The organism is Streptomyces sp. NPDC043680, assembly GCF_056436685.1.
The window spans coordinates 1-57,187 of sequence record NZ_JBWKCE010000026.1 but is presented as its reverse complement, the minus strand read 5'-3'; the positions used below and the strand labels follow the sequence as shown (position 1 = coordinate 57,187).

Here is a 57,187-nt window from a genome sequence, read left to right as displayed (position 1 = left end):
GGACGGGTGACACCGGTGCTCCCGGGACGGAGGGTGCAGAGGGGGCGGCAGGCGGCGGGCCCGGTCCCGGGTGGCGGAGCCGGTCCGGTCCCGGGTGGCGTGGCCGCAGGCCGTCGGGCAGGGCGGGACGGCCACGGCGGTCCCGACCGCAAGGCACCGTGCGACGAGACACAGGCCACGGCCCCGGGCGGGTGGGGGCGGCTATCCTCGGCAGGTCGAACCCACCCACAGGAGGACCGAGTGCGCGAAGCGGCCCCAGCCGGGGTGCCGGCGCTGATCCCGACCCAGAAAGTGCTGCGCCATTCGGTGCGCCGGCAGGTCCTCGACGCGCTGCGCGCCGCCCTCGTCGACGGGGAGCTCGTCCCGGGCGAGATCTACTCCGGCCCTGCGCTGGGCGAGCGCTTCGGGGTCTCCGCGACGCCCGTGCGCGAGGCCATGCAGCAGCTGGCGCTGGAGGGGGCGGTGGAATGCCTCCCGAACCGGGGCTTCCGCGTCCTGGCCCGGACCCCGCGGTCCCTGGCGGAGCTGGCCGAGGTCCGGGCGCTGCTGGAGGTCCCCGTGATGCTGCGGCTGGCCCGTACGCTCCCGCCGCAGGCCTGGTCGGCGCTGCGCCCGGCGGCCGCGGCCACGGCCACGGCGGCGGCGGCCGGGGACGTGCCCGGCTACGCGGACGCCGACCGCGCCTTCCACCGCGAGGTGCTGGCACTGGCCGGGAACGAGCAGCTGGTCCAGGTGGCCGAGGAACTCCACCGCCGCGCCCAGTGGCCCCTGCCGGGGGCTCCCCGGGTCCGCCGGGCCGATCTGGTCGCCGACGCGGCGGAGCACTCGGCGCTGCTGGAGGCGCTGATCGCCGGTGACCTGCCGGTGGTCGAGTCCCTGGTCCGCGAACACTTCACCGGCGCCACGGCCTGACCCGGGACACCCCGGCGAGGTCCTGGGAGGTCCCGGGAGGCCCCGGGACCGGGTACGGCCCCGCCCGCGCACAGCACCTGGCCCGGCCGGAGCCGACTCCCGGTCAGGTTGCCGGGGCGGGGTGGAGCTGGTCGGCCAGCCAGGTGGGGATGCCGCCCAGGAGGTGGAACAGGCGTCGGGCCTCGGCGCGCAGGCGAGAGGCCTCCGGCTCCGGTTCCGTCTCGGCCAGGGCCGCCAGCGCGGGCGCCGTCCCGATGAGGAACCCCAGCTCCTCGCGGATGCGCAGGGACTCCGCGAAGCCCTTGCGGGCCTCCGCCACCTCGCCGTCGCGCAGGGCCAGCGCCGCCAGGTGCCGCCAGGTGGAGGACAGCAGCAGGGTGTCCCCGTGGGCCGCGGCTCCGGCGTGGGCGCGCCGGTAGGCCGGGCGGGCCGACTGCGGCGCGTCCGCCAGGTGCTCCGCCACCAGGCCCCGGCGGAAGTCCAGCAGGGGGCGGGTGGGCGAGCCGGGGGAGAGCAGGGCGGCCGCCCGGCCGAGCGCCGAGCGGGCCTCGTCCGCGCGGTCCCGTACGCCGAGCACGGTGGCGGCGTAGGCCAGCTGGCCCCGCTCACAGGCGGCGGCCCCCCGCTCGTCGTCCTCGACGGCCACCGCCTCCGCGGTCCGCAGGGCGTCCTCCGCCTCCGCCCAGCCCTGGCCGGTGAACAGACAGCGCTCGACCAGGAGGGCGGTCCGCTGCACGGCCGCGCCGGCCTCGTCCGCGTGCGGCGTCAGCAGGGCCGCCGCGTCGGTCCAACAGCCGCGCGAGCGCAGCCGCCATATCGCCCGCTGGAGGGGGTCGTCTCCCCCGCTCGTTCCGGCACCGGACATGGCGGTGTCCGCCACATTGCCCTCCCCAAAGCAGCCAAGCAGCACGTCTTCGAGCCCTGGGGCGAAATGAGAGCACGGATCGGATGCTCCGGCCAAGGGGTCGGGTGAACTCTTTCACAAAGTCCGGATGCCGCGTCAGGCGCCCCTGGGTCGCCCCCCGCTGCCGTCTGGCCGGATCTGCTCAGCTCATGCGCAGTGCCAGGAAGAAGTCCAGCTTGTCCTCCAGCCGGGACAGGTCACGCCCCGTCAACTGCTCGATTCGCCCGACCCGGTAGCGCAGCGTGTTGACGTGCAGGTGCAGCCGCGTGGCGCACCGCGTCCACGAGCCGTCGCAGTCCAGGAACGCTTCGAGGGTGGGGATCAGTTCCGCCCGGTGGCGCCGGTCGTAGTCCCGCAGCGGGTCCAGCAGCCGCGCCGTGAAGGCCCGGCGTACGTCGTCCGGCACGAACGGCAGCAGCAGCACGTGCGAGGCCAGCTCGTGGTGGCCGGCGGCGCAGACCCGGCCCGGGCGGGCCGCGGCGACCCGGCGGGCGTGCCGGGCCTCCTCCAGCGCCCCGCGCAGCCCCTCGGCGGAGTGCACGGCCGCGCTGACCCCCAGGGTGAGCCGGCCGTCGCCGTCCAGGCCCGCCTGGAGCGGGTCCCGTACGGAGGTGAGCAGCTCGTCGGCGTGCAGGGCGGACTCCGGCCCCTTCTCGTCCCCGGCGTCCGAGGGGGCCACGGGCAGCGGCACCAGTGCGATGGCCTCGTCACCCGCATGGGCCACCGCGATCCGGTCGGAGGGCTCGGGGCCCGAGACCGACGGGTCGACCAGGATCTCCTCCAGCAGCGACTGGGCCACCGGGCCGCCCGGGATGTCCCCGCCGTCCCAGTCCACCCGCGCCACGACGACCTGCCAGTGCGGGGCGGTGCCCAGCCCGGGCACCAGCACCGGGGCGGCCACCCGCAGGCGGGCGGCGATCTCGGCCGGGGCCGCGCCCGTCTGGACCAGCTCCAGCACCTCCTGGGCCAGGCGGCGGCGCACCGTGCGGGCCGCGTCGCGCCGGTCCCGCTCGACCGCGATCAGCTGGGTCACGCCCTGCAGCAGGTCGAGCCGCTCGGCGGGCCAGTCCCCGGCGTCCGCCTCCACGGCGAGCAGCCAGTCGGAGAGCACGCTCTCGCGCACGTCACGGGCGCCGGGAGCGCCCGGGCCGCGCCCCGCGGCCCTGATCGGGAACAGGGAGTAGGTAATACCCTGGATGGAGATCCGGTGCGGGCCCCTGCGCCCGGTGCGGACCGCCGCCAGGTGCTCCCCGGCCAGGGCCGCGCAGACGCCCGGCGCCAGCGGTTCGCCCGCCCCGGCGATCTGCCGCCCCGTGGGGGACAGCACCCAGGCGCGCAGATCGAGGTCGGTGGTGAGGAGATCGAGCACCACGTCCGGCCCACCGCCCGCGGGACCCGAGGTCATCAGCCGGCGGTGGCGGTCCACGACGGCGGCGAGATCGCCCGCGCGCTCGCCGGAAACCTGCCGCACCACGTACTCCGTGATCGTGGCGAATGCAACGTCTTCGTTCACAGCGAACAGCGGCAGCCGGTTGCGCCGACAGGCCGAGACCAGATCGTCGGGGATGTCCCCCAGCTCGGCCTCGCCCGCCGCGAGCCCCGCCACGCCCGCGCTCGCGAGGATTCGTACGAACGGCTCGGAGTCGGCTGAATTTCTTCGCCAGGCCAGGCCGGTAAGGACGAGTTCACCTCCGGTGAGGTATCGGCTGGGATCCCTCAGGTCGGTCGTCATGACGCCGCGGACCGTCCGGTCGAGTTCTTCCTCGCCGCCCAGCAGCCGCAGCCCCAGCGCCTCGGTTTCCAGCAGTGCGCGCAGCCGCATGGTGTCGCCGCCGATCTGTCTCGAATGTTGCCGTTGGAAATCGGGCAGGTCGTCGCATCCTGCCTTTCATACGAATCTACAAGACGAGGGAGGCCGCCAGCCAACTCCTTCATGGTTTCGGTGACTGCACCGCGGGGACGCGCGGCTTGTGTACTGACTCCACACCGCGTTAACAGCACGTGAACGACCAGTCGAGGGCCCCCGAGGCCTCCTGGCTTGAAGTGAACGACACGATGAAGAAGAAGAGAGCCGCAGATGGACTTCCTTCGCCCCGCCAGCTGGGAGGAGGCGCTCGCCGCTAAGGCCGAGTACCCCACAGCTGTGCCGATTGCGGGTGGCACCGACATCATGGTCGAGATCAACTTCGACCACCGCCGTCCGGAGTACCTCCTCGACCTCAACCGCATCGAGCTGCTGCGGGAGTGGGAGGTAGGCGAGGAGGTCACCAAGCTCGGCGCCTCCGTCCCGTACACCCAGATCATGGAGAACCTGCGCGGTACGCTGCCGGGTCTCGCGCTCGCCTCGCACACGGTCGCGTCCCCGCAGATCCGCAACCGCGGCGGTGTCGGCGGCAACCTCGGTTGCGCCTCGCCCGCCGGTGACTCCCACCCCGCCCTCCTCGCCGCCGGCTGCGAGGTCGAGGTCGAGTCCGTACGCGGCTCCCGGCTCATCCCGATCGACGAGTTCTACACCGGCGTGAAGCGCAACGCGCTCGCCGCCGACGAGCTCATCAAGACGGTCCACATCAAGAATGCCACGGGCCCTCAGCAGTACTCGAAGGTCGGCACCCGCAACGCGATGGTCATCGCCGTCTGCGGCTTCGGTCTCGCACTGCACCCCGACACCCGCACCGTGCGTACGGGTATCGCCTCGGCCGCCCCGACCCCGATCCGGGCGAAGGCCGCCGAGGAGTTCCTGAACGCCGCGCTCGAAGAGGGCGGCTTCTGGGACAACGGCAAGGTCGTCACCCCGTCGATCGCCAAGCAGTTCGGTGAGCTCGCCTCCGGCGCGTGCAACCCGATCGACGACGTCCGTGGCACGGCGAAGTACCGCCGTCACGCGGTTGGCATCTTGGCTCGCCGCCAGCTCGTCTGGACGTGGGAGCAGTACCGCGGCACCAACGGCCGCTCGCTTGAAGGGGCTGCGTAACCATGCGCGTCAATTTCACTGTCAACGGTCGTCCGCAGGAAGCCGACGATGTGTGGGAGGGCGAGTCCCTTCTCTACGTCCTGCGTGAGCGCCTGGGCCTGCCGGGTTCGAAGAACGCCTGTGAGCAGGGCGAGTGCGGTTCCTGCACCGTCCGCCTCGACGGCGTGCCCGTCTGTTCCTGCCTGGTCGCGGCCGGTCAGGTCGAGGGCCGCGACGTCGTGACCGTCGAGGGCCTGGCCGACTTCGCCAAGCAGCGCGAGGAGCACGGCCACTCCTGCGGCACCGGCGCGTGCGGCGGCGGCAAGGGCGTGTCCACCGACGAGGCCAAGCAGTGGTCCGCCAAGGGCACCGACTCCCAGACCGGTGAGGGCGTCGAGCTCTCCAACATCCAGCAGGCGTTCATCGACGCCGGCGCCGTCCAGTGCGGTTTCTGCACCCCGGGTCTGCTGGTCCAGGCCGACGCCCTGCTGGAGCGCAACGCCGACCCGTCCGACCAGGACATCCGTGAGGCCCTGTCCGGCAACCTGTGCCGCTGCACGGGCTACGAGAAGATCCTCGACGCGGTCCGCCTGGCGGCCGCCCGTCAGGGAGAGGCGGTCTGATCATGGCTCAGAACACCCGCACCGTGCCCGCCGGTACGCCGACCAACGTCACCCAGAAGCACACCAAGGGCGGCATCGGCGAGTCCACGCTCCGCCCGGACGGCACCCTCAAGGTCACCGGTGAGTTCGCGTACTCCTCGGACATGTGGCACGAGGACATGCTGTGGGGCCAGACCCTGCGCAGCACCGTCGCCCACGCCGAGATCGCCTCCATCGACATCTCCGAGGCCCTGGCCATGCCGGGCGTCTACTCGGTGCTGACGTACGACGACCTGCCGGCCGAGATGAAGAACTACGGCCTGGAGATCCAGGACACCCCGGTTCTCGCCAACGGCCGGGTACGCCACCACGGTGAGCCGGTCGCCCTCGTGGCCGCCGACCACCCGGAGACCGCCCGCCGCGCGGCCGCCAAGATCAAGATCGACTACCGGGAGCTGCCGCTCGTCACGGACGAGGCCTCCGCCCTCGCCGCCGACGCGCCGCTGATCCACGAGGGCCGCGACGACCACCACGCCGGTCACGTCCCGCACCCGAACATCGTGCACCGCCAGCCGATCATCCGCGGCAACGTGGAGGAGGCCCGCAAGCGCGCCGACGTGATCGTCGAGGGCGAGTACACCTTCGGCATGCAGGACCAGGCCTTCCTCGGCCCGGAGTCCGGCCTCGCGGTGCCCGCCGAGGACGGCGGCGTCGACCTCTACGTCGCCACCCAGTGGCTGCACTCGGACCTCAAGCAGATCGCCCCCGTCCTCGGCCTGCCCGAGGAGAAGGTGCGCATGACGCTCTCCGGCGTCGGCGGTGCCTTCGGCGGTCGCGAGGACATCTCCATGCAGATCCACGCCTGCCTCCTGGCCCTGGCCACGAACAAGCCGGTCAAGATCGTCTACAACCGGTTCGAGTCCTTCTTCGGCCACGTGCACCGCCACCCGGCGAAGCTCTGGTACGAGCACGGCGCCACCAAGGACGGCAAGATCACGCACATGAAGTGCAGGATCGTCCTGGACGGCGGCGCCTACGCCTCGGCCTCCCCGGCCGTCGTGGGCAACGCGTCCTCCCTCTCCGTCGGCCCGTACGTCATCGACGACGTCGACATCGAGGCGATCGCGCTCTACACGAACAACCCGCCCTGCGGCGCCATGCGCGGCTTCGGCGCCGTCCAGGCCTGCTTCGCCTACGAGGCCCAGATGGACAAGCTCGCGGCGAAGCTGGGCATGGACCCGGTCGAGTTCCGCCAGCTGAACGCCATGGAGCACGGCACGATCATGCCCACCGGCCAGGTCGTGGACTCCCCGGCCCCGGTCGCCGAGCTGCTGCGCCGGGTCAAGGCCCGCCCGCTGCCGCCGGAGCGCCAGTGGGAGACCGCCGGCGAGGGCGCGGACGTCCGCGCGCTGCCGGGCGGCCTCTCCAACACCACCCACGGCGAGGGCGTCGTCCGCGGTGTCGGCTACGCCGTCGGCATCAAGAACGTCGGCTTCTCCGAGGGATTCGACGACTACTCCACCGCCCGCGTGCGCCTGGAGGTCATCAACGGCGAGCCCGTCGCAATGGTGCACACGGCCATGGCGGAGGTCGGCCAGGGCGGTGTCACCGTCCACGCGCAGATCGCCCGTACCGAGCTGGGCGTCACGCAGGTGACCATCCACCCGGCCGACACCCAGGTCGGCTCCGCCGGTTCCACGTCCGCCTCGCGGCAGACGTACATGACCGGTGGCGCGGTGAAGAACACCTGTGAGCACGTCCGTGAGGCGCTGCTGGAGATGGGCCGCCGCAAGAACGGCTCGTACCACCCGGCGTGGGCCAACGCGGAGCTGCTGCTGGAGGGCGGCAAGGTCGTCACCGACGGCGGCGAGGTCCTCGCGGACATCGCCGACATCCTTGAGGGCGAGGCCATCGACCTCGAACTTGAGTTCCGCCACCGGCCGACCGTCCCGTTCGACCTGGTCACGGGCCAGGGCGACGGCCACGTGCAGTACACCTTCGCCGCGCACCGCGCGGTCGTGGAGGTGGACACCGAGCTCGGCCTGGTCAAGGTCGTCGAGCTGGCGACCGCCCAGGACGTCGGCAAGGCCCTGAACATGCTCTCCGTGGTCGGCCAGATCCAGGGTGGTACCACCCAGGGTCTCGGCGTGGCGGTCATGGAGGAGATCATCGTGGACCCGAACACCGCGAAGGTGCGCAACCCCTCCTTCACGGACTACCTGATCCCCACCATCCTCGACACCCCGACCATCCCGGTCGACGTCCTGGAGCTCGCCGACCCGAACGCGCCGTACGGCCTGCGCGGTCTCGGCGAGGCCCCGACCCTGTCGTCCACCCCGGCCGTCCTCGCGGCGATCCGGCAGGCGACCGGTCTGGAGCTCAACAAGACGCCGATCCGTCCGGAAGCCCTCACCGGCACCCTCTAGGACGGCGCGGTCCGGGGGTCGCGAGGCCCCCGGACCCCCTGAGACTCTCCGGGCGGTGTGACACGGGAACGTCACACTTCCAGTCCCACCGCCCGGAGTGCGAAGTACCGCACCGCTCGCGGTCCGCTTCCACTGCAGTACACCCCCCCAGCAGTACCCCCGCAGTACCCGTACACGCAGTAACCATTCGCGTCGCCTCGGGCCGTCACCCCGGGTCGTGCAGCCAAACGCACCATCCCAAATCCCGCGATCTCCAATCCCCATGCGGGTGCCCCTGTGAACCTTGGGAGTTAGGCACCATGACCCAGTCGTCTGTGGAGCCCAAGACCACCGCGGAAGAGGCCGGCGACGGCTCTCGCAACCCCGCCGGACGGTCTTGGCTCGACCGGTACTTTCACATCACCCACAGAGGATCCAACCTCGGCAATGAGATTCGTGGCGGCGTCACGACCTTCATGGCGATGGCGTACATCCTCCTGCTCAACCCGCTGATCCTCTCCGGCAAGGACGTCGCCGGGGACACCATGAGCCAGAAGGCTCTCATCACGGCCACCGCCTTCGCCGCCGCCCTGACCACCCTGCTCATGGGCTTCGTCGGCAAGGTCCCGCTCGCGCTGGCCGCCGGACTCTCCGTCTCCGGCGTGCTCTCCTCGCAGGTCGCCCCGCAGATGACCTGGCCGCAGGCCATGGGCATGTGCGTGATGTACGGCGTCGTGATCTGTCTCCTGGTCGTCACCGGCCTCCGCGAGATGATCATGAATGCGATCCCCCTCGCACTCAAGCACGCGATCACCATGGGCATCGGCATGTTCGTCGCCCTGATCGGTCTCGTGAAGGCCGGCTTCGTCGGCAAGGGCTCCGAGTTCGGTCCGCCGGTCCAGCTCGGTTCGGTCGGCGAGCTCGCCGGCTGGCCCGTCCTCATCTTCTGCGTCACCCTGCTCACCATCTTCATGCTGCAGGCCCGCAAGGTTCCCGGCGCGATCCTGATCGGCATCGTCGGCGGAACCATCCTCGCGGCCATCCTCAACGCCGTGGCCGACATCGACCCGAAGGCCTGGAAGAACGGCGCGCCGGTGCTTGAGGGCTCCGCCGTCTCGATGCCCGACTTCTCGCTGTTCGGCAAGGTCGAGTTCGGCGGCTGGGGCGACGTCGGTGTCATGACGGTCGGCATGATCGTCTTCACCCTCGTCCTCGCCGGCTTCTTCGACGCGATGGCCACCATCATCGGCGTCGGCACGGAGGCCAAGCTCGCCGACGACAAGGGCCGCATGCCGGGCCTGTCCAAGGCTCTGTTCATCGACGGTGCCGGTGGCGCCATCGGTGGCCTGACGGGCGGCTCCGGCCAGACCGTGTTCGTCGAGTCCGCCACCGGCGTCGGCGAGGGAGCCCGCACAGGCCTCGCCTCCGTCGTCACCGGCCTCTTCTTCGCCCTCTGCCTCTTCTTCACCCCGATCACGCAGATCGTCCCGGGTGAGGTGGCCTCCGCGGCCCTGGTCGTCATCGGCGCGATGATGATGCAGAACGCCCGCCACGTGGACTGGGCCGACAGCGCGACCGCCATCCCGGTCTTCCTGACCGTGGCGATCATGCCCTTCACCTACTCGATCACGCCCGGTGTCGCCGCCGGTGTGCTCTCCTACGTGGCCATCAAGGTCGCGCAGGGCAAGGCCCGCGAGATCGGCGCCTTCATGTGGGTCCTGACGGGCGTCTTCCTGGTCTTCTTCGCCCTCCACCCCATCGAGGCGTGGCTCGGCGTCAAGTAAGTCAGGTCCGCCCCACCCGACCCTCCACGCATCCGATACTGGAAACCGACCCTCTCCGAGGAGGCCGCAATGCTGGACATCGCCGAAGAACTGAACCGGTGGGTCGAGCAGGGACGTGACTTCGCCGTCGCCACCGTCGTGGCGGTCGGCGGGAGCGCACCGCGGCAGCCCGGGGCCGCACTCGCCGTGGACGGCGAGGGCACGGCCATCGGCTCGGTCTCCGGCGGATGTGTGGAGGGCGCGGTGTACGAGCTGTGCCGGCAGGCGCTCCAGGACGGCGAGTCCGTCGTGGAGCGCTTCGGCTACAGCGACGACGACGCCTTCGCCGTGGGCCTGACCTGCGGCGGGATCATCGACATCCTCGTCACCCCGGTCCCCGTGGGCGCTCCCGTCAGGGAGGTGTTCGCGGCCGCGCTGGCCGCCGCCGCCCGCGGGGAGGCGGCGGCGGTCGCCCGGATCGCCGAGGGCCCGGCCGAGCTCAAGGGCCGCGCCGTGCTCGTACGGGGCGAAGGAGGCCACGAGGGCGGCTTCGGCGGCCACCCCGAGCTGGACCGCACCATCGCCGAGGAGGCGCGCGCCTTGCTGGACGCGGGCCGGACGGGCGTACTGGAGATCGGTGCCGACGGGCGGCTCTGCGGAGAGCCGCTCAAGGTCCTGGTCGAGTCCAGCGTCCCGCCGCCGCGGATGCTGGTCTTCGGGGCCATCGACTTCGCCTCCGCCCTGGTGCGGATCGGCAAGTTCCTCGGCTACCACGTCACGCTGTGTGACGCGCGGCCCGTTTTCGCGACGAAGAACCGTTTCCCCGAGGCGGACGAGATCGTCGTCGACTGGCCCCACCGCTACCTGGAGGCCCAGTCGCAGCAGGGCCTCCTGGACGGCCGGACCGTCCTGTGCGTGCTCACCCACGACGCGAAGTTCGACGTCCCGCTGCTCCAACTGGCCCTGCGGCTCCCCGTCGCGTACGTCGGCGCCATGGGCTCCCGCCGCACGCACGAGGACCGCAACAAGCGGCTGCGCGAGGTCGGCGTGAGCGAGCTGGAGCTGGCCCGGCTGCGCTCCCCGATCGGCCTGGATCTCGGCGCCCGCTCCCCGGAGGAGACCGCCTTGTCCATCGCCGCCGAGATCGTGGCGAACCGGCGCGGCGGCTCCGGTGCGGCGCTGACCGGGGCGCACATCCCGATCCACCCGGACGCCTCCAAGTCGGTGATCGGCAGGATCGGCTCCGTCGCCTGAGGCGTGGGAAAAGGGCGCAACCCCGCGGGGGTTGCGCCCTTTTCCCATTGCCTCTATTTTACCCGCCGGTAACAGCGCTTTCCTATGAGGGAGTTGAGCGGATGTCCCGGCCCGAACGCACCGCCCGCACGTCCGTACGCACGCTCCTGGCCGGCGCTCTCCTGGCCGCCGCCTCCCTCGCGGCCGCCCCGGCCGCCGTGTCCGCCGCCCCGGCCGCAGGGCCCGCGGCGTCCGCCGCCCCGCCTGCCGCAGGGCTGCGCGAGGTGCTGTTCGTCGGGAACAACTGGGAGGGCACCGCCGATGTGCTCGCCTCCACCGGGGACCTCGCCAGGATCGGCCGGATCAACGTGATCCCCGACAAGGAGGAGCGGCTGCGGGAGATCTACCTCAACCCCGTCAAGCTCGGCTTCTTCCTCGGGATCCGCAACACCGCCGGCGAGGGCCACGACCAGTTCGTCGACGACATGTACACCACCCCGGACGGTTCCGCCGTCGTCGTCTCCCGGCCCAGCTTCGCCGACGTCGTCTCCGTCGACCTGGGCACCGGACGGATCAACTGGCGCTTCCCGGTGGCCGGTTTCCGCTCCGACCACATGGCCGTGTCCCCCGACGGCACCCGCGTGGCCGTCTCCGCCTCCACCGCCAACACCGTGCACGTCCTCGACATCGCCACGGGCCGACAGATCGGCTCCTTCTCCACCGGCGACAAACCGCACGAGAACACCTTCACCCGCGACGGCCGCTACCTGTGGAACAGCTCCATCGGCGACGTGACCTCCGCGCTCGACGCCCCCTGGCTCGACTGGACGAAGGGCGACCGGAAGATCACCGTCGTCGACACGCAGACCTTCCGCACGGTCCGTGTGATCGACATGCGGGAGCGGCTGGACGCCTTCGGGCGCAGGGACCTCTCCGACGCGGTCCGGCCGATGTCCTTCGGCCCCGACGAGTCGAAGCTGTACTTCCAGGTGTCCTTTTTCAGCGGCCTGGTGGAGTACGACATCGCCACCGACCGGATCACCCGCGTCAAGGAGCTCCCGCAGAACCCCGCCACCAGCACCGACCGCACCACCTGGGTCAACGACTCCCGCCACCACGGCATGTCCATGAGCCCGGACGGCGCCCGGCTCTGCATTGCGGGCACCATGGACGACTACGCCACCGTCCTGGACCGCGCCACGCTCACCCCGGGGCCCCTGGTGCCCGCCTCCAAGCCGTACTGGGCCACCGTCGACGGCGACGGCACCGCCTGCGTGATCTCCGAGAGCGGGGCCGACCGCGTCACCGCCATCGACTTCGCCACCGGCGCCAAGCGGGTCTCCGTACCCGTCGGAGACCACCCCCAGCGCGTCCGCCTCGCCCACGTGCCGAACGGCTGGACCGGGCCCGGGCCGCAGTAGGGGGGCCGGGCCCGGGCCGCAGTGGGGGGCCGGGCCCGGGCCGCAGTGGGGGGCCCGGTCGCACCCCCGGGCAGGCGGGAACCGGCCAGACTGACAGATCCGGCCTTTATGGGGTGACCGGTCCGCGATGACCGATTAGTCTCCGGATCATGGTGGACATCCGCGAGGTATCCGAGTCCGACATCGACCGCGCGCTGGAACTCGCCTACCTGGTCTTCCACGCCCGCCCCGCGAAGGAGGGGCGCGCACGCCACCACGCCCTCCTGCGCCAGTGCGCCCGGCTCGGCGCCTACGACGGGGACACCCTGGTCGGGTTCATGGCCGCGCACGACTTCCGGCTCTCGGTGCCCGGCGCCGATCTGCCCTGCCCCGGGCTCACCTTCGTCTCCGTCGCCCCCACCCACCGCCGCCGCGGCGTCCTCACCGCCCTGATGGGGGAGCAGCTGAGGCGCACCCGGGCCGCGGGATGCCCGGTCGCCGCCCTGTGGGCCTCCGAATCCGCCATCTACGGACGCTTCGGCTACGGCGCGGCCACCCAGGGGGCCACCGTCGAGATCGACTCCACCCGGCCGCTGGCGCTGCGCATCGAACCCGACCGGCGTCCGCTGCGGCTGGTCGACCCCGCGGACGCCCTGCAGGTGATCGGGCCGTACCACGAAGCGGCCCGCGCGGTCCGGGCCGGACGCCCGACCAGCAGCCCGCAGCGCTGGAACGAGGGCCGGCTGTGCGAACAGGACGAGGGGGACAAGGAGTTGAGTCCGCCCAGGATCATCGTCCTCGGCGAGCCGGGGGAACCGATCGCCGGGTACGTCCTCTTCCGCACCAAGCCGGAGGACGACAGCGGGGCCGTGCGCAGCCCGGGCCTGGTCCGCGTGGACGAGCTGGAGGCCGACACCCCGGCCGTCGCCGCCGCCCTGTGGGAGTTCCTGGCCGCCCTCGACCTCACCGGCCGGGTCCGGGCGTGGGGCCGGCCGCCCGACGACCCGCTGCTGCACTTCGCCTCCGACCGGGACCAGGTCCGGGTCACCGCCCAGTTCCCGGCGCTGTGGCTGCGCCTGGTCGACGTACGGGCGGCGCTGACGGCGCGGTCCTGGGCCGCCCCGGTGGAACTGGTGCTGGAGGTGGCCGACGTACGGCTGCCCGCGAACGCCGGGCGGTTCCGGCTGAAGGCGGCCCCGGGCGGGGCGGCGTACGAGAGCACCGACGCGGCCCCGGACCTGGAACTGGAGGTACGGGACCTGGCGGCGTGCTACCTGGGCGGGACACGGATCACCGAACTGGTGGCCGCCGGGCTGGTGGTGGAGCACACGCCCGGCGCGGCGGCGGCACTGGACGCGGCCCTGCGCACGGAGCTGCTGCCGCACACCGCCGACGCGTTCTGACCCGGGCCCGGCGGGCCGCCTGCCGGCCGGCCGGGGAACCGGGTACGGCGGCGGGGGCGGGCGAGCGGACCGTCCCCGCCGCCGGGCTCATCGGTCAGGCGGGCAGCGAGACCCGGGCCGCCGCCATGCCGAAGGAGGGACTCCGGACCGCGGAGGACAGCCCGTCGGGTGCCCGGGTCAGGTCCTCCTCACGATAACGCCGCGCCTGAACATGCCAGTTGAGGATGCCCGCGATCCAGTCCCGGAGCTCCCCGACGTAGGCCTCCATCCCCGCCCTGGCCGCGGCGTCCAGCTCCCAGTCGTCGTAGAGCAGCGGCAGCTGGTTCGCGACGATGTGCTCGAACTCCTCGATGCGCTGCGTCATCAGCGCATGGCAGATGTGCAGGGCCTGTGGATAGCCGATGTCGAAGAAGTTCCGTGTGACGACGAGGTGGTTGTGCACCTCGCCCTCGAACTCCACCTCCTTCTGGTAGGAGAAGACGTCGTTGACCAGACAGGCCGCGTCGGCGGCGGCGTTCTCCAGGGACCGGATGGCTCCCGAGGCGTAGACCCCGTCGGGGATGCCCCGGCCCGCATGGCCCAGCCGGCACAGGTACATCGTCAGGGACGAGCCGAAGGTGCGGCGGCGCATCTCGGCGTAGTCCACGGGGTCCGGGATGCGGTGGTGGACCCGGTTCTCCACCTCCCACAGCCAGCTCTCCAGCATGTCGACCAGCGTGGCCCGGAACTCGGCCCGGTTCCCGGGGGCCATGCCGTGGCTGGTGCGCACCCACAGGTCGGCGAGCGCGCGCTCCATCGCGGTCACCGGCTGCGCCTGCTCGGCGTGGTCGACCGGGACCAGGGCGATCAGCCGGGCGGTGGCCGCCTTGGCGGCGGCCAGGTCCCTCGACCGGGCGAAGACCACCGGGTAGTAATCGTCGGCGTACGTGCCCCAGGTCAGCCAGCACGCGTTGAGGAGCAGCTCCTGAGGCGTGGCGTCGGGGTCCAGGCCCGCCGAGCACAGCGCGAAGTCGAAGCCGCGCAGCTTCTCCTCGGACCAGATGACGGAGCCGGGGTCGCCGGGCTGGGGATGGAGCAGCCCCATCTCCCAGGCCCAGGCGACCGAGCCCTCCCGGGCGTACGCGTGGTGCGGGCTGAGGGAGAGCGCGAACGGCAGGCGGATGTCCGGGATCACGGACGGCCCGGTGCGCTCGAAGGGGATGTGCGTGAAGGACCGGCGGCGCAGGTCCATCGCGCGGGGCGCCAGGATCGAGCGGAGGTCGAGCGCGGCGGTGCCGAGGCCCTGCGGAAGGAACGGCAGGGACAGCGGGCCGGTGGTCCGGGCCTCCTCGTTCATGTAGCGGCTGGAGACCATGTGCCACTCGTGGCCGCCGGACTGCCAGTCCTGCAGTCCTTTGGCGTAGGCGAGGACGGCGGCGATCTCGGCCGGGGTCATCGCGTGGTCGGCGAACAGGTGGGGCAGTTCGACGAGCGCGGTCTGCTCGAACTGCTGGAGGCGGGAGGTCAGCAGGTCGTTGGAGGCCTCGGCGGCCTCCTGGGTGGTGCAGCCGAGGAAGGTCTCCAGCACCAGGACGGCGTTGGACAGTTCACCCTCGTCGGCGACCTCCCGCTGGTAGGAGAAGAGGTCGTTCCTGATGTGCACGGCGTCGGAGAAGGCGTCGCGCAGCACACCGAGCGGCCGCGTGTGCGCGACCCGGGCCGGGACCTCGGCGGAGACGTACTCGACCAGTCCGGCCGACCAGGGGGCGCCGCCCACCTTGCGGCGCATCTCGATGTATTCGAGCGGGTTGGGGACCCGGCCGATGTCGATGTTGGCGAGCTCCCACATCGACTCGTTGAGCAGGTTCGCGGTGCTGGCGGAGAATCGTTCCCGCCAGTCCGCCGACATGGCAGGGACGGTGCGCAGCCAGAGGTCCCTCAGCCCGGCCTCCACCGGGTTCGTCGGCTCGGGGAAGCCGTCGGCCAGGTCCATCGGCATGAAGGCGGCGAGCCGGTCGAGATAGGCCTTGGCGCCGGCGCGGTCCTGGGAGCGCTTGTACGTCTCCAGGAAGTGGTCGTCGAAGAAGAACACCCACACGTACCAGTCGGTGACCAGGTTCAGCGCGTCGCCGTCGCAGTCGGGGTGGGTGTAGGCGCACAGCAGGGCGTAGTCGTGCGCGTCGAGGTCCTCCTCCTCCCAGACACCGGACCCCTCCAGCATCCCGAAGTCGCGGGCCCACTGCCTGCTGTGCGTTCTCGCGGCCTCCAGGTGGGGGTTCCGTCGCGCCGGATAGGGCAGGTAGAAATCCGGCAGGTGGAACGGCTGCGTCACGGCGGAGAAACCTTTCGGTCGGAGAGTGCGGCGGCCCGGCATCGCGGCCCCGCCCGAGTTCAGCCGTGCCCTACCCCTGCTCGCGCCGGGTCAAGGGCGATTTCACCGCTTCAGGTGACGCAGCCGCCGTTCCCACGCCGCCGCGGCCTGCCGGCGGATAAGGGGATAGGGGATGGGGGCGCTCCTTCCCCGAGAGCCGGAGCGGGAGGCCGGGGCCCGGGTCCGCGGGACTTCCTGCGACTCCATGTGACTGAGGGGCGGGGCCCCGTACCCGCAACTCGTTCAGCAGCATGCATACTTGTCATCCTCTGACCTGACGCCCGATCGACCTGTCCGATGAGGGGTGGGGTCCGCAGGAAACGTGAGCCTGCGACACGCGCGCGCCCGCTCTGCACGGTGCAGAGCGGGCGCGTACTCCTGACGGTCGAAACGGCGCTCGGCTCACCGAGAGGGTGGGCCGGGCGCCGTTCTGGGTGCTGAGGGCGGGGGTTACTCCGCCTCGGCCTCCAGGTTGCCCTCCGTGTCCAGGTAGACCTGGCGGAGGGCTTCGAGGGTCTGGGGGTCCGGCTTTTCCCACATGCCGCGGGACTCGGCCTCCAGGAGGCGTTCCGCGATGCCGTGCAGGGCCCAGGGGTTGGCCTCCTCCAGGAAGGCGCGGTTGGCCGGGTCCAGGACGTACGTCTGCGTCAGCTTGTCGTACATCCAGTCCGCGACCACGCCCGTCGTGGCGTCGTAGCCGAAGAGGTAGTCGACCGTCGCCGCCAGTTCGAAGGCGCCCTTGTAGCCGTGGCGGCGCATCGCCTCGATCCACTTGGGGTTGACCACCCGGGCGCGGAAGACGCGCGAGGTCTCCTCGACCAGGGTGCGGGTCTTGACCGTCTCCGGGCGGGTGGAGTCGCCGATGTACGCCTCCGGGGCCGTGCCGCGCAGGGCGCGGACCGTGGCCACCATGCCGCCGTGGTACTGGAAGTAGTCGTCCGAGTCGGCGATGTCGTGCTCGCGGGTGTCCGTGTTCTTCGCGGCCACCGTGATCCGCTTGTACGCCGATTCCATCTCGGCGCGGGCCGGGCGGCCCTCCAGGCCGCGGCCGTACGCGTAGCCGCCCCACACCGTGTAAACCTCCGCGAGGTCGGCGTCCGTACGCCAGTCGCGGGAGTCGATCAGCTGGAGGATGCCGGCGCCGTACGTGCCCGGGCGGGAGCCGAAGATGCGGGTGGTGGCGCGGCGTTCGTCGCCGTGCTCGGCCAGGTCGGCCTGGGCGTGGGCCCGGACGAAGTTCTGGTCGGCGGGCTCGTCGAGCGAGGCCGCCAGCCGTACCGCGTCGTCCAGCAGGCCGATCACGTGCGGGAACGCGTCGCGGAAGAACCCCGAGATGCGCAGGGTGACGTCGATCCGGGGGCGGGCCAGCTCGTCGAGCGGGATCGCTTCGAGGCCCGTCACGCGGCGCGAGGCCTCGTCCCAGACCGGGCGGATGCCCAGCAGGGCGAGGGCTTCCGCCACGTCGTCGCCCGCCGTGCGCATCGCGCTCGTGCCCCACAGGGACAGGCCGACGGAGGCCGGCCACTCGCCGTTGTCCGTGCGGTAGCGGGTAAGCAGGGACTCGGCCAGCGCCTGGCCCGTCTCCCACGCGAGACGCGAGGGGACCGCCTTCGGGTCCACCGAGTAGAAGTTGCGGCCCGTCGGCAGGACGTTGACCAGGCCGCGCAGCGGGGAGCCGGAGGGGCCGGCCGGGATGAACCGGCCGTCCAGGGCGGCCACCACGTGCGCGATCTCGTCCGTCGTGCCCGCCAGGCGGGGAACCACCTCGCGCGCCGCGAAGTCCAGTACGGCCGCCACGTCCTCCCCGTGACCCGCCGCGACCGAAGCCACCGCCTCCGGAGCCCAGTCCGCATCCTCCATCGCCTGGACCAGGTCCCGGGCCTGCTCCTCCACCGCATCGGCCGAGGTGCGGGTGGCCGCGGACTCGTCCAGGCCGAGCGCCTCGCGCAGGCCGGGCAGGGCCGTCGTACCGCCCCAGATCTGGCGGGCGCGCAGGATCGCGAGGACCAGGTTCACCCGGGCCTCGCCCGTCGGGGCGCCGCCCAGGACGTGCAGGCCGTCGCGGATCTGGGCGTCCTTGACCTCGCACAGCCAGCCGTCGACGTGCAGCAGGAAGTCGTCGAAGCCGTCGTCGTCCGGGCGCTCTTCGAGGCCCAGGTCGTGGTCGAGCTTCGCGGCCTGGATCAGGGTCCAGATCTGCGCGCGGATCGCCGGGAGCTTCGCCGGGTCCATGGCGCTGATCTGCGCGTACTCGTCCAGGTGCTGTTCGAGGCGGGCGATGTCGCCGTACGACTCCGCGCGCGCCATCGGCGGGACCAGGTGGTCGACGAGGGTCGCGTGCACACGGCGCTTGGCCTGGGTGCCCTCGCCCGGGTCGTTGACCAGGAAGGGGTAGACCAGGGGCAGGTCGCCGAGCGCGGCGTCCGGGGCGCAGGCGGCGGACAGGCCCGCGTTCTTGCCGGGCAGCCACTCCAGATTGCCGTGCTTGCCCAGGTGGATCATCGCGTCGGCACCGAAACCGCCGTCCTCCGCGCGCGCCTGGATCCAGCGGTACGCGGCCAGGTAGTGGTGCGAGGGCGGCAGGTCCGGGTCGTGGTAGATCGCGATCGGGTTCTCGCCGAAACCGCGCGGCGGCTGGATCAGGATGAGGAGGTTCCCGCGGCGCAGGGCCGCGAGGACGATGTCGCCCTCCGGGTTGGCGGAGCGGTCGACGAACATGTTGCCCGGGGCCTCGCCCCAGTGCTGCTCGACGCTCTCGCGCAGCTCGGCCGGGAGTTCGGCGAACCACCGCTTGTAGTCGGCGGCCGGGATCCGGACCGGGTTGCGGGCCAGCTGCTCCTCGGTCAGCCAGTCCTGGTCGTGGCCGCCGGCCTCGATCAGGGCGCGGATCAGCTCGTCGCCGTCGCCGGAGACCACGCCCGGGATGTCCTCGACGGAGCCGAAGTCGTAACCGCCCGCGATGAGGGTGCGCAGCAGCTCCACCGCGCTGGCCGGGGTGTCGAGGCCGACCGCGTTGCCGATGCGGGAGTGCTTGGTCGGGTACGCCGACAGCACGAGCGCGATCTTCTTGTCGCGGCGCTCGATGTGCCGCAGCCGGGCGTGCCGTACGGCGATCCCTGCGACCCGGGCGGCCCGCTCGGGGTCGGCCACGTACGCGGGCAGGCCGTCCTCGTCGAACTCCTTGAAGGAGAACGGGACGGTGATGAGCCGGCCGTCGAACTCTGGCACGGCGACCTGGGTCGCGGCGTCGAGCGGCGACAGGCCCTCGTCGTTCTCCTCCCAGGCGCTGCGCGAACCGGTCAGGCACAGGGCCTGGAGGATCGGCACGCCGAGCGCGGCGAGCGCGCCCGCGTCCCAGGACTCGTCGTCCCCGCCCGCGGAGGCGGTCGCGGGGCGGGTGCCGCCGGCCGCGAGCACGGTGGTGATGATCGCGTCCGCGGACTCCAGCTCGGCCAGCAGCTCCGGTTCCGGGGTGCGCAGGGAGGAGACGTACAGGGGCGCGGGCGTGCCGCCGTTCTCGACGATCGCGTCGCACAGGGCGTGCACGAAGGCGGTGTTGCCGCTCATCTGGTGGGCGCGGTAGTAGAGGACGGCGATGCGCGGGCCGTACGGGCGTACGGGCGTGCGCTCCAGGTGCCCCCAGGTGGGCGCCGCGGCGGGCGGCTCGAAGCCGTGGCCGGTGAGCAGCACGGTGTCGGAGAGGAACCGGGCCAGCTGGTCGAGGTTGGCCGGGCCGCCGTGCGCGAGGTAGGCGTGGGCCTCGGCCGCGATGCCGATCGGGACCGTGGAGGCCTCCATCAGCTGCGCGTCCGGGGCCTGTTCGCCGGTCAGGACCACGACGGGGCGGTGCTGGCCCGGGGCGAGGAGCAGGTCGAGCCCGTCCTGCCAGGCGCGCAGGCCGCCGAGGAGGCGGACGACGACCAGGTCGACGCCGTCGAGCAGGCCGGGCAGGTCGTCGAGGGGAAGGCGGGAGGGGTTCGCGAACCGGTACGGGACGGGGCCGTCCGCGGCGGCGCGGGCGCTGAGCAGATCGGTGTCGGACGTCGACAGCAGCAGGATCATGCGGCGGCAGGCCTTCCTCGGGGTTTCCGCGCCCCGGGCAGTGAGGACAGCGGGAGTTCCTGACTCACCCGGCGGATGGCTCTGCCGGGTTCACAGTGGCGGGACCGCGCCGGATTCGCACCGGGCTTCCTCCCATGTCGCCGTCCTCGGCGATGACGGGCCAGGTGGCTCCGCCGGTGGTCATCTTAGGTGGCCGGGCCACCGGCCGGGAGCGGGGGTCACCGGGGCGCACCCGGGGCGCCAGGAAGCGCAGGCGTGCGCCCGGGGTGGGATTCGGGCAGGTGGGGGCGGAAGGGGTGGGTGGCGACGGCCACAGGTCGGGGTGCGGCAATCGTGGGTATGCTCGCCGCCATGCCGCCCCAGCCCCCCTCCGCCGCATCGCGGGACGAACCCGTCATACGCGACCGCGGCGACGCCTGCCCCGGCGCGCTGCGGCTGCACGCCGCGGACGACGGGTTCCTGGCCCGCATCCGGATACCGGCCGGCCTGCTCACCGCCGACCAGGCGTCCCGGCTCGCCCTCGCCGCCGACCGGTTCGGCGACGGGCTGCTGGAGCTCACCTCCCGCGGCAACGTCCAGCTGCGCGGGCTGGCCGACCAATGCGGCGCCGAGCTGGCGGCGTTGCTGGACGCCGCCGGGCTGCTGCCCGCACCCGGCCACGAGCGGATCCGCAACATCGTGGCCACCCCCCTGTCCGGACTGGACGGCTCCGGCCGGCCCGACGTACTGCCCTGGGCCGGGGAACTGGACCGGCTGCTGTGCGCGAGCGCACGGGCCACCGCCCTGTCCGGGCGGTTCCTGTTCGCCTTCGACGACGGCCGCGGGGACGTCGCCGCGCTCGGCCCCGACATCACCGTGCTCGCCCGGCCCGGCGGCCGGGCCCTGCTCCGCCTCGGCCGCGCCGCGGACGCGGTGGAACTGGCCGCGGCCGACGCACCCCGGGCGGCGCTGCTCGCCGCCCTCCACTTCCTCGACACCGCCGATGCGGCCGGCACCCGGGCCTGGCGGGTCTCCGAGCTGCCCCCCGAACACGCCCTGCGTGCCGACGCGTTCGTACTGCGGCTCGCCACCGCCGGTATCGGGGCGACCCGTACGGCCGACCCCGTCTGGCCGTACGCCGCCCCGCCCCGCCCCGGGCGGACCGGCGCCGGCGACCGGGCCGCGCTGTGCGTCCTGCCCCCGCTCGGGCGCCTGACCACCGCTCAGTGGCGGGCGCTGGTCCAGGTCGCCGACCGGGGCGGACGCCGCCTGCGGATCACCCCCTGGCGCAGCATCGTCCTGCCCGGCGCCCCGCTCGAAGGGCCTCCGGACGGGCCCGGCTCCGCCCGGGCGCTGCTGGAGAGCGCCGGCCTGGTGGTGAGCCCCGGCAGCCCCTGGGAGACCGTCACCGCCTGTACCGGCAGGCCCGGTTGCGCCAACTCCCTCGCCGACGTCCGCGCCGACGCGCGGAGCGTGGTGGAGCAGACCCGCGGTACCCGCCCCGTCCACTGGTCCGGCTGCGAACGCCGCTGCGGACATCCCCGCGGGACCGCCTGGGTCGACGTGGTCGCCACCCCCTCCGGGTACGACGTGGCCGCCGAGGACAGCGCCCCGCAGCACGGCGTCCACCTCTCCGCACTTCCCGCGGCCCTCGCGGCCGCACGCCGCACCACCTCCCACGACGCAGCGAAGAAATGAGCGAGTACACAGTGTTCGAGTACGAGAAGGACGGCGCGGCCATCTACCGCCAGTCCTTTGCCACGATCCGCGCCGAGGCGGACCTCTCCGGGCTGCCCGCCTCCGTCGCCCAGGTCGCGGTGCGCATGATTCACGCCTGCGGAATGACCGACCTGCCCCAGGACCTCGGCTACACCCCGGACGTCGTGCTGCGGGCACGCGCCGCGCTGCACGCCGGCGCACCGATCCTCTGCGACGTGCAGATGGTCGCCAGCGGGGTGACCCGCAAGCGGCTGCCCGCCGACAACGAGGTGATCTGCACCCTTTCCGACCCGGCCGTCCCCGCGCTCGCCGCGAAGATGGGCACCACGCGCAGCGCCGCCGCCCTCGAAGTGTGGCGTGACCGGGGCCTGCTGGAGGGCTCCGTGATCGCCGTCGGCAATGCGCCGACCGCGCTGTTCCGGCTGCTGGAGATGATCGAGGAGGGCGCCCCGCGCCCGGCCGCCGTCATCGGCGTGCCCGTCGGCTTCATCGGCGCCGCCGAGTCCAAGGACGCCCTCGCCGAACACCCCTCCGCCCTCGACCACTTGATCGTCCGGGGCCGGCGCGGTGGCAGCGCCATCGCGGCCGCCGCCGTCAACGCGATTGCGAGCGAGGAAGAATGAGCGACACCACCCCGGGCCGCCTGTACGGGGTCGGGCTCGGTCCCGGCGACCCGAACCTGATGACCCTGCGCGCGGTCCAGGTGATCGCCGAGGCGGACGTCATCGCCTATCACAGTGCCCGCCACGGCCGCTCGATCGCCCGTTCCATCGCCGCCCGGCACCTGCGCGCCGACCACGTCGAGGAACCGCTGGTCTACCCGGTCACCACCGAGACCACCGACCACCCCGGCGGCTACCAGGGCGCGATGGAGGAGTTCTACGAGGCCTCCGCGGCCCGTCTCGCCGCGCACCTGGACGCCGGGCGCACCGTCGCGGTGCTCGCCGAGGGCGACCCCCTCTTCTACGGCTCGTACATGCACATGCACAAGCGGCTCGCCGACCGGTACGAGGCCGAGGTGATCCCCGGCGTGACCTCGGTCAGCGCCGCCGCTGCCCGGCTCGGCACCCCTCTCGTGGAGGGTGAGGAGGTGCTGACGATCCTGCCCGGCACCCTGCCGGAGGAGGAGCTCACCGCCCGGCTCGCCGCCACCGACTCGGCGGTCGTGATGAAGCTCGGCCGCACCTTCCCCGCGGTGCGGCGGGCGATGGAGGGCAGCGGCCGGCTCGCCGAGGCCCGCTACGTCGAGCGCGCGACCATGGAGGGGGAGCGGACCGGCGTCCTGGCGGACACCGACCCGGACACCGTTCCGTACTTCGCCGTCGCCGTCGTGCCCAGCCGGATCGGCAACCCCGGCAGCGTGCCGTCCGGGCCCGGCGAGGTCGCCGTGGTCGGCACCGGACCGGCCGGGCCGCTGTGGCTCACCCCCGAGACCCGGCGGGCCCTCGCCGACGCGGAGGTCCTCGTCGGCTACACCACCTACCTCGACCGCGTCCCCGCGAAGCCGGGCCAGATCCGGCACGGCTCCGACAACAAGGTGGAGTCGGAGCGCGCCGAGTTCGCCCTCGACCTCGCCCGCCGCGGCAAGCGGGTGGCCGTGGTCTCCGGCGGCGACCCGGGCGTCTTCGCCATGGCCACGGCCGTCCTGGAGGTCGCCGGGCAGCCCGAGTACAAGGACGTGCCCGTACGGGTCCTGCCGGGCGTGACCGCCGCCAACGCGGCGGCCGCCGCAGCCGGAGCCCCCCTCGGCCACGACTACGCCACCATCTCCCTGTCGGACCGGCTCAAGCCGTGGGAGGTCATCGCGCAGCGGCTGCGCGCCGCCGCGGCGGCGGACCTGGTCCTCGCCCTCTACAACCCGGGCTCGCGCAGCCGGACCTGGCAGGTCGCCCAGGCCCGCGAACTCCTGCTGGAGCTGCGCGCCCCGCAGACCCCGGTGGTCGTCGCCCGGGACGTGGGTGGCCCGGAGCAGTCGGTGCGCATCGTCACGCTCGCCGAACTGGAGCCGTCCGAGGTGGACATGCGCACGATCCTGCTGATCGGGTCCTCGCAGACCCAGGTCACGCAGCGGCCCGACGGGTCGAGGGTGACCTGGACCCCGCGCCGTTACCCCTGATCGGCCGGTGTGGACGTGGGGGCCCGGGGCGGTGATCCGCCCCGGGCCCCCTTCGGGTACCGCCCCGGGCCCCCTTCGCGTACCGCCCCGGTCCCCCTTGGCGTACCGCCCCGGCCTCAGTGCCGGGCCGGGCCGCCCAGCCACCGGAGCACGGCCGACGGCGTTGCCGCCTCGGGGACGCCCTGCGGTACCGCCGGACGGCGTACGACGAGCACCGGGATCCCGGCCTCGCGGGCGGCGGTGAGCTTCGGCGCGGTCGCCGAGCCGCCGCTGTCCTTGGTGACCAGCACGTCGATCCGGTGGCGGGCGAGCAGCGCCCGCTCGTCCTCCAGGGTGAACGGGCCGCGGGCGAGCAGGACTTCGAGGTGCGGCGGCACCTGCCCGTCCGGCGGGTCCACCGAACGCACCAGGAACCAGGTGTCGGTGAGGTGCGCGAAGGTGTGCAGCCCCATCCGGCCGGTGGTCAGGAAAGCCCGGCCGCCGAGGCCGGGCAGCAGCTCGGCGGCCTGCACGAGGGAGTCCGCGAAGGTCCAGGAGTCGCCCGGGCCCGGCGTCCAGCCGGGGCGGCGCAGCGCGAGCAGCGGGACTCCCGAAAGGGCCGCCGCCTCGGCCGCGTGGAAACTCATCCGCTCCGCGAACGGGTGCGTGGCGTCGACGACGTGCGTGACGCCGTGGGCGAGGAGCCAGCCGGCCAGCCCGGCCGGCCCGCCGAAGCCGCCGATGCGGGTCTCGCCCGGCGGGAGCACGGGCGCGCTGACCCGTCCGGCGAGCGAGGTCGTCACCCGGTACGAGGAGTCCTGCGCCAGCGCCTCCGCCAGGCGCCGGGCCTCCGTCGTACCGCCCAGGATCAGGACGTGCGGCCCCGGTTCCGGTTCAGCGGACGTGTCCGGTTCGCCGGACCTGCCCGGTTCAGCAGACATGCCGGTCGCGCTCGGGCGAGTACAGGTGGCTGTCGCGGAACTGCTCGGCGCCGAGCGTGCGGCCCACCACGATCACCGCCGTGCGCACCAGGCCCGCTGCCTTCACCTGGGCGGCGATGTCCGCCAGCGTGCCGCGCAGGATCAGCTCGTCGGGGCGGCTGGCCATCGCCACCACCGCCACCGGGCACTCGGCCCCGTAGTGCGGCAGTAGTTCGTCGACGACCCGGTCCACGTACCGCGTGGCCAGGTGCAGCACGAGCAGCGCGCCGCTGCGGCCCAGGGTGGCCAGGTCCTCGCCGGGCGGCATGGGGGTGGCCTGCTGGGCGATCCGGGTCAGGATCACGGTCTGGCCGACGGTGGGGACCGTGAGCTCCCGCTTCAGCGCGGCCGCCGCCGCCGCGAACGCCGGGACGCCGGGCACCACCTCGTACGGGATGCCGGCCGCGTCGAGCCGCCGCATCTGCTCCGCGACCGCGCTGAAGATCGACGGGTCGCCCGAGTGCAGGCGCGCCACGTCCTCGCCCGCCCCGTGGGCCCGTACGCACTCGGCGATGATCTCGTCGAGGTTGAGCTGCGAGGTGTCGACCAGGCGGGCGTCCGGCGGGCACTCGGCCAGCAGTTCGCGCGGGACCAGGCTGCCCGCGTACAGGCAGACCGGGGCGGCGGCCAGCGTCCGGGCACCGCGCACCGTGATCAGGTCGGCGGCGCCGGGGCCCGCACCGATGAAGTACACGGTCATGTCGTCTGGTCCTTTTCGTTCTCTGCGGTCGCTTCGGTGAAGTCCTGTGTCCGCGGCCCCGGCTTGGTCACGGACCACTGGGTGACGGGCATCGCCTGCCGCCAGCCCGTGAAGCCGCCGACCGGCACCGCGTGCGCGACGGCGAGCTTGACCAGTTCACCGCCGTGGCGCCGGTAGCGGTCGGCGAGGACGGCCTCCGACTCCAGGGTCACGGTGTTGACCACCAGCCGCCCGCCCGGGGCCAGGGCCGCCCATGCCGCGTCCAGCAGGCCCGGGGCGGTCAGTCCGCCGCCGACGAACACGGCGTCGGGGGCGGGGAGTCCGGCGAGGGCCTCGGGAGCTGCGCCGGTGACCACCGTGAGGCCGGGTACGCCGAGCGCGGCCGCGTTACGGGCGATGCGCGCCGCCCGCTCCGGGACGCGTTCCACCGCCACCGCCCGGCAGGCGGGGTGGGTGCGCATCCACTCGATGCCGATGGAGCCGGAGCCGCCGCCGATGTCCCACAGGAGTTCCCCGGGCGCGGGGGCCAGGGCGCACAGGGTCGCGGCGCGGACGTGGCGCTTGGTGAGCTGGCCGTCGTGCTCGTAGGCCGTGTCCGGCAGGCCGGGCGTCGCGCCGAGCCGCGGCAGGGGGGTGGCGGGGTCGCGGCGGCAGTCCACGGCCACCACGTTGAGGGGGTCGCCGGGGGCGTGGTCCCAGCGGTCGGCCCGGCCCTCGTACGCGTCCTCGCGCTCGGAGCCGAGCTGTTCGAGCACCCGCATCCGGCTCGGCCCGAAGCCCCGCTCTCGGAGCAGAGCAGCGATCTCGTTCGGGGTCGCTGCTCCAGCACTGAGCACCAGCACCCGGCGCCCCTCGTACAGCGCGGCCGCGAGCCGGGCCACCGGGCGCCCGACCACCGTGACCACCTCGGTCTCCTCCACCGGCCAGCCCAGCCGGGCGCAGGCGTACGACACCGACGAGGGGTGCGGGAGGACCAGCAGGGCGTCCGGGCCGAGCTCCTGCGCGAGGGCGCGCCCGATCCCGTAGAACATGGGGTCGCCGCTGGCCAGGACCGCGATCCGGCGCCCCGCATGCTCCGCCATCAGCTGGGGCACGGCCGGCCGCAGCGGGCTCGGCCACGCCACCCGCTCACCGGCGCAGTCCCCGGCGGGCAGCAAATCCAGCTGCCGGGGCCCGCCGATCAGCACCTCGGCCGAGGCCAGCGCGGTCCGCGCGGCGGTGGTGAGCCCGGCCCAGCCGTCGGCGCCGAGGCCGACGACCGTCACAGGCGGGGAGGGCGGTGCGGAGCTCACTGGGCGGTACCTCGGGAACGGGGAAGGGGCGGCGGAAGCGGGCGGACCCGCAGCCTACTGGCCGGTGAACCAGACCGCGGCTCCACCCCCGGACAGCGGCGGGCTACCCTCGGTAACCACCGACGCGAGGGAGCTGTCATGCCGGGCTGGAACGCCGAGAACATCCCCGATCTGAGCGGCCGCGCCGCCGTCGTCACCGGTGCCAACAGCGGCATCGGCTTCGTGACCGCCCGGGAGCTCGCCCGGCACGGGGCGGACGTGGTGCTGGCCTGCCGCAGCGCCGCCCGCGGCCGGGCCGCCGTGGTGCGACTGCGGGCCGAAGTGCCTGGCGCAGCAGTGGAGTTCCTTCCCCTGGACCTGGCCGACCTGGCCTCCGTGCGCCAGTTCGCGGCGGCGTACGGGCAGCGGCGCGGCTCCCTCGACCTGCTCGTCAACAACGCGGGCGTGATGGCCCTGCCGTACGGGCGGACCGCCGACGGGTTCGAGACCCAGTTCGGCGTGAACCACCTCGGGCACTTCGCCCTCACCGGACTGCTCCTGCCGCAGCTGCTGGCAGCGGCCCCCGGAGCCCGGATCGTCAACGTCTCCAGCGGCTTCCACGCGCTCGGCGACATCGACCACGACGACCTGAACAGCGAGCACGGCTACCGGCGCTGGATCGCGTACGGCCGCTCCAAGACCGCCAACCTGCTCTTCACCCACGAACTGGCCCGCCGGCTCGAAGCCGCCGGCTCCGGGATCGTCACCGTCGCCGCGCACCCCGGGTACGCCTCCACCAACCTGCAGGCCGGAGCCTCGCAACAGGAGGGCCGCAGCGCCATGTCGAGGATCATGGCCCTCGGCAACGCCGTCCTCGCCCAGCCCGCGGCGGCCGGGGCGCTGCCCACGCTGTACGCGGCCACCGCGCCCGGGGTCCGGCCCGACGCGTTCGTCGGTCCGCGGCTCGGCTGGCGCGGCGCACCCGCGGTCTCGTGGCGGGCGAAGTGGACCCTGGACGACGCGTCCGGCGAACGCCTCTGGGCGGCCTCCGAGAAGCTCACCTCCGTCCCGTACCCACTGTTTTCGCGCTGATCGGCGAAGAACCGCCGCTTCGCCGGCCGCGCCGGGCGCCCTGCCGTGAACCCGTCCGCCCCCGGGTGCCCCAAGGCGCCCCGGCGGGCACCTGAACTGCGCCGCGGCGGCCCCGGGACACTCGCTGCCATGGACGACGACATGGACAACCACCCAGCAGGCCACGATCACGCGGTGGTCCTCGGCGCCGGCCTGGCCGGGCTGCTGGCCGCCCGGGTGCTCGCGCAGCGGTTCGCCCGCGTGACGGTGGTGGAACGGGACGAACTGCCCGCCGCCGGGCCCGCCTTCCGGCCCGGTGTTCCGCAGTCGCGGCACGCCCACGTGCTGTGGTCGCGCGGCCTGGAGGTGATGGAGGCGCTGCTGCCCGGCATCACCCGCGCGTTACTGGCGGGCGGTGCCGCCCTGCTCGAATCCCCGCGGGACTTCCTCTGGCTGAGCACGGCGGACTGGTTCGGGCCGGTGCCGGGGGCGCGCATCCTGCTGGCCGGCCGCGAGCTGCTCGACTGGACGGTACGCCAGGAAGTGCTGCGCGACGGCCGCATCGAGGTCCGCTCCGGCTCCGCGGCCGCCGGACTGCGCGCCGGACCGGACGGCCGTACGGTGACCGGCGTGGAGCTGCGCGACGGCGGCACGCTGGCCGCGCGCCTCGTGGTCGACGCGACGGGGCGCACCTCCCGGGCCCCGGCCTGGCTCGCGGCCCTCGGCCACCCGGCCCCCGCGGTCACGCGCTACGACTCCCACCTCGGCTACTCCAGCCGCTTCTACGAGATCCCGCCGGACCCCGCCCGCCGCTGGCAGGGGATGTACGTACAGGGCCGGCCGGACAGCCCCCGCGGGGGAGTGCTGGTACCCCTGGAGGGCGGCCGCTGGCTGGTCACCCTCATCGGCAACGGGGAGCACGCCCCGCCCACCGGGGACGAGGAGTTCCTCGACTTCGCGCGCAGCCTGCGCAGCCCCGCCCTGTACGACGCCATCCGCGACGCCAAGCCGCTGTCCGCGCCCACCGGCTTCCGCAGCACCGCCAACGAATGGCGCCACTACGAGCGGCTGGAACGCTGGCCGACCGGATTCGTCGTCCTCGGTGACGCCGCATGCCGCTTCAACCCGGTGTACGGGCACGGGATGACGGTGGCCGCGCTCGCGGCGGACGCCCTCGACCGGGCGATGGGCACGCTCTCCGCACGGGACCTTCCCGGGGCCGCGCGCCGGATCCAGCGCAGTACCGCCGCCGTGGCCGCCGTGCCCTGGCAGATCGCCACCAGCGAGGACATGCGGTACCCGGAGACGGAGGGGCCGCCGCCCGACCGGGTGGACAGGGCGCTGCAGGCCTACATGTCCCGGGTGATCGTGGGCGCCAATGCCGATCCGGCGATCTCCCGCCGGTTCTTCGGGGTGCTGTCGCTGTCGGCCTCCCCGAACACCCTCCTGAGTCCGGGCACGGTGGTCCGGGTCCTGTCCAAGTGGCGGCTGCCGACCAGCCCGGCGACCCCCGACTACCCCGCCCACCACGTGCCGCCCGCGGGCTAGCGGCTTGCCACGCAGCCTTGGCTGGGTAATCGGTCCAGGATCGGATCGGTGAGTCGGGCGCGGAGTTCGTCTTCGGCTCTGCGCGGGTGTTGCGCCAGCGGACGTATGCGGCGATGGCGGCGTTCTGCTCGTCGTGGCTGCGGTGGTCAGTACCGTTGAGTGTGAAATAGCGCAGGGCTGCGAACTCGGCCTCGATCCGGTTCAGCCAGGAGCCGTAGGTCGGCAGGAAGACCAGCAAGATCCGCTCTTGGGAGCCGCCTGTCGGCCCACGGCCACCAGATCAATGAGCGGCTCGGCCTACCGGGCTGGGACCGGCCGGCGGGTGGGGACGCTCGCACGGGCGAGGACGGACAACTCGAACGGGCGGAGCGCGTCGGTACGTTCCCACTCCGCAGGGGCGATCGTCTCGCGTTGCCGGGCGTACTCGATCGGCTGGAGCCGGTGCTCAAGCAGGAGGGCGTCCATCTGCTCGATGCTGAGGAACGTTTGCCAGGGCTCACCCTGCTCGGCCGCCGCTGCCATGACCAGATCCGCATACGACTGGCCTGCCTCGTCGCGGAGTCCGGCCGGGAGGAGGTGCTCCACGATGAGCTCTGTGCCGGGTGCGAAGCCGCTGATGACGGCCAGGGTCTGCCTGATCGCCTCCGAGGTCAGGTACATCGTGACCCCGAGCCAGCTGACCAGCGCGGGTCGGTCCGGGTCAAAGCCGGCCCGCACGAGGTGATCGGTGAGTGACCGGGCGGACTCCTTCTCGAAGTCGACCGGGACGAAGAAGGCGGACGGTGGCACGTTCGTCCCCGTCTCAACCAGCAGCGCCCGCTTCCAGTGCTGGGTCGTCGGCTTGTCCACCTCGAACACCCGCACACCGTCGGCAAGTTCTGACCGATAGGCGAAGGAGTCCAGCCCCGCACCGAGGATCACGTACTGGTCGACGCCCCGGCCGGCCAGCTCGGCCAGTCGGCCCTCGGTGTAGCGGCTGCGGGTAACGGCCGTCGTCCGCGCGCCGGACAGGACTGGGTGCCCACCATAGGACCGGTGGTAGCCGAGGAGTTCTTCAGCACGCTCACCCAGGAAGGTCTGTGCCAGGGTGTCGGCGAAGATCGAGGGAGTCTCGTCCACGAGGAGGTGTGCCGCGCGTGCTGCGGCCGACATGAGAGCTGTCTGGCTGGGGTGTCCCTTGTTCATCATGATGCCGGACATTAGTCCAGCGATCTGACAGGATATCAAAAAAATAAAACTTTCGGAAGCGCTTCCGGGTTCTGTTTTGGTAACGAATGCGATCCTCGCGCATCCCCGGAATAACTTGCGGGTCGACTCCGAGAAGCGACGACACCCTGCGTGTTCCGTCCCTCGCGAGAATGTCCAACGGCCAAACGGCGCCGCATCACTTACGGGTCGACCTGTGGAGCAGAGCCACTAGCGCACCGCCGGCAGGTCAGGGGGCCGTCGGCGGGCCGTCCGCGGCCCGTTCGTACAGGCCGCGGACGGAGTCACCGAAGCGGCTGCTGTACGAGGTCCGTTCGTCACCGCCGCCGTCGCGACCGCCGATGACACCGACCAGGGTGTGCCCGCCGGTCAGCACAGGACCACCGCTCGTGCCGTCGGGTACGTCCGCGCAATCCAGCCGCAGCTGCGTGGGCCCCGCGGCGCGGGCGGTGTTGGAGCAGTCCACCGGATACTCGGCGGTGTTCGGGTAGCCCACCACCCGCGCGGGTGCCGGGAGCCCGGTCCCGAAGCGGATCGTCTGCGCCCCGGTGGTGTCCTCCAGGCGCTCGCCGGGGTGGCCGGGACGGCGCAGCCGGAGGAAGGCCACGTCCAGGTCCGGGTCCTGGTCCTCGCTCCACCGGGGGTGCACGTCGATCCGGGTGGGCACCCAGATGCCGTACGGGGCCGTACCGTCCCGGTAGCCCGGCGCGAAGGCCAGGTTGGTGCGGAATCCAAGCCCGCGCCGGTACACGCAGTGGGCGGCGGTGGCGATGAGGTCGCCGCCGGGGGAGTGGACCACGCTCGCCGAGCAGTGGTGGTCGGGGTCCCCGTCGTCGCCGGGGGAGAACAGCGCCCCGATCGCGGGCTCGGCGGGGGCGGGCCGGGCCACCAGCGGCTCGGAGGGCCGCCAGGGCGTGCCGTCCGGCGCCGCGGGCGCCGTGCGCACCGCCCCTTCGCCGGCCGCCCCTTCGCGTACCGCCCCGCCGAGGACGGCCGAGGCGGTGCGGTCGGCGAGGCCCGGGTCCTGGACGTAGCTCCCCTCCGCCCGGTTCCCGCCGTCCGAGTACGCCGCGAGGGCGCGCAGCTCCCACAGGCATGCCGAGCCCCCGATCAGCAGGGCGCAGCCGAAGGCGGCGAGTACGGCGATGCGTACGGTCCGCCGGTGGACCTTGGTGACCATGTGCCGCTCCTGCCTGTGTGCTGCCCGTTCGACAACGGGACGGGCGGGGCCGCCGGTTCCGCAGTCGGAATGTGTCCGTCCTCACAGTGGGTCCGCCGGTCATCCGCCGTCCTTCCGGCGGCCGGCGCCGGCCGTGCCGGCCTGGCCGGCCGGGGTCCGGAGGGAGCGGACGGTGGCCGGATTGCGCCGTACAGCAACTTGCTAGCCACTCTTGCCAGTTGAGGCCGAGATCCCAACAATGCGCATGACAACCGGAGGATCTTCGGTTGCATCGTCATCAGAGGGGAACCCCCACATGAAGAAGCCTCTCGTCGGCGCCTTGCTGTCGCTGTTCCTGATAGGAGCGGCGGCGGCCCCAGCCGTGGCCTCGGCGCCGCCCCGGGACAAGGCTGCGGCAGCCGTCACCGTCAACTTCGCCGGGACGGTCGCGCTGAGCAACTGCTCCGGCTCCGTCGTCCGCACCCCCAACTCCCAGCCGAGCGACCCGGCGCTCGTCCTCTCCAACGGGCACTGCCTGGAGACGGGCTTCCCGGGACCCGGCGAGGTGGTCAAGGACCAGGCGTCCTCGCGCTCCTTCACGCTGCTGAACGCGGCGGGCTCGCGGGTCGCGACGCTGCGGGCGAGCAAGATCGCGTACGCGACGATGACGGACACGGACATCTCCGTCTACCAGCTGACCAAGACGTACGCCCAGATCCAGAGCCAGTACGGCATCAGCGCGCTCACCCTGAACGACGCCCACCCCGTACAGGGCACCGCCATCAAGGTCGTGTCCGGGTACTGGAAGCGGATCTACAGCTGCAACATCGACGGCTTCGCCTACCGCCTCAAGGAGGGCGACTGGACCTGGAAGGACTCGGTCCGCTACACCTCCTCCTGCAACACCATCGGCGGCACCTCGGGCTCGCCGGTGATCGACACCACGACCGGCAAGGTCGTCGCCGTGAACAACACGGGCAATGAGGACGGCCAGCGCTGCACGGAGAACAACCCGTGCGAGGTCGACGCGAACGGTAACGTGACCGTCCGCCAGGGCATCAACTACGCCCAGGAGACGTACACCATCGTGGCCTGCATCGGCGCCGGCAACGTCTTCGACCTGAACCGCCCCGGCTGCACCCTCCCCAAGCCGTAACCCGTCCGCCGCCCGGGGGCGCACCGTACGGGGCGGGCAACCCGCCCGCCCCGGCCGGTGCACGGCGGCGGCGCCCCGTACGGCCGTCCGGGTGACGGCAGGAGCCCGATCCTGCGGGGCGGGGCCGCGCCGCAGCGCGCCTGCCCGGCGGCACGGCCGGGGCCCCGGGGCGCCGGGTACCTCCTTCGGCCGTCATCCGGCCGGGCGCGCCGGGGATGCCTTCCGGGGCGCGGCTCGCCAGTCTGCGAGTGACGAGTGCCATCACCGCACAGACGAGGACCGTGCCATGTCCCCCTTCCGGCGTATCGGCGTCACCACCGGGGCGGCAGTACTGCTGCTCGCCGCCACGGCCTGCTCGGCCGGCAAGACCACCGTGGGCTCGCTCAGCTTCCGCGCCCACGACTCCCCGGTCGAGGTCACGTACTCGAACACGCCCGTCCAGGGCTGCCACAGGATCGGACTGCCGCGGGGTGCGGCCCACGTGGAGAACCACACGCTGCTGGACGTCATCCTGTACCGGACGCCGGACTGCAGGAGGTTCGACCGGGCCGACGGGGTCTACATCCCCACCAACTCCTCGAACGTGACGGCTCCGGACAGCCTGCCCTGGCGCAGTTTCAGCGTCGTCCACTGAATCGCCGCGGGACCGGTCCGGGAGCCGGCCGGGTACGGGCCGGGCGGCGGTCAGGCGGCAGCCGAGGGGGCGGCCGGCGCCTGCTGCTCCTCCAGCCGCCGGACGCGTTCGGCGTCCGAGGTGCGGGGGCAGGTGAGGCAGGCGTTGCCGGGGCGGACGGTGTAGTACAGGCAGCATCCGAGCCGGGTGCGGGTCGGGTGGCTGCGGCCATCGGTGCCCGGCAGGCTGCGGAAGGCGGCGGCGCCGGGGAACGGCGGGGTGTCGCCGGGCAGCACCCGCTCGGCCGCCCGGACGGCGCGCTCCTCCTCGCCGAGCATGCGGCCCAGGTACCAGATGCCGGAGGCCAGTTCGTCGGTGACCATGCCCCACAAGGCGCGCGGGCCGCGCCGCAGCGCGCTCCCGAGGGCGTCGAGGACCGGGGTGGCGTGTGCGGCGACGACGGCCCGCAGCTCGGCCCGCAGCTCGTCCTCCCCGGCGAGGACCCGGACGCCGGGCAGGCCGGCCGCCGGGTCGCCGGGCAGGCAGGCGAAGTCGCCGGGGTGCAGGGCCAGGTCGCCCGTCCGCGCGTCCATCCAGACGTCATCGGGCCGGATCCGGGGCACTCTGCGGTCCAGGTACCAGGGTCCGCTGACCAGGAGGCAGACCGACCACAGGTAGTGGTGCAGCAGTCGGGCGGCCGCCACGTGTCCGCGGGGGACGCATTCGTACCCGGCCGCGATGCGGGCCGACTCGCCGGCGATCAGTCGCTCTTGGTGGCGGTCGAAGGCGGCTGCGCTGATCCATTCACGCCCGTCCGCCGGTGGCTGTGCCGAGGGGGTCAGCTCGAAGCGCAGGCTCGGGGTCCCGCTTGCGAGACGCCGGTAGGTCCAGCCCAGCACATCGACGGTGCGGGGCCGGACCGGCTGCGTCTCGGACATGGAGGCTCCCCACTTCGGCAATTAACATCGACTAAGGTGAGGCTCACCTTATAACCACTGTAGGGTGATCCTGCACGCCGACTTGCCGATGTGGCGCGGGACTTGACGAATTTAGGTAAAGCTAACCTAATATTGCGTCTTGTGTGGAAACTCGATCTGCCGGCTCCCGCAGCCCCTGCGGCGCAGCGGTCCCCGGCGGTACGGCGGCTGCTGCTGCTGGCCGCGGGGACGGGTGCGCTGGTGCTGTGCGCAGCCATGAGTCTCGCCCTCGGAACGCGTCCGATCCCGCTGCCCACCGTGCTCGACGCGCTGTTGGGCGACGGGCAGGGCGGCGACGCCGACGTGGTGACGGGACTTCGGGTTCCGCGCACGCTCATCGGCCTGGTGGTCGGCGGAGCCCTCGGGGTGGCCGGAGCCGTCGCCCAGGGCGTCACCCGCAACCCCCTCGCCTCGCCCGTCACGCTCGGCATCAACGCCGGAGCCGGCTTCGCCGTGGTCACCGCCATCTTCACGCTGGGGCTCGACCGGCCGATCGAGTACCTCTGGTTCGCCTTCGCCGGAGCGGCGGCCGCCGCCGTCGCCGCGTTCGCGATGTCCCGCCGGGGCGGTGATCTCGACCCGGTCCGCCTCGCCCTCAGCGGCACCGTCCTGACCGTGGTGCTGACCTCCTGGACCTCGGCGCTGATGCTCGCCAGCCACCGCACGCTGGACGAGGCGCGGTTCTGGCTGGCCGGTTCGATCGGCGGGCGGAACCTGGAGGCCCTCACCCCCGTACTGCCCTTCGTGGCGCTGGGCCTGCTGGCCTCCTTCGCCATCTCCCCGGCCCTCAACACGCTTGCCCTCGGCGACGAGACGGCCCAGTCGCTCGGTGTGCCGGTGTCCCGGATCCGGCTGACCGGCACCGTCGCCGTGGTGCTGCTGGCCGGCTGCGCCGTGGCGGTCGCCGGTCCGGTCGCCTTCATCGGCCTGGCCGCCCCGCACCTGGTCCGCCCCCTGCTCGGCGGCGACCACCGCTGGCTGGTTCCCGGCTGCCTGATCGCCGGTCCCGTCCTGCTGCTCGCCGCCGATGTGCTCGGGCGGGTGGCCGCCCGCCCCTCCGAGATCGAGGTCGGCATCGTGACGGCCTTCCTCGGCGCGCCGCTGCTCGCCGTACTGGCCCGGAAGGTCGCCCGATGACCGCCGCCCTCACCGCCCCCGAGGCGGCGCCGGCCCCCGCCCGCCGCAGTGCCCGGACCCGGGCCCGGGTCCGTACGCTGGCCTGGTGCGCGGTCACGGCCGCACTGCTGCTGTGGCTGACCGGCATCGCGCTGGGAACCGGCCAGGTGAAGATGTCCGTCGGGGAGGCGCTGCGTGCGCTGGCCGGCCTGGGGGACTCCGGCAACGTGCTGGTCGTACGCCAGTTCCGCGCGCCCCGGGTGGTCTCCGCCCTGATCGCGGGCGCCGGTCTCGCCGTGGCGGGCTCGATGCTGCAGCGGCTGTTCCGCAACCCGCTGGCCTCCCCGGACACCATCGGCGTCACCGGCGGCGCCTCCTTCGGCGCGACCCTGATGCTGGCCACCGGGGCCTCGCAGACGATGATCCCCCTCGCCGCGCTGGGCGGCGGACTGCTCGCCGCGATCCTGCTCGGCGGCTTCGCCTGGCGCTCCCGGATGGCCGTGACCCGGCTGGTCCTGGTCGGCCTGGCGGTGCAGCAGGGCCTGGCCGCGGCGGTCAACCTGATGATCGTGCGCTTCCCCGCCGAACTCGCCACCTCCGCGATGCAGTGGACCACCGGCTCGCTGTACGGACGCAGCTGGCCCGAGGTCTGGGCGGCCGGCGGCGCGATCGCGCTGACCGCAACGGGCGCCTTCCTGATGAACCGCCGGGTCTCCGTACTCGACCTCGGCGACGACTCCGCCGGAGGCCTCGGCCTGCGCCCGAACCGGGACAGGCTCTGGCTGCTCCTGCTCACCATCGCCCTCGCCTCGCTGGCCGCCGCGCTCACCGGCCCGGTCGCCTTCGTCGCACTCGCCGTACCCCACCTGGTCCGCCTGCTGGCCGGCCCGCCCACCGTGGCGACGCTGGCGCTGACCGCGCTGGTCGGCTCCGTCCTGCTCCTCTCCTCCGACCTCCTCGTCCTGCACGTCCTGCCCGTCCACGGCCTGCCGGTCGGCTCCGTCACCGCGACCCTCGGCGCGCCGTGGCTGCTGTGGCTGATGATCCGACAGGGCCGGCTTCCCCAGAGGAACGACTCATGACCGCCAACCAGCTGGCCACCCAGAACCTGACCTTGCGTTACGGCAGCCGGGAGATCATCGGCGGCCTCGACCTGATCCTCCCCGCCAACGCGGTGACGGCGATCGTCGGCCCGAACGCGTGCGGCAAGTCCACCCTGCTGCGCGGCCTGGTCCGGCTCCTCGACCCCGCCTCCGGTACGGTCACCCTGGACGGGGCCGACGTCCACCGCATGCCCGCCCGGGCCCTGGCCCGCCGGATGGGACTGCTGCCCCAGCAGCCCGTCACCCCCGAGGCCATCACCGTCGAATCGCTGGTCAGACTCGGCCGATTCCCCCACCAGCGGATGCTGACCCCCTGGTCGAAGGCCGACCAGGCGGCGGTCGAGGAGGCGTTGGAGCGCACCGGCACCGCCGCACTGCGCGACCAGCCGGTGGACCAGCTGTCCGGCGGCCAGCGCCAACGCGCCTGGATCGCCCTCGCGCTGGCCCAGGACACCGAACTGCTGCTGCTCGACGAGCCGACCACCTTCCTGGACCTGCGCCACCAACTCGACGTCCTGAACCTGGTCTCCGACCTGCACGCCGAAGCCGGCCGCACGGTGGTGATGGTGCTGCACGACCTGGGCCAGGCCGCCCGGTACGCCGACCACCTCGTGGTGCTGCACGCGGGCAGACTCGCCGCCGCCGGCCCGCCGACGGAGGTGCTGACCGCGGAACTGGTCGAATCCGTGTTCCAGGTGCCCTGCCAGGTGGTGCCCGACCCCGAGACCGGCACCCCGCTGGTCATCCCGCGCGCCCGCATCCCGGCCGAAGCCCGCAGCGCACGGACCGCCACCGTCTGACCCGCCGCTTCCTGCTCCCTCACCCTCCGGGCCCCACTCGACATCGGGGTCCCGGTGCCCCGCCCTGCCCGGAAACACAGAAATGGAACCCCCATGGCCCGCACCGCTCGTCCCCGCAGGCTGCCCGTCGCCGTCCTCTCCCTCGCGCTCTCCACCGCCCTGCTCACCGCCTGCGGCGGCAAGGACGGCGGCGACGGCGCGGAGCCCGCCGCCGGACAGAGCGCCGCCCCGGCGGCCGCCGGCTTCCCGCGCAGCGTCAAGCACGCTGCCGGCACGGCCGAGATCAAGGCCCAGCCCAAGCGCGTGGTGGTCCTCGACAGCGGCGAACTGGACGACGTCACCCTGCTCGGCATCACCCCGGTCGGCGCGGTCGCCCCGCACATGAAGACCGAGGGCGGCTTCCCGAACTACCTCAAGGACAAGATCAAGGACACCAAGGACGTCGGCCCGATGACGGAGCCGAACCTGGAGCTGATCGCCTCCCTGAAGCCGGACGTCATCCTCTCCTCGAAGGTCCGCCACGGGAAGGTCTTCGACAAGCTCAACGCCATCGCCCCGACCGTCCTCGCCGAGACCACCGGCCTGCCCTGGAAGGAGAACCTGGCCCTGTACGCCCAGGCCCTGGGCAAGGAGACCGAGGCGAAGAAGGCCCTGGACGACTACCAGGCCCGCGCCGCCAAGCTCGGCCAGGCCATCAAGGAGAAGAACTCCGGCACCGTCCCGACCGCCTCGGTCGTGCGCTTCGTGGCCGGTCCGACCCGCCTGTACCAGAAGGCCTCCTTCAGCGGCACCGTGCTCAAGGACGTCGGCCTCGCCCGTCCCGCCTCGCAGGACGTCGACGCGGCGATGCTCGACGTCAGCGCCGAGGAGATCAACAAGGCCGACGCCGACCTAATCTTCGTGACCGTCGCCGACGACCCGACCAAGACCAAGCAGAGCGAGGTCCAGAGCACCGCGGTGTGGCAGGGCCTGAACGCCGTCAAGAACGGCAAGGTCTTCAACGTCCCGGACGAGACCTGGATGTCCGGCATCGGGGTCCAGGCCGCCGACCAGATGCTGGTCGACATCGCCAAGGCCGCCGGCGTCGACGCCCCCAAGTAGCCCGGACACCGGGGGTGGGCCGACGGAGCCCGCCCCCGCCGCACCACCGCCATCACTACAGGAGAGGACCGTCCCCCATGCGGCTGTACCTGCTCGCACTCAACCCCACGGACTCCGTCACGGAGGGCTTCCTGCCTGCCGCCGCACGACTGGGCCTCGACGTCACCGTCCTCTCCGACGCGGCCGAACCCCACCGCCGCGCCTACGCCGCACTGCCCTCCGCACCCGAGGTGCTGGAATGCGACGTCCGGGACTTCCGCGAGGTCGTCAGCCTCATCTCCCGCCACCACGCACCGGACGCCGTCTTCACCAACAGCGACCACCTCCAGACCCAGGCCGCTCTCGCCGCCGAGTACTTCGGGCTGCCGGCCAAGGACTGGAAGGCCACGCTGCGGACGAAGAACAAGGCCGAGCTGCGCCGCCACCTGTCCTCCACCGGACTGGACACCGTCTGGTCGGCCGAACTGGCCCCCGGCCAGGACCCGGCCCAGCCGGCCGGCTCCTCCATCCCCTTTCCCTGCATCGTCAAGCCCAGGGAGGGCGTGGCCAGCGAGGACGTGGTGCTGGCCGAGGACATGGGCGAACTGACCCAGCTGTGCAAGGAGATCCGGCACCGCCGCCCCGGCGCGGCCCTGGTGATCGAGGAGTACCTGGCCGGTGACCTGTGCACGCTGGAAACCCTCGGCGACGGAAACCGGCGCCACGTGCTCGGCGGCTACCGCACCCAGCTCTCCGCCCCGCCCGTCTTCATCGAGGAGGCGTTGGAGTTCACCCACGCGCACCCCCGGTCCGTCGTCGATCAAATCCTCGTCCAGCTGGACGCCCTCGGGGTCGGTTTCGGCGCCTGCCACACCGAGTTCACCGTCCAGGCCGACGGCCGGGCCCGGATCATCGAGGTGAACTACCGTGCCATAGGAGACCGGGCCGACCTGGCGATGGCCCAGGCCCTGGACATCCCCTACTTCGAGCACGTCCTGCGCACCCACCTCGGCCAACCGCTCCCCGCCGACCTCGGCGCCCGGACCGACGTCCAGGCGTACAACCTGGCCGTCTGCGCCGACCGGGCCGGCACCCTGAACGCCGCCCCCGAGGCGTGCGACCTGGTGGTCGACGGCGTCGAACTCTCGTACCGCCCCGTGCGGGCCGTCGGCGAGCGCCACCCGCACTACGGCACCAACCGCGACTACCTCGGCCTGATCTGGGCCTTCGGCCCCGACCTGGACGAACTGCGCCGCGTCACGGCCGAGTTCGTAGCCGCCCAGCAGTGGGAGATCACCCGGTGAGCGCCGAACGGGAGCTGACGCTGCGGGTGCTGTCCGCGCTGCTGCGCGAGGACGTGCTCGGGCTGCGCACCCGCAGCGTCCCCGTACACCGGCCGGACGGTCTGTGGCTGCGCCTCGGTCCGGACGGCAGCGCGCTGCTGCTGCCCGTCGCCGAGGAGGGCTTCCAGTGCGAGTACGCCGCGCGGCTGCCGCTGCTGGAGGTGGACGGCGCCGAAGTCGACACGCTGGACGGCGTCCTCGCCGCCGTGCGCGAGCGGGTCGAACCCCAGGACCGGGGCGGCCACGACGCCTTCGCCGAGGAATGCCGGCAGACCCTGGCCACCATGGAGCTGCACGACACGGTGCAGCCCGGGGTGCTGGCCGGCCTCGCGGCCCGCTACGGCAGCGACCCCGCCCACTGGGCCGGCCTGGGCGCCTCGCTCGCCCAGGACACCCTGGCCGCGTACCTGGACCACCCGGTGTACCCGACCGCGCGCGGCCGCTCGGGGCTCACCGCCGACGAACTCGCCCGCTACGCACCGGAGTTCCATCCGTCGTTCCGGCTCCACTGGTTCGCCGTCCCCCAGGGCGCACTGGACCTGCACGCCCTGGAACCGCTGCCCGACTGGTGGCCCGGCCCCGAACTGATCGGCCTGCCCGAGCTGGCCGGCAGCCATGTCACCGTACCCGTCCACCCGCTCACCGCCGGGGGCCCGCTGCGGGAGGTCCTGCGCGAGGCCGGCCTGGAGGGCACGGCCGTACCTGGCCCCACGCCCTACCTGGACGTCGTGCCCACGCTGTCGATGCGGACCGTGGCCGTCGCCCGGGACCCGCGCTGCCACCTGAAGCTGCCGCTGGCCACCGCCACCCTCGGCCTGCGCAACCGCCGCACCATCAAGGCGGGCGTCCTCCCCGACGGCGCCGCCGGCCAGCGCCTGCTGGAAACGGTCACCGGCCTGGAGCCGCGGTTCGCAGAGACGATTCTGCATGCCGACGAGCAGAGCTACGCCGAAGGCGGCCACGAACTGCTGGCCGTGCTGCTGCGCCGCTACCCCGAGGGCCTGGAGCACGCGGTGACCGTGCCACTGGCCTCGCTCGCGGCCGTCGCGCCCGGCGGGCGACTGGTCGTGGACCACCTCGCCGAACGCTTCTACGACGATGACCCGCTCGCCCTGTACGACGCGTTCCTGAGCCTGCTCCTCGACTGGCAGACCACCCTCTTCCGCTACGGCATCGCCCTGGAGTCACACCAGCAGAACACCTCCCTGGTGCTCGACCGGGCCGGCGGCGCCACCCGGCTCCGGCTCCTCTACAAGGACAACGACGGCCTGCGGATCAACGGATCCCGCCTTGACGCCGCCCTGGGCGAGCTGGCTCCGCCGACCAAGGAGTTCGACGACGCCCGGATCTTCTGCGACGGCGACCGCCCGCTCACCGACCTGTTCACCACCATCACCGGCCACCTGTGCGCGGCCTCGCTCGCCTTCGCCCTGTCCGACCGGGGCCGGATCCCGCTGGAGAGCTCCCTCGGCCTGCTGCGCGAGCGGCTGATCCGGGCCGTCGACGGCCTGGGCCCGGACGGCGCCGCGCTGCGCACCGACCTGCTGGACGCCGAGCGGCTCCCCGTCAAGGCCATGGTCACCGCGGGCACCCTGCTCAGCAAGGAGAGGTCCGGCGCGGCCGACATCAACAAGCACTACACCAGCGGTCCCAACTACCTGAAGAGGACGGGGGTTGCGGAATGACCACCGACACCCTGGCAAGCCCCGCGGTGACCCCGCGGCGCTCGGACGGCCTGGACCGCAGACAGGTGCACGCCATCGCCGCGTGCTACTTCGTCGCCTCCTTCGCCGCCCTCGGCCTGCCGCCCTACCTCACCGCGATCCTGCCCGCCCTCGGCGACCCGACGGGCAGCTGGGCCGGCGTGCTCTACATCGTGCCCACTGTGTTCAGCGCGCTGGGCGCACCGCTGTGGGGCCGGCTGGCCGACCGGTTCGGCCGCAAGCGGCTGCTGCTCCGCGCCCAACTCGGCCTCACCGTGTCGTTCCTGCTGGCGGGCGCCGCCCAGAGCCTGCCCGCCTTCACGGTCGCCCTCGTCCTGCAGGGCTTCCTCGGCGGCACCTTCGCCGCCACCAACTGCTACCTCGCCGCCGCCCTTGACGGACCCCGGCTGTCGAAGGCCCTCACCCTGATGCAGGGCAGTGCCCGGGCCTCGCTGGTCGCCGCGCCGATCCTGGTCGGGGCGCTGACCCCGTGGATCTCGCCGCACCGGCAGTACCTGGTGATGGCGGTCCTCCCGCTGGCAGCCGCCGCACTGCTGGCCCTGCTGCCCGAGCCGGGCCGCCCCGCGGCGCCCGCCGAGGCCGGTGACGCGCAGGCGCCCGCACCGGCGGCGGGACCGCTGCGCCTGCTCTACGCCTTCGAGTTCGTGTTCGTCTTCTCCACCATCATCTCCTTCCCCTACCTGATATCCCTGGTCGAGGAACGGCTGCCCGGCATCTCAGGGTCCGTCTCCGGACTCCTGTTCGCCCTGCCGCACCTGTGCTACCTGGTGTTCGCCGCCCGCGTGCACACCGCGTTCCTCGACCGCCCCCGGGCCGGAATCGCGCTGGGCTTCGCCTTCGTCGCCCTCGGCCTGGCCGGCCATGCCGTCGCCCACTCGCTGTCCGCCTTCGTCCTGGTGCGCCTGCTGCTCGGAGCCGGGCTCACCCTCGGCCTGGTCTGCCTCTCGGTGCTCGCTGCCGAGGCTGCGAAGGGCCGCGCCCCCGGACGGATGTTCGGCACCCTCGAATTCGTCTCCAAGGGCGGTGCGGTGGCCGCCGGCGCCGTCGCGGCCCTCGCCAACAGCACGCTCGGCTCCTCCGCGCCCGTGCTGATCGGCACCGCCGTGGCGCTGACCACTGCGCTCGCGGCCGCGCTCGCCCCCTTCCCGCGTAGCCGATGGAGTCATTGATGCCTCTGCCCGTACAGCCGCTGACCTCCCCCGCCGTCGGCCTGCCCGCCGCCGACCACGCCGTGGCGCACACGCTGCTCAACTGCCTGCTGCGCGAGGTGTCCGGCCCCGAGCACCAGAGCGCCGTCGTCGACGGCCGGCTGCTGATCCGCCTTCCCCGGCGCGGCGTACTGCTCCGGGTCGCCCTGCGCCGCACCTCGCTGATCGGCGCGCACCGCTTCACCGGACCGGTCTTCGAGGAACGCCCCGACGGCTGGGCCGAATTGAGCTGGCGGCGGCTGGCCGAGTACCTCGGCCAGGAGCTGACCCTGCGCAGCGGAGTCGGCAACGAGGAGTTCATCGAACAGGTGGCCTCCAGCCACGAGGGCGTCGTCAGCGCCCTGTCCGGTCGCGGCGAGTCCGGTGCCGACCGCTACCTGGAGTCCGAGCAGGCCCTCCTGTTCGGGCACCGCTTCCACCCCGCCCCCAAGTCCCGCTCCGAAGACCGCACCGCATGGGCCGCGTACGCGCCGGAGGCCCGCGCCTCCTTCCGGCTGCGCCACCTGGCGGCGCGTGCCGAACTGCTCGCCGAGGAGAGCCTCGACCCGGCCGTGACCGCGATGGTCGACGGTCTGCGCGAGGTCCCCGAGGGGTACCGGCTGCTGCCCGCACACCCCTGGCAGTACGAGCTGCTGCGCGACAACCCCGCCCTCCGGGCGGCCGTCGAGCGGGGCGACGTACTGGACCTGGGCCCCGGCGGCGACCCGTTCACCGCGACCGCCTCGGTACGCACCCTGTACGGCGCGGGCGCGTTCCTGAAGTTCAGCCTCAACGTCCGGATCACCAACTGCCTGCGCAAGAACGCCGCGTACGAGCTGACCGGGGCGGTCGCCCTGACCCGGCTGCTGGCACCGGCACTGGGCGAGCTGGCCCGGAGGTTCCCGGACGCCGCGATGCTGCGCGAGCCGGCCTTCCGCACGCTGGCCCTGCCCGGCCCCGACGGCAGCGCTGACCTCGCCCTGTTCGAGGGCTTCGGGCTGATCGTCCGCGACGGCCTGGCCGGAGTGCTGCGGCCGGGCGTCACCCCGCTGCTGGCGGCGGCCGTGGCCGACGAGTACCCGACCAGCTCGGCCCACATCTCCCGGCTGCTCGACGGCGCCGAACCGCAGGAGGCCCTGCGCTGGTGGGCGGCCTACCTGCGGCTGCTGCTGCCGCCCGTGCTCGCCGCGTACTTCGACCACGGCGTGGTCCTGGAGCCGCACCTGCAGAACGTACTGATCGGCGTGGACGGCGACGGGCACCCGGCCCAGGTCCTCTTCCGCGACCTGGAGGGCACCAAGCTCGTTCCGGAGCAGAACGCGGCGCTGCTGGCGCAGCTGCCCCCCGAGGTCGCCGGGCCGATGGCCTACGACCCGCAGCGCGGCTGGGACCGGGTGGTCTACTGCCTCCTGGTCAACCACGTCTCCGAGCTGCTCGCGGCGCTGGCCGACCAGTACCCGGAGCTGGAGGGCGCCCTCTGGGAGGGCGTCCGCTCCGCCCTGCAGTCCTATGCCGACGAGCACGGCTGCCCGCCCCGGCTGAGCGCCCTGCTCGCCGGCGTGCCGCTCCCCGCCAAGGCCAACCTGCTGACCCGCTGGGAGCGCAAGGCCGACCGCGCGGCCGACTATGTGCGCCTGCCGTCCCCGATCGCCGAGTCCGTGCTGGCCGAAGCCGCCCGCCCCTCCGTCTGGAGCACCCGATGACCGTCACCCCCCTGGTGCGCGCGCACGTGGCCGCGCTCGCACCGGACGCCCTGCCGGCGTACGTCTACGACCTGGACGCGCTGCGCACGCACGCGGCGGCCGTCCGCGCGGCGCTGCCCGACCGCGTCGAGCTGTACTACGCGGCCAAGGCCAATCCGGAGCCGGCGGTGCTGGCCGCGCTGCGCGGGTCGGTCGACGGCTACGAGGTCTCCAGCGGAGGAGAGCTGGCGCACGTCCGCCGGGCCGTGCCCGACGCGCCGCTGGCCTTCGGCGGCCCGGGCAAGACCCCGGCCGAGATCGCGGAGGCCGTCAGCCTCGGGGTGCACCGCTGGCACGTGGAAGGCGTACAGGAACTACACCGGCTGGCCGAGGTACTGGCGACCACGCCGCAGGCTCCGGTCGACGTCATGCTGCGGGTCAACCTGCCGGTCGCCGCGGGCCAACTGGACACGGTCGCCCTCGCGATGGGCGGCCGGCCCACCCCGTTCGGCATGGATCCGGACAGCGCCGAGGAATGCCTGCGCCTGCTGGCGGGCCCGCTCGGCCGCCGGCTGCGGCTGCGCGGCATCCACGCGCACCTGGCCAGCGGCCTGGACGCCGACGCCCAGGTGGCGGTGGCGGAGCAGATCACCGACTGGTCCGCGGAGCTCGCCGACCGCCACGCCCTCAGGTTCGACGAGGTCAACATCGGCGGCGGCATGGCCGTCGACTACGCGGACCCGGCCGCCCGCTTCGACTGGACGGCGTTCGGGACCGGCCTGGAGAAGCTGCTCGACCGCCACCCGGGCCTGACCCTGCGCATCGAACCCGGCCGGGCCCTCACCGCGTACTGCGGCTGGTACGCCACCGAGGTGCTCGACGTGAAGCAGAGCCACGGCGAGGACTTCGCGGTGGTCCGCGGCGGCACCCACCACCTGCGCACCCCCGCCACCCGCAGCCACGACCAGCCCTTCACGGTGCTGCCCGTCGCCCCGTGGCCGCACGCCTGGCCCCGCCCCGCCACCACCACGGGCCGCGCCACCCTGGCCGGACAGCTGTGCACCCCGAAGGACGTCCTCGCCCACCGGCAACCGGTGGAAACCCTGCGCGCCGCCGACCGGGTGGTCTTCGCCCTCGCCGGCGCCTACGCCTGGAACATCTCCCACCACGAGTTCCTGATGCACCCCCGCCCGGGCTTCCACTTCCTCACGGCCGAAACCCCCTGACGCCCACCCGCCGGCGGCCGCTCGGCGCCGGCGGGAGGCCGCCGTACAGGCCCTGGCCGGCCTGAGGCACGTACACGGGCAGTGAGCGGAGCACCGCGATTGCTGCGGAAGGCCGTGGGGACTATCGGAAACCTACAAAGGCTGCACGGTCGTATCGGTCGGCTTCCTCCCTGACCGACGAGGTTCCGGCTGAGATGATCTTCATCAGATCGGCAAGCGTTTTGTGGAATCCCTACTCCATTGAGGAGGCAAAACATGGCTGGAAACGGTCAGGTCGTGGTCACGGGCCTGGGTGCCCTCACACCGGTGGGCTCCGATGCGCCGTCGTCCTGGTCGGCTCTGCTGGCCGGAAAGTCCGGGGTGCGCTTCCTGGACGAGGAGTGGGCCGCGGACCTGCCCGTGCACGTCGCGGCCGGCCTTCCCTCGGACCCGGCGGCGCTGCTGCCCCAGTGGAAGCCCGGAAGCTGGACCGCGGAGAGCAACTGGCCATGCTCAGCGCCCGGGAGGCCTGGCAGGACGCCGGCGCGCCCGAGGTCGCCCCGGAGCGGCTGGCCGTGGTCATCGGCACCGGCACGGGCGGCGTCCTGACCACCCTCGGCCAGGACGACCTCTTCGAGCGCTCGGGCGCCCGCCGGCTGTCGCCGTTCGCCGTTCCGATGCTCATGCCCAACGGCCCGGCGGCCTGGGTCAGCATGGACCTCGGTGCCAAGGGCGGCGCACGGACGCCGGTGAGCGCCTGCGCCTCCGGGGCCGAGGCCCTCGCCATGGCCCAGGACCTGATCCGTGCGGGGCGGGCCGACGTGGTCGTCGCCGGCGGTGTCGAGGCGTGTCTGCACCCCTTCACCATCGCCGCCTTCGCCCAGATGAAGGCGCTGTCCACCGAGTCGGAGAACCCGGAGGCGGTCTCCCGCCCGTTCGACGCCGCCCGGTCCGGTTTCGTCATGGGCGAGGGTGCGGGGATCATGGTGCTGGAGAGCGCCGAGTTCGCCCGTGCCCGCGGCGTACGCACGTACGGCTCGCTGGCCGGCAGCGCGGTGAGCTCCAGCGCCCACCACATCACCGCCTCCGACTCCGACGGCCAGGTCTTCGCGATGGAACACGCCATGCGCGACGCGGGCGTCGACCCGCAGGACATCGGAGTGGTGCACGCGCACGCCACCTCCACCGAGTCCGGTGACGTGGCCGAGGCCGAGGCGATCCGCAGGGCCGTCGGCGGGCACGCCGCGGTGACGGCCACGAAGTCGATGACCGGTCACATGCTGGGGGCGTCCGGCGCGGTGGGCGCGATGGTGGCGCTGCTTTCCCTCAAGGAGGGCAACGTTCCCGCCACGCTCAACCTGGACCGGCTCGACCCGCGGGTCGACCTGGACGTGGTGCGCGGCGAGAACCGCACCGGCCAGTGGTCGGCGGCCCTGGCCAACTCGTTCGGGTTCGGCGGACACAACGTCAGCCTGGTGTTCACCAAGTAGTCCGCAGGCCAACGGCCCCGGGCCCCGCCTTCGGCCTCGCTCCGGCTCTCGGGACGGACGTTCACGAAGTCTGCGTCGGGGTGAACTTCGTGAGGATCAGCAGGGTGTAGACGAGGTCCTCGGCGGGGGCGCCGGTGGCCAGGCGGCGCAGCTGCTGCCCGAAGACGAGGGCGACGGCCGCGCTCGCCAGGCGTTCGGGGTCCGCTGCGCCGAGGTGGGTCAGGATCCGGGTGGCCAGCAGGTCGTAGGCGGCGAAGCACTCGGCCGCGGCGGAACGCAGCCGTTCGTCGCGGCCGGCCTGGACGTACAGCTCGAAGGGCGCGATGTGGCGGCTGTCGAAGGCGTTGCCGCCCGCGACCTGGGCCACCACCTCGGCCGCCTGCCCGATGCCGAAGCGCTCGTCGGAGCATGCGTCGGCGAGGGCCGTGAAGTGCCGGGTCTCCTCGGCGACGAAGTGCAGCAGGCTCTCGTGCAGTAGCTCGTGTTGCGTGGCGAAGTGGTAGGTGACGGAACCGAGCGAGACTCCGGCCTCCTTGGCGATCCGCCGGTTGGTGACGGCGGCGATGCCGTCCTGCCCGATGATCCGCAGTACGGCGTCGATGATGCTCTGGCGGGTGTCGGAAGCATGGGGCACTTCGACATTCTGCCCCATCGAACAGCATGACTGGCCTTGCAGCGCCGGGGATTTGGGGTGTTCGAGGTGTGGATAGGGGGCGAAGAGATCCCTACTGTTCGTTCGAACGAACAGTAGAAGGCGGCCGCACGGGAGTCATCGTGGACCTATCCGGATCGAACGTTCTGCTCGCCGGGGCTACCGGAGGCATCGGCTCCGCCTTGGCGGTGCGCCTGGCGGCGCAGGGAGCCCGCCTCACGGTCACCGGGCGCAGGGAGGAGGCCCTCAAGGCCACCGCGGACGCCTGCGGCGCCCGCACCAAGGCGCCCACGCGCCCGGCCTGATCGGGCGCCGTGCGGCGCAGAAAGGCGGCGACGACCTCGACCGAGTCGGCGCAGAGCTGGGGGTCGGTTCCCACGAAGCGGATCCGGCGCCCTTCCGGCAGGTCGCGGTTGTGGGCGCGCAGCCACTCGACGAGGTCGAGCATCTTGCGGGTGCGCCAGGTCCAGAAGCCCAGCCTGGCGACGAGCCGTTCGGGGGAGCCGGTGCCGTACCGGACGTACGCGTCGAGCGCGCGGGCGGCGGACTGGCTGGCCTCCATGGCGAGGGTGGTGAACCCCTCCTCACGGACCAGGAACTCCACGATGCGGTGCTTCAGCCGGAAGAACTCGCCCGTGCCGTGGGTGGATTCGCCCAGACCGACGATCCATGTCCCCCGCAGTGCCTCGCCCAGGGGTTTCAGGTCCTCCACCGGCGCGCCGGGGGTCAGGGTGCTCAAGGGCTTGGCGTGCTCGTTCAGCCATCGGGCGATGTCGTCGGGCACCGTCTTGCCTCTCCTCACCGCGTGCGGGAGGGCGGCACGCGGTCGCGCCCCGGCCTCTCGCACCCGTTCATGGGTCAGTTCGTCGCCTCCCGGCAGGCCGCGAGGATTTCCCGGAGGTCCCGTACGGCGTCCGGTCGGCCATGCTCGGAATACACTCCCGCGACGTTGACGACAACTTCGTCCACCCCGCCCGATCGTATTCAGCCAGCTGTGCGGCGATGTTCCCGGGCGTGCCGTAAAGGAAGACTCCGGAGTCGACGAGGGCACGGGCGCCGAGGCCCGGGCGGCTGTGGTGGACGCGCAGGCCGGCGCGGCGCAGCATGTCGCAGTAGTGCGGCCCGGCGAGGTGGACGTGGGCCGCTGCGAAGGCGAGCCGGTAGGCGTGGCGTCCGGGGCGGTCGACGGCGGCGTGCACGACGGTGACCATGCGGGGCACCGGGCGGCCCGACTCGGCCGCGCCCTTCGCCATGGCGGGCAGCAGGGTGTCGCCAACGTAGCCGGGCGGGGTCATCCAGCTGATCGCCGCGTCCGCCGCCCGGTCCGCGGCCCGCGCGAGCGTCGGCCGGAGCACACCGAGCCCCGTCTCCACTCCCGGATGCGGCAGGCCCGGCAGACCGATGGAGGCGCCGATGCCGGGTCCGGCGACTCCGTCCTCGGTTCCGATCAGGCGCCGCACCTCGGTCAGGTATTCCACACAGGCGTCGCGTGGGCTGTCGTACGGCTTTCCGTGCAGTCCGGCGACGACGTCGGGGGTCGCGGGACCGAGTCCGAGGGTCGTGCGGTGTCCGGTGAGGGCGGACAGGGAGCGGGCCTGGACCGCCGCGTCCAGCGGATGCCTCAGCGGCATGAGGGCGACGCTGGTCCGACCGGGACGCGGTAGCCCATGCCGGCCAGGTAGGCGAAGACCTGCTGGGTGTCGGCGCAGAGAGACTGGCCCTGCCAGAGGCGGGCCGTGTCTCCGTCGCGGACGAGCGCGGCGAAGGGGGCGACGTGCCGGGGGTCCGTCGGCATGGCGGGGTACAGGACAGATACTCGCATCACTCGGCCTTCAGGGGGACGCGGCTTCGGTCAGGTAGCCCGAAGTTTGGATACGGAAGAGCCGGGCGTAGACGCCGTCGGCCCTCAGGAGGTCATGGTGCACGCCGTCCTCGATGACCTTGCCGTTCTCCAGGACGAGGATCCGGTCGGCCATCCGGACCGTGGCGAAGCGGTGGGCGATGACCAGGGAAGTGGCGCCGCGGGCGACATCCTTGAGCCGGCCGAAGATCTCCGCTTCCGCCTCCGCGTCGATGGCGGCCGTCGGCTCGTCGAGGACGAGGACGGGAGCGCGGCGTATGAAGGCTCGACTCAGGGCTATCTTCTGCCACTGGCCGCCGGACAGCTGGTGGCCGTCCTCGAAGTGGCGGCCGGGCGTCGTGTCGTAGCCACGGGGCAGCGCCTCGACGAACCCGTCGGCGCCGGCGGCCCGTGCCGCCTCGGCGACGCGCGCGGTGTCCTCGCGGGCTTCGACGCTGCCGAAGCCGATGTTGTCGCGGACGGGCAGCTCGTAGCGGATGAAGTCCTGGAAGATGACGCAGCGGACGGCAGGCTGCCCGGTCCAGCCGGTGGCGGCCACCATCTCGAGCGCGGCGTCCACGACAGGCCGTCCGTCCGTCACCATCCACACGGCCCCTGCGCCAGGCCCGCTGGTCCAGAAGCCGTGCCTTGCGTGCGCTGCCCTTCACTCCTACTCCAATTCCGAGCCGAGTTCCCGGCCGACCAGCCGCGAGCGGTGGCGTCGGAAGCCGTGAGCAAGACCCGCGTGATACGCACCTCCGCCCCCATGGCACGCTCGAGCATGTCGGTCGCCTCAGGCAGCACACTCGCAGTGTTCGTGTAGATCAGACGGCGGTAGCCGCGCTTGGTGAAGTTCTCCCCCACAGCCGTCAGATTCTTCTCGGTGATCTCCGAACGGTGGGCGCAACGCCGAGTCGTTGCTCGTCTTCGCGGGGGAGCAGCAGCCGCAGAGGCCCTGGCCGGGCATGGTCACCGCACGGGAGGTCGTTCAGTCGGCCGTCTCGGAGGTCGAGCAGTAACGTAGGGTGGCCGCGACCGAGATCGAACCCTGAGGCATCCGTGGCGATTTCGTCGCCGCCCTGTCGCACCTGCTGGCCGAGCTCATCGAGAACGCGCTGGTGTACTCGGCGGTGCTGCTCCCGGTCGAGGTGTACGGCCGGCGGGACCTCGACGAGCACTGCCTGGTGGTGGTGGACCGGGGCATCGGCATGAGCCCCGAGGAGCTGGCCCGCGCCAACGCCCGCCTCTCGGGCCACGAGAGTTTCCTGGTCGCTCCTAACCGCTACCTCGGCCACTCCGTCGCCCGGCCGGCTCACCGGCCGCCTGGGCGCCCACGTGGAGCTCCGCCCGACGGAGGGCTCCGGCATCACGGCGTACGTGGGCCTGCCGGCCGCGGTCCTCGTGGAGGAAGCGGGGGTACGGGCGGCGACATAGCGGCCGGCGCCGTTCTCCGGACCAGGGAGTCCGGAGCCGGTGGGCAGCCGGAGCCGCCGCCGCAGGCGATGGCTGCCCCCGGACCCATGGCCCGTCTGGCCTGCCTTCCCCCCCCAGCGGCCACAAGACTGGTGCTACACGTTTCGACTTCTGCGTACGAAGTGGCGGAAGCTGCCCCTGTGTTGCTGCTTGCTAGAGTGCAAGTGTTGAACGCTTTGTTGAGCAACTGGGCAACTGAGCAGTTGAGCGGTCATCGGGGTACGGGGGGCGGATACGTGGCGACAGATCCCAACTTGCTGGTGAGCAGCGTGCACTTGACCAGGCTAGCCGACGACCTCGACGAAATGCAGCGCTACCTGGACCGGCAGGTCAAGCGCATGGACACGGTCGTCGACACGATCGAAGCCCGCTGGCAGGGGCCCGCGGCCAAGGCCTACCGACGGCGGCATCGTGATGCCGCCAAGGAAGCGGTACGCATCCGTGAGCTCATGAAACTGATCGAAGCGGCCGTTCGCCTGAGCCGAGACGGATTCACCGAGCAGGAGCTCGACACTCTGGCCGCCTTCAGGCGCATCCAGATGTCCGTCGACGTGGACAGGGAGGCGGCCGAGCTTTCGACCCCCAACACCGGGAGCCCGCCCCTCGCGCCGAGCACGAGCCGCTTGCAGGATCTGTGACGAGGGGGACGCATGACTGACAGCGACGGCAACATAGCGGTCGACTTCGCCACTCTGCGGCTCCTCTCCGGCCAACTGGAAGAGATCCTCAAGGAGCTCAACGAGAACGTCCAGACCATGCACGACCGCGTCGAGAAGGTCGTTCTCACCTGGGAGGGAGAGGCCCGCGAGGCGTTCATCGACAAGCTGGACGAGTGGGATCGGTCCGCACGGGACCTTCAGGCGACACAGGCTTGGCTTCACAACATTGTGACGACGGGTCAGAGAAACTACGCGGCGGCACATGCCGCGGTGCTGCGCGGATGGGGAGCGGCCTGATGAGCATGCCTCCTCCTCCGCCCCCCTTGAAGAACGGAGACATCGACGTCACCCCCAGTGCGCTGCACGCGCTCGCGGGCTACGTCGCCTATCTCCAGGACGGACTGCACAAGGGGGCCAATCAGCTCCTCAACGAGCTCGGCCGATATCCGGACTGCGGCGGCTATGGAACCGCCGCATGGGAGTTCGCCACCGCGTACAAGAAGGTCGGCAACCGTTTCATCGAGGTGTGGGCCAAGTCGGTGGCGAGCGTCGGAGGCGCTGCCGTCGGCTTCGCCGTGACCGCGAACAACTACGCGACCGCGGACGCCGCCACGGACCCCTCGGGCGCCCCGGCACAGACCCAGCCACCGCCGACCGTGATCGACACGCCGCCGAACTACGGGTCCGTGACGGACCTCAAGTGGGCGGACGTCGACCAGAGCCAGGACATCTTCCAGTTGGCACTGGAGGCGGTGGAGGCCGGAGTCCTGGCGATCATCAGGCCCCTCCTGGAGGACGCCTACCGTATGGGCAAGGCGGCCGAGATCATGCCGTTGCCCGATTACGTGGGTTTGGACAGCATGTCCGTCGCCTGGGTGTACGCGAGCACGTCCGTCACCGCCACGGACGGAAACCTCAGCAGTGCTGTGCACAACTACACCGATCGGTCCAACGGCGAGTGGAACGCCGCGATGCGGCAATTCTGCAGCGCTGTCTGGGGTACGAGCGCGTGGGGCCAGAGTCGCGAGGGTTACGAGTGGAAACATGACTCCGCGCAGCCCGGTCAGGCCAGCAGCCACCCTGTCATGGACGTGATGGTCAAGACCTGTGACGTCATGAGCGACGCTCTGCGTGCCTGGGCGGCCGCCGCGAAGGATGTGCGAGACGACCTTCGCAGGCTCTACCACGAAGCCGTGCTGAAGGCTCTGCCGCACATCGACAGAAGCGACGGTCTGGACATGAAGGACGTCAAGAGCTTCGGCAAGGGACTCCTCAAGATGGGGAGGAGTTTCGCGGTCGGCTTCGCCCTTGAGGTGGACGAGGAGGCTATGAACGCGGCGGTCGAGGCGTACAACAACCGCGTGCGCCGACAGGTCGCTGAGCTCAACAAACTCCACGAAGCCCTGGATGAGGCATATCTCAGTGCTCCCACGTTCCGGGCCGAGTCGGCGCGGGCGGAGTCCTTCGGCGCCCGAGCTCTGACCGATTTCAAGAACGATCCGCTCTACACGGTGGCGGGGGACGACGAAAGCAATCACAAATACCCGATCGACCTCGCGAACCAGGAGGGCATTCTCGGGTCCCATGTGGTGGACAAGCATGTGGGAAAGACGGATGAGCAACTGGAACAAAGGCTGAGGGACCAGCAGATCGTCAGGCCTTCCGGCATCCGGCCCGAGGCCGTTTCGGCGTTCGGGAGCCTTACAGATGCGCAGCGGTATACTCAGGCGGCCCTGGATGAACCGAACAATCAGAGGAAGATCGACAATTGGCTCGCGGGTAACCCTGGACCCAACTCGTCACGCTCACTCCTCCTGACGACCAACGACGTCGTGGGAAGGTCGTGGGACCGGGGTGACACCGCCGCGCGTGACGTGACCAATGTATGGGTCGTTCTGAGACCCAACCCGGGGAGCCACCCACCGTTCGTCGTTCTCACTTCCATGCCCACCGACAAGACCCAGCACCCGTAGTGCGCACGTGGAGAACTGAGGTAAGGCCCATGACTCGGATTGACGCCACCTCGTGGAGCCGTTCTCTGCAGGCCCTTTTCGGGGAGGGCATGTTCGCGGCCGTGGGGGCGCGGCGACGCGATGACTGGCGCCTGGACGCCCTCGACGTCATGCAGCTACGGACGGACGACCCGCGTGGCTGGTCGAAGGTTGTCGCGGCACCGGGAGGGGGCGATTACGGCACCGGCCCGGACAGCCCGTTCAGTGCTGTCACGCCAGGAGACTTCAGCACGGCCTTCCCTGTGTCCAGGAGGGGTACCGAACAAATCCTGGTCACTCTCCAGGGTGAGTGGTTCCAAACAGAGGACATTCCGGATTTCGATGCGCGAGAGGCCGAGCTGACCTCGCACGCGAGAACGGTCCTGGAAAGATTCGGAGAGGACGCGCTATTTTTTACCAATGCGGCGACGGCGCGAGAGAATCCCCATGCCGATATGTTCCGTCGCGAGGGCGCCTATGAGGGCTTCACCAGCCACGTAATGGATTGTGGTGTAATCGCTGTCTCCGCCACGGAAGTCGGCATCTTCTGGGGCTTCACCATCGACTGAGGATCTCCCGTGCGTACCCGTTCTGCCACCTATCCCGACCGCGCGACCGCACAGTGGTGTACCCAGCAGGTCGTCACGCGCAACGAGCAGGCCGTACATCGCTGGCTGGCCCAGGGCACGCGACCGAGGCTCACCATCGAGGCCGCTTGGCCGTCCCGTGAGGAGGCCGTCGGGCGCGTGCTGCTGCAGGCGATGATGCTCGCCGGTCGTGAGCCCCTCGATGTGCGGGCCGCGCGGGTGACGCTGAGGCGTGAAGCGTTGAGTCCGCACGGCTTCGTCGTGCACGCCACTTACCCGATCTACCTCTGAAGGTGCCGCAGTGCCCATGAAACCGCTTGAGTTCGACCGCCGGTACGGCGAACTCGACGTCGTCGTCGCAGCCTTCGTCGGACAGGAACCCGACAGTCCGGAAGCAGGCACAGCGCCTCCGGCTCTTCAGGCGTACCTCCGGCACACCTGGCACACCCGGCCCTGGGCGCTCTCCGTCGCCGAACAACAACTTCGAGAGTACGCGCGGAATCCGCCGGGCAGTTTGCGGCTGCGCCTCGGCGAGTTCTATTCGGTACCCGACATCGGGCTGTCCGAGTCCCGGACTCAAAGCTGGCTGTCCGAGATGGCCGACCACATCAAGCGCAGCATCGAGTCCGGAGACGTGCCTCCGCCGGCCGCGCCTCAGACCCACTGGGAGTGGCACGCCCGCTTCGGGGAGCTGGGACAGTTCCTCGGCGGTTGGTTCTCGCAGGACATGCCCGACGAGTTCGGCGACCACGATGCGGCGGTCCGCGACTACAGGGCAACGGTTGATCCCCAGCTGACCGCCCGGCTGGTCGGCGAGATCCATGAACTGCTGGCTCTGGGGCTGGAGGAGCACGACTACGCCGTCGGCGTCGCTGAGCTCGGCATGGAGGTCGAGCCGCCGGCCTCGTTCTCGGTCGAAGCCTGGCTCCGGACGGTGGCGGAGCACCTCGGGACGACCAGGCCCGAGTACACGAACTGAACAGTTCCGTCCGGAGGGCTTTCCGGGCCGGCGGGGCTATGTTGGAGCCCGTTGCCATGGGGTACTGACCTGCGGGTTTGTAGTGTACTTGCGATTGGTGAAGGGGGGAGGCGTGGTGGACTTGGGAGCTGTGGTCGTGCTTGCGGGGATCGCCGTGCTCGGTGGCGTGGTCGCCGCCCTCGCGGGCGTTCAGGGCTTGCGCCTGGCGCGCCGCGTGAGCGGAACGGGCGTGCGGGTGTCGGCCCTGGTCAAGCGGCAGCCGGGTTCCCCCCATTACCGTTTTGGCGCCCCGCAATGGGGCGCCGGGCCTCCGGAGTTGGCATGACTGTCTCCCCCTGTCGAACGCATGGCCTGGGGGTGGTGTCACCGGCTCCGGAGGCACGACAGACCGCTGATTAGGGGCATGACCACCGGCTTCTTCGCAAGTCGGGAGGCTCTTCGTCATGTGGATGTGGGGATCGGTGCCGTGGGACGGCCGGGTGTGGGGACGACCGGAGGACGCACGCGATCGACGTCAGTGACATCGGCGCCTTCCTCGGTCTGGACTTCGGCCAGGGCGAACACCACGCCAGGTCCTGCTGGAGCCGCTCGGCCTGTCGGCGAGCCCGTTCCGGCTGCGCGCCCGAGGGGGCGGCGCCCCGCGGACGCGACCCACGCCGGGTCGTGCGACTCGTACTGGTCCGGCGGCGCCCGCCGCCCAGTGTGGTGGAGGCGTAGAAGGCCCCCTCCCCGACGAGAGCCGAAGCTGTGCCTCGGATGGGGCTGTCGGGTAGCGGCTACTCAGATCAATTCCGTCGGTTCAAAGAGAAAGGGCTGCAGTGGCTGTCATGGCAGCCACGGAGGCGATCAGTCGCCACCCGATCTCGTGCGCTGCGTTGAGCAGGGACTTGTCCGCCGCTTCGAGCGCTGCAAGGAGCGCCTTGATCTCGGTCCGGTCGCTACGATCGACGGCGCCCAGCAGGCGCAGAACCAGTAGCTTCAAAGGCTGGTCGGGCTCTCTGGCCAGACGTTCCCCATCGGGGTGGTTGATGATCTCCACCAGCTTCCGGAGCACAGGAAGGGCGGCGATGTCGTTCTGGATGAAGGCCATGCCGACTTGCAAGCCGACGTTGTGTACGGCCGTCGCGATGGGCATGGGGTCCAGTTTCGAAGTTGTCGCGAAGGTGGCGAGCTTCGCGAGTTCCGCCTCAGTCCCAGCCCAGCACTTCTGGAACGCGAGAGCCTCCGCCAGCAGGGCGATGACATTGATCCGCAGCACCACGGGAAGCCGAGGGTCGTCCAACAGTGTCCGACAGCGTTGCTCGATCTCGTGGTCGGGCAGGTTCTTGTCGCTCAAGGCCTGTGTGATCCGCTCGATGTAATTTCACTTGTGCCGCGAGCACGGGGGCGCGGCCGGCACCCACCAAATCGAAGTCGATGGCATCCGGGTCATGGACTGCCTCGGTGGTACACGTTGGTTCGATTAGCGCCGCACTTACGCCTGGGCGCAGCCCTTCGGCAGCGGCCAGTAACTCCTCCAGCGGGACGAGATATTGGTACTGAAATCCGAAGGCCGCAACCTGCCCCCCCGCTCCGCCATGCCGGCCCCTTCCTTCCCTAGCGATCAAGCCTTTGGTGGTCGTTCAAGGCTAAGTAGCCCCACTGACAACATGGGGTGTCCCGTGCTGAGCACGCGAGACGTGGGAGAGCTGACCGGGATCATGTACAGCTGTCACGGCCACGTCTAAGGGTTGTCCCGTAAGTGATCTTGCCGTGGGATGATCTAGGCCGTGGCTGGTGTGATCACGGCGTCTGAGCCGTCCTGGATAGCCCCGTTCG

46 protein-coding genes, 3 pseudogenes and 1 riboswitch are annotated in these 57,187 nt (G+C 72.1%); of the genes and pseudogenes, 32 read left to right on the top strand and 17 right to left on the bottom strand.

Going from position 1 to position 57,187, the window contains the following annotated elements:
• Positions 1-240: 240 nt before the first annotated feature.
• Positions 241-912, top strand: a complete 672-nt coding sequence (locus AC0666_RS31770) for a GntR family transcriptional regulator (protein ID WP_468973291.1) — start codon at positions 241-243, stop codon at positions 910-912.
• A gap of 103 nt (positions 913-1,015) precedes the next feature.
• Here AC0666_RS31770 and AC0666_RS31765 read toward each other — a convergent pair whose 3' ends face one another.
• Positions 1,016-1,777: a hypothetical protein gene (locus AC0666_RS31765; RefSeq protein ID WP_468973384.1), complete on the bottom strand. Its 762-nt coding sequence runs from the start codon at positions 1,775-1,777 to the stop codon at positions 1,016-1,018.
• Positions 1,778-1,958: 181 nt separating this feature from the next.
• Positions 1,959-3,638, bottom strand: coding sequence for a PucR family transcriptional regulator (locus AC0666_RS31760; protein ID WP_468586600.1), 1,680 nt, complete (start codon positions 3,636-3,638; stop codon positions 1,959-1,961).
• Between the two features lie 255 nt (positions 3,639-3,893).
• Here AC0666_RS31760 and AC0666_RS31755 point away from each other — a divergent pair, with 255 nt between their 5' ends.
• The 7 genes from AC0666_RS31755 to AC0666_RS31725 all read left to right on the top strand — a co-directional run bounded on the left by AC0666_RS31755 (position 3,894) and on the right by AC0666_RS31725 (position 13,572).
• On the top strand, positions 3,894-4,787 hold the full coding sequence (locus AC0666_RS31755) for an FAD binding domain-containing protein (RefSeq protein WP_468973294.1): 894 nt from the start codon (positions 3,894-3,896) through the stop codon (positions 4,785-4,787).
• A 2-nt stretch (positions 4,788-4,789) separates the two neighbouring features.
• Positions 4,790-5,389 carry a (2Fe-2S)-binding protein gene (locus AC0666_RS31750; RefSeq protein ID WP_361711686.1) on the top strand — a complete coding sequence of 200 codons (600 nt, stop codon included), beginning with the start codon at positions 4,790-4,792 and terminating at the stop codon, positions 5,387-5,389.
• A 2-nt stretch (positions 5,390-5,391) separates the two neighbouring features.
• Entirely contained in the window at positions 5,392-7,794 is a 2,403-nt protein-coding gene (gene pucD / locus AC0666_RS31745; protein WP_468973297.1) for a xanthine dehydrogenase subunit D, read from the top strand.
• Between the two features lie 299 nt (positions 7,795-8,093).
• A complete protein-coding gene (locus AC0666_RS31740) occupies positions 8,094-9,557 on the top strand; it encodes an NCS2 family permease (RefSeq protein ID WP_468973300.1) in 1,464 nt (487 codons plus the stop codon).
• A 69-nt stretch (positions 9,558-9,626) separates the two neighbouring features.
• Entirely contained in the window at positions 9,627-10,790 is a 1,164-nt protein-coding gene (locus tag AC0666_RS31735; protein ID WP_468973303.1) for an XdhC family protein, read from the top strand.
• A gap of 101 nt (positions 10,791-10,891) precedes the next feature.
• The gene (locus AC0666_RS31730) at positions 10,892-12,190 is read left to right on the top strand and encodes a YncE family protein (RefSeq protein ID WP_468973306.1); all 1,299 of its coding nucleotides are present in this window, start codon (positions 10,892-10,894) and stop codon (positions 12,188-12,190) included.
• A 149-nt stretch (positions 12,191-12,339) separates the two neighbouring features.
• Positions 12,340-13,572: a GNAT family N-acetyltransferase gene (locus AC0666_RS31725; RefSeq protein ID WP_468973309.1), complete on the top strand. Its 1,233-nt coding sequence runs from the start codon at positions 12,340-12,342 to the stop codon at positions 13,570-13,572.
• 94 nt (positions 13,573-13,666) lie between these two features.
• On the opposite strand, the gene AC0666_RS31720 is transcribed toward AC0666_RS31725, so the two are convergent.
• Positions 13,667-15,883 (bottom strand): terpene synthase family protein, encoded by a 2,217-nt coding sequence (locus tag AC0666_RS31720; protein WP_478708888.1) that lies wholly within the window; start codon positions 15,881-15,883, stop codon positions 13,667-13,669.
• A gap of 489 nt (positions 15,884-16,372) precedes the next feature.
• Positions 16,373-19,984: a cobaltochelatase subunit CobN gene (cobN, locus tag AC0666_RS31715; protein ID WP_478708887.1), complete on the bottom strand. Its 3,612-nt coding sequence runs from the start codon at positions 19,982-19,984 to the stop codon at positions 16,373-16,375.
• A 40-nt stretch (positions 19,985-20,024) separates the two neighbouring features.
• Positions 20,025-20,151, bottom strand: a riboswitch (cobalamin riboswitch).
• A gap of 184 nt (positions 20,152-20,335) precedes the next feature.
• On the opposite strand from cobN, the gene cobG reads away from it, so the two are divergent.
• The 3 genes from cobG to AC0666_RS31700 are packed head-to-tail and all read left to right on the top strand — an operon-like array spanning position 20,336 to position 23,798.
• Positions 20,336-21,661, top strand: a complete 1,326-nt coding sequence (cobG, locus tag AC0666_RS31710) for a precorrin-3B synthase (RefSeq protein ID WP_478708886.1) — start codon at positions 20,336-20,338, stop codon at positions 21,659-21,661.
• Positions 21,658-22,305 carry a precorrin-8X methylmutase gene (locus tag AC0666_RS31705; protein WP_361711662.1) on the top strand — a complete coding sequence of 216 codons (648 nt, stop codon included), beginning with the start codon at positions 21,658-21,660 and terminating at the stop codon, positions 22,303-22,305. The genes cobG and AC0666_RS31705 overlap by 4 nt, the downstream gene beginning before the upstream one ends.
• Positions 22,302-23,798, top strand: coding sequence for a precorrin-2 C(20)-methyltransferase (locus AC0666_RS31700; RefSeq protein ID WP_468586571.1), 1,497 nt, complete (start codon positions 22,302-22,304; stop codon positions 23,796-23,798). The genes AC0666_RS31705 and AC0666_RS31700 overlap by 4 nt, the downstream gene beginning before the upstream one ends.
• A 116-nt stretch (positions 23,799-23,914) precedes the next feature.
• On the opposite strand, the gene AC0666_RS31695 is transcribed toward AC0666_RS31700, so the two are convergent.
• The 3 genes from AC0666_RS31695 to cbiE are packed head-to-tail and all read right to left on the bottom strand — an operon-like array spanning position 23,915 to position 26,749.
• Complete coding sequence (locus AC0666_RS31695) at positions 23,915-24,718, bottom strand: cobalt-precorrin-6A reductase (RefSeq protein WP_468973321.1); 804 nt, start codon at positions 24,716-24,718, stop codon at positions 23,915-23,917.
• Positions 24,708-25,457, bottom strand: a complete 750-nt coding sequence (gene cobM, locus AC0666_RS31690) for a precorrin-4 C(11)-methyltransferase (protein WP_468586567.1) — start codon at positions 25,455-25,457, stop codon at positions 24,708-24,710. The genes AC0666_RS31695 and cobM overlap by 11 nt, the downstream gene beginning before the upstream one ends.
• Positions 25,454-26,749, bottom strand: coding sequence for a precorrin-6y C5,15-methyltransferase (decarboxylating) subunit CbiE (gene cbiE, locus AC0666_RS31685; protein ID WP_468973324.1), 1,296 nt, complete (start codon positions 26,747-26,749; stop codon positions 25,454-25,456). The genes cobM and cbiE overlap by 4 nt, the downstream gene beginning before the upstream one ends.
• Positions 26,750-26,887: 138 nt before the next feature.
• On the opposite strand from cbiE, the gene AC0666_RS31680 reads away from it, so the two are divergent.
• Both AC0666_RS31680 and AC0666_RS31675 read left to right on the top strand, forming a co-directional pair.
• Positions 26,888-27,820, top strand: a complete 933-nt coding sequence (locus AC0666_RS31680) for an oxidoreductase (RefSeq protein WP_468973327.1) — start codon at positions 26,888-26,890, stop codon at positions 27,818-27,820.
• Positions 27,821-27,949: 129 nt separating this feature from the next.
• Complete coding sequence (locus tag AC0666_RS31675) at positions 27,950-29,347, top strand: NAD(P)/FAD-dependent oxidoreductase (RefSeq protein ID WP_468586561.1); 1,398 nt, start codon at positions 27,950-27,952, stop codon at positions 29,345-29,347.
• Positions 29,348-29,644: 297 nt separating this feature from the next.
• Here the strand turns inward: AC0666_RS31675 and AC0666_RS31670 are convergent, their stop codons facing one another.
• Together AC0666_RS31670 and AC0666_RS31665 are read right to left on the bottom strand one after the other, a co-directional pair.
• A complete protein-coding gene (locus AC0666_RS31670; protein WP_468973331.1) occupies positions 29,645-30,499 on the bottom strand; it encodes a class I SAM-dependent methyltransferase in 855 nt (284 codons plus the stop codon).
• Between the two features lie 283 nt (positions 30,500-30,782).
• Positions 30,783-31,733 (bottom strand): trypsin-like serine peptidase, encoded by a 951-nt coding sequence (locus tag AC0666_RS31665; protein ID WP_468973334.1) that lies wholly within the window; start codon positions 31,731-31,733, stop codon positions 30,783-30,785.
• A 295-nt stretch (positions 31,734-32,028) separates the two neighbouring features.
• On the opposite strand from AC0666_RS31665, the gene AC0666_RS31660 reads away from it, so the two are divergent.
• Together AC0666_RS31660 and AC0666_RS31655 are read left to right on the top strand one after the other, a co-directional pair.
• Positions 32,029-32,868 (top strand): S1 family peptidase, encoded by an 840-nt coding sequence (locus AC0666_RS31660; protein ID WP_468973337.1) that lies wholly within the window; start codon positions 32,029-32,031, stop codon positions 32,866-32,868.
• Positions 32,869-33,154: 286 nt separating this feature from the next.
• The gene (locus AC0666_RS31655; RefSeq protein ID WP_478708885.1) at positions 33,155-33,502 is read left to right on the top strand and encodes a hypothetical protein; all 348 of its coding nucleotides are present in this window, start codon (positions 33,155-33,157) and stop codon (positions 33,500-33,502) included.
• 50 nt (positions 33,503-33,552) lie between these two features.
• Here AC0666_RS31655 and AC0666_RS31650 read toward each other — a convergent pair whose 3' ends face one another.
• Positions 33,553-34,419, bottom strand: coding sequence for a (2Fe-2S)-binding protein (locus tag AC0666_RS31650; RefSeq protein WP_468973342.1), 867 nt, complete (start codon positions 34,417-34,419; stop codon positions 33,553-33,555).
• A 207-nt stretch (positions 34,420-34,626) separates the two neighbouring features.
• On the opposite strand from AC0666_RS31650, the gene AC0666_RS31645 reads away from it, so the two are divergent.
• The 10 genes and pseudogenes from AC0666_RS31645 to AC0666_RS31600 all read left to right on the top strand — a co-directional run bounded on the left by AC0666_RS31645 (position 34,627) and on the right by AC0666_RS31600 (position 47,188).
• The gene (locus AC0666_RS31645) at positions 34,627-35,595 is read left to right on the top strand and encodes a FecCD family ABC transporter permease (protein WP_478708894.1); all 969 of its coding nucleotides are present in this window, start codon (positions 34,627-34,629) and stop codon (positions 35,593-35,595) included.
• Positions 35,592-36,656: a FecCD family ABC transporter permease gene (locus tag AC0666_RS31640; protein ID WP_468973345.1), complete on the top strand. Its 1,065-nt coding sequence runs from the start codon at positions 35,592-35,594 to the stop codon at positions 36,654-36,656. The genes AC0666_RS31645 and AC0666_RS31640 overlap by 4 nt, the downstream gene beginning before the upstream one ends.
• On the top strand, positions 36,653-37,477 hold the full coding sequence (locus AC0666_RS31635; RefSeq protein WP_468973348.1) for an ABC transporter ATP-binding protein: 825 nt from the start codon (positions 36,653-36,655) through the stop codon (positions 37,475-37,477). The genes AC0666_RS31640 and AC0666_RS31635 overlap by 4 nt, the downstream gene beginning before the upstream one ends.
• 93 nt (positions 37,478-37,570) lie before the next feature.
• Entirely contained in the window at positions 37,571-38,578 is a 1,008-nt protein-coding gene (locus AC0666_RS31630) for an ABC transporter substrate-binding protein (protein WP_468973350.1), read from the top strand.
• Positions 38,579-38,655: 77 nt separating this feature from the next.
• Positions 38,656-39,861, top strand: a complete 1,206-nt coding sequence (locus AC0666_RS31625) for an ATP-grasp domain-containing protein (protein ID WP_468973352.1) — start codon at positions 38,656-38,658, stop codon at positions 39,859-39,861.
• Positions 39,858-41,585, top strand: coding sequence for an IucA/IucC family protein (locus tag AC0666_RS31620; RefSeq protein WP_478708884.1), 1,728 nt, complete (start codon positions 39,858-39,860; stop codon positions 41,583-41,585). The genes AC0666_RS31625 and AC0666_RS31620 overlap by 4 nt, the downstream gene beginning before the upstream one ends.
• Positions 41,582-42,793 carry an MFS transporter gene (locus AC0666_RS31615; RefSeq protein WP_468973356.1) on the top strand — a complete coding sequence of 404 codons (1,212 nt, stop codon included), beginning with the start codon at positions 41,582-41,584 and terminating at the stop codon, positions 42,791-42,793. The genes AC0666_RS31620 and AC0666_RS31615 overlap by 4 nt, the downstream gene beginning before the upstream one ends.
• Positions 42,793-44,514 (top strand): IucA/IucC family protein, encoded by a 1,722-nt coding sequence (locus AC0666_RS31610; protein WP_478708883.1) that lies wholly within the window; start codon positions 42,793-42,795, stop codon positions 44,512-44,514. Before AC0666_RS31615 ends, AC0666_RS31610 begins: the two co-directional genes overlap by 1 nt.
• Positions 44,511-45,719 (top strand): type III PLP-dependent enzyme, encoded by a 1,209-nt coding sequence (locus AC0666_RS31605; RefSeq protein WP_478708882.1) that lies wholly within the window; start codon positions 44,511-44,513, stop codon positions 45,717-45,719. Before AC0666_RS31610 ends, AC0666_RS31605 begins: the two co-directional genes overlap by 4 nt.
• A 255-nt stretch (positions 45,720-45,974) precedes the next feature.
• A pseudogene (locus AC0666_RS31600) lies at positions 45,975-47,188 on the top strand (beta-ketoacyl-[acyl-carrier-protein] synthase family protein).
• 61 nt (positions 47,189-47,249) lie between these two features.
• Here AC0666_RS31600 and AC0666_RS31595 read toward each other — a convergent pair.
• Positions 47,250-47,822 carry a TetR/AcrR family transcriptional regulator gene (locus tag AC0666_RS31595; protein WP_478708881.1) on the bottom strand — a complete coding sequence of 191 codons (573 nt, stop codon included), beginning with the start codon at positions 47,820-47,822 and terminating at the stop codon, positions 47,250-47,252.
• A 26-nt stretch (positions 47,823-47,848) separates the two neighbouring features.
• Between AC0666_RS31595 and AC0666_RS31590 the strand changes: the two genes are divergently transcribed.
• Positions 47,849-48,145, top strand: coding sequence for an SDR family NAD(P)-dependent oxidoreductase (locus AC0666_RS31590; protein WP_468973388.1), 297 nt, complete (start codon positions 47,849-47,851; stop codon positions 48,143-48,145).
• Positions 48,146-48,171: 26 nt separating this feature from the next.
• On the opposite strand, the pseudogene AC0666_RS31585 reads toward AC0666_RS31590, so the two are convergent.
• The 5 genes and pseudogenes from AC0666_RS31585 to AC0666_RS31565 form a co-directional block, all read right to left on the bottom strand.
• Positions 48,172-48,402, bottom strand: a pseudogene (locus tag AC0666_RS31585) (erythromycin esterase family protein); the annotation flags it as partial.
• A gap of 289 nt (positions 48,403-48,691) precedes the next feature.
• Entirely contained in the window at positions 48,692-49,471 is a 780-nt protein-coding gene (locus AC0666_RS31580) for an LLM class flavin-dependent oxidoreductase (protein WP_478708880.1), read from the bottom strand.
• Positions 49,462-49,662: a hypothetical protein gene (locus tag AC0666_RS31575; protein ID WP_468586527.1), complete on the bottom strand. Its 201-nt coding sequence runs from the start codon at positions 49,660-49,662 to the stop codon at positions 49,462-49,464. The genes AC0666_RS31580 and AC0666_RS31575 overlap by 10 nt, the downstream gene beginning before the upstream one ends.
• A 10-nt stretch (positions 49,663-49,672) precedes the next feature.
• Entirely contained in the window at positions 49,673-50,242 is a 570-nt protein-coding gene (locus AC0666_RS31570; protein WP_468973390.1) for an ATP-binding cassette domain-containing protein, read from the bottom strand.
• Positions 50,216-50,580, bottom strand: a pseudogene (locus AC0666_RS31565) (hypothetical protein); the annotation flags it as partial. The gene AC0666_RS31570 and the pseudogene AC0666_RS31565, both read right to left, overlap by 27 nt.
• Before the next feature lie 833 nt (positions 50,581-51,413).
• On the opposite strand from AC0666_RS31565, the gene AC0666_RS31560 reads away from it, so the two are divergent.
• From AC0666_RS31560 to AC0666_RS31535, 6 genes are read left to right on the top strand one after another with little or no spacing between them, the layout of a single operon-like run.
• On the top strand, positions 51,414-51,791 hold the full coding sequence (locus tag AC0666_RS31560; RefSeq protein WP_478708879.1) for a WXG100 family type VII secretion target: 378 nt from the start codon (positions 51,414-51,416) through the stop codon (positions 51,789-51,791).
• A 12-nt stretch (positions 51,792-51,803) separates the two neighbouring features.
• Entirely contained in the window at positions 51,804-52,109 is a 306-nt protein-coding gene (locus AC0666_RS31555) for a WXG100 family type VII secretion target (protein ID WP_468586521.1), read from the top strand.
• Positions 52,109-53,785, top strand: a complete 1,677-nt coding sequence (locus AC0666_RS31550) for an RNase A-like domain-containing protein (RefSeq protein ID WP_468973371.1) — start codon at positions 52,109-52,111, stop codon at positions 53,783-53,785. Before AC0666_RS31555 ends, AC0666_RS31550 begins: the two co-directional genes overlap by 1 nt.
• 29 nt (positions 53,786-53,814) lie before the next feature.
• On the top strand, positions 53,815-54,372 hold the full coding sequence (locus AC0666_RS31545; RefSeq protein WP_468586517.1) for a hypothetical protein: 558 nt from the start codon (positions 53,815-53,817) through the stop codon (positions 54,370-54,372).
• A gap of 9 nt (positions 54,373-54,381) precedes the next feature.
• Positions 54,382-54,681 (top strand): RNase A-like domain-containing protein, encoded by a 300-nt coding sequence (locus AC0666_RS31540; RefSeq protein WP_468973374.1) that lies wholly within the window; start codon positions 54,382-54,384, stop codon positions 54,679-54,681.
• Positions 54,682-54,691: 10 nt separating this feature from the next.
• Positions 54,692-55,369: a contact-dependent growth inhibition system immunity protein gene (locus tag AC0666_RS31535; protein ID WP_468973376.1), complete on the top strand. Its 678-nt coding sequence runs from the start codon at positions 54,692-54,694 to the stop codon at positions 55,367-55,369.
• Positions 55,370-56,168: 799 nt separating this feature from the next.
• Here AC0666_RS31535 and AC0666_RS31530 read toward each other — a convergent pair.
• Complete coding sequence (locus tag AC0666_RS31530) at positions 56,169-56,705, bottom strand: hypothetical protein (protein WP_468973378.1); 537 nt, start codon at positions 56,703-56,705, stop codon at positions 56,169-56,171.
• Positions 56,706-57,187 lie beyond the last annotated feature (482 nt).

Excerpts from the sequence above, each read along its gene's own strand:
- AC0666_RS31575 (WP_468586527.1), bottom strand. The coding sequence starts at position 49,662 with ATGCGAGTATCTGTCCTGTACCCCGCCATGCCGACGGACCCCCGGCAC.
- AC0666_RS31735 (WP_468973303.1), top strand. The coding sequence starts at position 9,627 with ATGCTGGACATCGCCGAAGAACTGAACCGGTGGGTCGAGCAGGGACGT.
- AC0666_RS31545 (WP_468586517.1), top strand. The coding sequence starts at position 53,815 with ATGACTCGGATTGACGCCACCTCGTGGAGCCGTTCTCTGCAGGCCCTT.
- pucD (WP_468973297.1), top strand. The coding sequence starts at position 5,392 with ATGGCTCAGAACACCCGCACCGTGCCCGCCGGTACGCCGACCAACGTC.
- AC0666_RS31755 (WP_468973294.1), top strand. The coding sequence starts at position 3,894 with ATGGACTTCCTTCGCCCCGCCAGCTGGGAGGAGGCGCTCGCCGCTAAG.
- cobG (WP_478708886.1), top strand. The coding sequence starts at position 20,336 with ATGCCGCCCCAGCCCCCCTCCGCCGCATCGCGGGACGAACCCGTCATA.
- AC0666_RS31630 (WP_468973350.1), top strand. The coding sequence starts at position 37,571 with ATGGCCCGCACCGCTCGTCCCCGCAGGCTGCCCGTCGCCGTCCTCTCC.
- AC0666_RS31590 (WP_468973388.1), top strand. The coding sequence starts at position 47,849 with ATGACTGGCCTTGCAGCGCCGGGGATTTGGGGTGTTCGAGGTGTGGAT.
- AC0666_RS31695 (WP_468973321.1), bottom strand. The coding sequence starts at position 24,718 with ATGTCTGCTGAACCGGGCAGGTCCGGCGAACCGGACACGTCCGCTGAA.
- AC0666_RS31555 (WP_468586521.1), top strand. The coding sequence starts at position 51,804 with ATGACTGACAGCGACGGCAACATAGCGGTCGACTTCGCCACTCTGCGG.
- AC0666_RS31605 (WP_478708882.1), top strand. The coding sequence starts at position 44,511 with ATGACCGTCACCCCCCTGGTGCGCGCGCACGTGGCCGCGCTCGCACCG.
- AC0666_RS31550 (WP_468973371.1), top strand. The coding sequence starts at position 52,109 with ATGAGCATGCCTCCTCCTCCGCCCCCCTTGAAGAACGGAGACATCGAC.
- AC0666_RS31725 (WP_468973309.1), top strand. The coding sequence starts at position 12,340 with ATGGTGGACATCCGCGAGGTATCCGAGTCCGACATCGACCGCGCGCTG.
- AC0666_RS31640 (WP_468973345.1), top strand. The coding sequence starts at position 35,592 with ATGACCGCCGCCCTCACCGCCCCCGAGGCGGCGCCGGCCCCCGCCCGC.
- AC0666_RS31740 (WP_468973300.1), top strand. The coding sequence starts at position 8,094 with ATGACCCAGTCGTCTGTGGAGCCCAAGACCACCGCGGAAGAGGCCGGC.
- AC0666_RS31750 (WP_361711686.1), top strand. The coding sequence starts at position 4,790 with ATGCGCGTCAATTTCACTGTCAACGGTCGTCCGCAGGAAGCCGACGAT.
- AC0666_RS31760 (WP_468586600.1), bottom strand. The coding sequence starts at position 3,638 with ATGCGGCTGCGCGCACTGCTGGAAACCGAGGCGCTGGGGCTGCGGCTG.
- AC0666_RS31705 (WP_361711662.1), top strand. The coding sequence starts at position 21,658 with ATGAGCGAGTACACAGTGTTCGAGTACGAGAAGGACGGCGCGGCCATC.
- AC0666_RS31670 (WP_468973331.1), bottom strand. The coding sequence starts at position 30,499 with ATGTCGGCCGCAGCACGCGCGGCACACCTCCTCGTGGACGAGACTCCC.
- cobN (WP_478708887.1), bottom strand. The coding sequence starts at position 19,984 with ATGATCCTGCTGCTGTCGACGTCCGACACCGATCTGCTCAGCGCCCGC.
- AC0666_RS31655 (WP_478708885.1), top strand. The coding sequence starts at position 33,155 with ATGTCCCCCTTCCGGCGTATCGGCGTCACCACCGGGGCGGCAGTACTG.
- AC0666_RS31765 (WP_468973384.1), bottom strand. The coding sequence starts at position 1,777 with ATGTCCGGTGCCGGAACGAGCGGGGGAGACGACCCCCTCCAGCGGGCG.
- AC0666_RS31730 (WP_468973306.1), top strand. The coding sequence starts at position 10,892 with ATGTCCCGGCCCGAACGCACCGCCCGCACGTCCGTACGCACGCTCCTG.
- AC0666_RS31650 (WP_468973342.1), bottom strand. The coding sequence starts at position 34,419 with ATGTCCGAGACGCAGCCGGTCCGGCCCCGCACCGTCGATGTGCTGGGC.
- AC0666_RS31615 (WP_468973356.1), top strand. The coding sequence starts at position 41,582 with ATGACCACCGACACCCTGGCAAGCCCCGCGGTGACCCCGCGGCGCTCG.
- AC0666_RS31610 (WP_478708883.1), top strand. The coding sequence starts at position 42,793 with ATGCCTCTGCCCGTACAGCCGCTGACCTCCCCCGCCGTCGGCCTGCCC.
- AC0666_RS31680 (WP_468973327.1), top strand. The coding sequence starts at position 26,888 with ATGCCGGGCTGGAACGCCGAGAACATCCCCGATCTGAGCGGCCGCGCC.
- AC0666_RS31665 (WP_468973334.1), bottom strand. The coding sequence starts at position 31,733 with ATGGTCACCAAGGTCCACCGGCGGACCGTACGCATCGCCGTACTCGCC.
- AC0666_RS31625 (WP_468973352.1), top strand. The coding sequence starts at position 38,656 with ATGCGGCTGTACCTGCTCGCACTCAACCCCACGGACTCCGTCACGGAG.
- AC0666_RS31635 (WP_468973348.1), top strand. The coding sequence starts at position 36,653 with ATGACCGCCAACCAGCTGGCCACCCAGAACCTGACCTTGCGTTACGGC.
- AC0666_RS31570 (WP_468973390.1), bottom strand. The coding sequence starts at position 50,242 with ATGGTGGCCGCCACCGGCTGGACCGGGCAGCCTGCCGTCCGCTGCGTC.
- AC0666_RS31700 (WP_468586571.1), top strand. The coding sequence starts at position 22,302 with ATGAGCGACACCACCCCGGGCCGCCTGTACGGGGTCGGGCTCGGTCCC.
- cobM (WP_468586567.1), bottom strand. The coding sequence starts at position 25,457 with ATGACCGTGTACTTCATCGGTGCGGGCCCCGGCGCCGCCGACCTGATC.
- AC0666_RS31660 (WP_468973337.1), top strand. The coding sequence starts at position 32,029 with ATGAAGAAGCCTCTCGTCGGCGCCTTGCTGTCGCTGTTCCTGATAGGA.
- AC0666_RS31675 (WP_468586561.1), top strand. The coding sequence starts at position 27,950 with ATGGACGACGACATGGACAACCACCCAGCAGGCCACGATCACGCGGTG.
- AC0666_RS31580 (WP_478708880.1), bottom strand. The coding sequence starts at position 49,471 with ATGCCGCTGAGGCATCCGCTGGACGCGGCGGTCCAGGCCCGCTCCCTG.